Origin of the sequence: Pedobacter sp. Leaf250 (assembly GCF_920984735.1) — a bacterium.
GTDB lineage: Bacteria > Bacteroidota > Bacteroidia > Sphingobacteriales > Sphingobacteriaceae > Pedobacter.
Window position 1 is genome coordinate 115,343 of the sequence record NZ_CAKLBU010000004.1, and the last position, 57,671, is coordinate 173,013.

Sequence of the window (57,671 nt, forward strand, 5' to 3'; positions counted from 1 at the left end):
CGCTTATCGTTTTGAAATGCTATTTTTGAACACAATGTATATCGTTAAAGTAAAAGGCATCGCCAAAATTCCAGATTACGTACAATTAAGAGATGACAAATTTACGCTATTGGCTTATTTTAGAGTGGATAGACCTGACAAATCTTTAGAAAAACTGGGTTTAGGCGATAAACAGGAATACATTATGGAAATGGTTAAAGATTTGCCTTTTGGGCAGATTGCTAAATTAGAAATATAAAATGGCAGGAAACGCAGTAATTCATTTAAGCAACGTTGATGTTTTTCAACAAAAACACTTGGTACTCTCAAACGTAAATTTACACATCGAAAAGGATGAATTTATTTTCTTAATCGGTCAAACAGGTTCGGGTAAAAGTAGCTTATTGAAGATTTTATATGGCGATTTACACATTGGCAATGGTGAAGGCAATATTGCTGGTTTCGATTTAAAAAACCTGAAAGAAAGCCAGGTACCATTTTTACGCCGAAAGTTGGGTGTAGTTTTCCAAGATTTCCAGCTTTTAACTGATAGAACAATTGAAAAAAACCTGGAATTTGTTTTGAAAGCAACCGGTTGGAACGATCAAAAATTGATTAACGAACGCATCAAAGACGTTTTGGATAAGGTGGGTTTGCGGTCAAAAATAAAGAAAATGCCGCATGAGATTTCAGGTGGCGAGCAGCAACGCATTGTAATTGCAAGAGCTTTGCTTAACGATCCTGAAATTATTCTGGCTGATGAGCCGACTGGAAATTTAGATCCGGAAACTTCAGAAGAAATTGTAACGCTTTTAAAGCAAATTAGTCAGGCCGGCACAGCTGTTTTAATGGCTACACACGATTACCATATCATCCGTACTTTTCCATCACGTATTATTAAATGCGAAAATGGAGTAGTGCTCGAAGGCGCACAAATAGCCTAATGGTTTCAGGATTTTAGATTTACGATTTTAGAGTTTTATCTTGCTGAAATCGTAAATTTACAACTATCCATTCCATATCCCATACTGCCAAATCGTAAATCAAAAATCTACAATAGTATTTCTCCTGTCAATCTGTTCAGATTATTTCAAAGAAATCTGACAGCTTGGCTGATTTACAGTTATGGCAAAATAGTTGCGATTAACACAAAAAATTCAGCCTAGTATTATGTTTAATAAGAAGAAAAATAACGATAAAGAAGAAAATATAATGAATCCTGAAAATACATCAGAAAATGCTGCTGAAAATGTAGAAAATACTGATGCCTCTATAAATGAGACTGAACAAGCCCCAGAATTATCTGCAGAAGAGAAATTACAAGCAGAAGTTCAACAGCTAAACGATAAATATTTACGCTTATATGCAGAGTTTGATAATTACAAACGCCGTACTCAAAAAGAACGTGTTGAGCTTTTGCAAACTGCAGGTAAAGATGTAATTATATCGTTATTACCAGTTTTAGATGATTTTGATCGTGCTTTAAAAGCAATGGAAACTGCTGCCGATGTAGCGCCTGTTAAAGAGGGTATTCTATTGGTAAGTACCAAGCTGAAAAATACTTTGGCTCAAAAAGGATTGAAAGATGTAGAAAGCATCAATCAGCCATTTAATACTGATTTTCATGAAGCAATTACCAATATTTCTGCACCAAATGAAGATTTGAAAGGAAAAGTAATTGATGAGGTTGAAAAAGGTTATACATTAAATGATAATGTAATTCGCTTTGCAAAGGTTGTAGTTGGAGCATAAAAAATTAATTATTGAATGCTAAAATGAGTGAGTGATTGAATGTTTAACATTTTCTGATTCAATCATTTTAAATTCAATCATTTTAAATAGAGATGAGTAAAAGAGATTATTACGACGTATTAGGCGTTAGCAAAAGTTCGGCAGCCGATGAGATAAAGAAAGCCTATCGCAAGATGGCGATTAAATATCACCCAGATAAAAACCCTGGAGATAAAGCTGCTGAAGATAAATTTAAAGAAGCAGCTGAAGCTTACGAAGTTTTAAGTAGCCCTGAAAAAAAGCAAAGATATGATCAGTTTGGTCACGCGGGTGTAGGCGGTGCCAGTGGCGGTGGTTACGGTGGTGGTGGAATGAACATGGATGATATCTTCAGTAATTTTGGAGATGTTTTCGGTGGTCATAATCCTTTTGAGAGCTTTTTTGGCGGCGGCGGCGGAGGCCAGCAACGTGGCGGTCGTAGAGTAGCTAAAGGTTCTAATTTGCGCATTAAGGTTAAGCTAACACTTGAAGAAATTGCTCACGGTGCCGAGAAAAAAATCAAAGTTAATAAGTTAATCGTTTGTAAAACCTGCGATGGATCGGGCGCTAAAGATAAATCATCAGTAAGTACTTGTGGTACTTGCGGTGGTAGTGGACAAGTTCGCAGGGTAACCAATACCATTTTAGGACAGATGCAAACTGCATCTACCTGCCCTACCTGTAATGGTAGCGGCCAACAAATTACTGCTAAATGTAATGTTTGCCATGGCGATGGTGTTGTTCGTGGCGAAGAAACCATTACCATTAACATTCCTGCAGGTGTGAGCGAAGGCATGCAGTTAAGCATGAGTGGAAAAGGTAATGCAGCGCCAAACGGTGGTATTCCTGGAGATTTGATTATTTTAATCGAAGAAATCCCTCACGAAACCTTAAAACGCGAAGGCAATAATATTGTTTATGATTTACATTTAAGCTTCGTTGATGCTGCTTTAGGAATGAGTCTTGAAGTACCAACAATTGACGGCAAAGCAAAAATTAAAATCGAACCTGGAACCCAGAGCGGAAAATTATTACGCTTAAAAGGAAAAGGTTTGCCCGAGGTTAATTCATACCACAGAGGTGATGAGATTATTCACATCAATATCTGGACACCAAAGGCTTTAAGTAGCGATGAGCGTGATGCGCTTGAGAAATTACGAGAATCTCCAAATTTCAAACCTCAACCAGGTAAAAATGATAAAAGTTTCTTCGAAAGAATGAAAGAATATTTTGAGTAATTATTTTTTGATAAAAAAAAAACCGATGGCAAAACCATCGGTTTTTTTGGTTTATACGATCAAGTTAATCCACAAAACTATTATAGGTTGTGCGCATATAATCGTGCTTTCTTATTAAATCATCCGCATTATTTTCGGTTATCTTACCAGATGTTGCAGCATCTCTCATTACTTTTCTGGCTTCTATTAAATACTCATTGAAACTATCGTTAAAGCGTTTAAAAGAGCCGTCCTTTCCAGGATATTCTGCTGTATTCGGCACACTCATTTCAACATGTTTCTTATTCTGAACTTCTAAAGCAGCATAGGCTGCTTTAATTTTAGCTTCATCAGCTTTGTAATTTTTTGATTCTAAAATCAATTTATTAAATTCCCCTACAGCTTTACGATCATCCTTCATCGCAAAAATATATTCTTTCAACGGATGGGTTTTTAAAATGATACGCTCTGCATCATCACCAATCACTTCCAATTTTGCCAGAACATTTTCATCATATTTATAATAGGTTTTACTCATGGCGTAAATAGAATCGATGAGCTTTTTTCCTCTGCTACCTTTATCATCTTTCCAATCCTCCGCTTTAAGGTAATCATCCAATGATTTATAAGCATCCTTAATTTTCGTCATCGATTCATTCAAACCTGCTACATTATCTTTAAAATACTTTTGATCGTCACTGCTTAATACCGAAGGTGGCGTTTCGGGTTTTACCTTTGAGGTGCTAAAATGTGGAGTAGAATAAGCTGGAATAATGCCTATGAAAGCAAACCGATCATTAGGATTTGCTAAACCCTTCGCTATTTTTTTCAAGTTTCCATCTAATCTTTTTAGGTATTCATTATTTTTATCAGTAAAGCCCACCAGCACATTGTTATAGGCTACAATTTCATTTGCATCATCATTGCTGGCTTCGGCATATTCGGTTTTAGCACTTCCATCTTTTTTATCCCCGCCTTTACACGCAGCGAATGAAATCGCCGCCGCGACAACCAATAGTTTAATAGGTAGTTTCATCAATTTAGTTTTTGTTTTATATCTGATTAATTAGTTAAAAGGCATGCTACGATCAAATAAATGCTTAACAATAATAACTTCGGGATGTTTGTGCAAAGAGCGAATGCTTTCTGTTGGAATGATTAATTAAAACTAAATTTTATTCTCCTAAAAACAAAATTTATTTTATATGAATTCTTTTTTTTACTAATTTTTTTAGTAAATTTAATCATGGAAAATTTATATTTAGTTTGCTTAATTCCACCTAAGGATATAGTAGAGGAACTTGATGAGATGAGAAATTTTATTTCTGCTAAATTTAATGTTCATGAGTCGCTCAAACGACCAGCACACATCACGCTTTACGATCCGGTAAAACTAACTTTATCACAAGAGGAAAGGTTTTTCAGTGCTTTAAATGATGCAGCCTATTCGGAATCATTTGAGCAGATTTTATTTAACTTCAAATCTTTTCCCGAGCATACATTTTATGTAGATGCGGAACAGAATAAAGGCATAATGAATTTAAAGCAGGAAATTGATCAAAAATTGAAGCCTATGGAATTGCTCGAAAACAATAGGCTTAAATTTAACCCTCATGTAACGCTGGCTTTTAGAGATGTTAAACCAGAAGTTTGCCGACAAATAATTGCCGCGTTTAAAGATAGAACATTCAAGAGAAAATTTATTGTTTCAGGCTTTTCGGTTTATAAGCATAATGGCAAAAGATGGCAACCCTTTAAAGAGATTCTATTTAAAATACCAGCAGAAAAACCAAAAGCGTTAACCCTTTTTGGATAATTAAAAAGGCATACCGATACCGAAATTATACTGAACAAAACGATAGGTATCTGGAGTATGAGTTAAATTATACTGTTCTTTGAAAGCTTTTGAACCTGAAAACATTTTGCCAATAACCCATTGATCTCCACTTCCAAACTGTGGATCTTTTAATTTAAAACCTACATCGAATCTAAACACGAAATACTGAACATCGTAACGTAAACCAAAACCGGTACCAATAGCAATCTGTTGAGCCAATTTGCCAAGTTTAAAAACAGTTAATTCATCTAATTCAGAAACCTGTTGACTAATTGATTCTCCTAAACGTACATTCCAGATATTTCCAGCATCAACAAATGCTGCGCCTCTTAAGGTTGCGCCAAAAAACTTTTTGGCCAATGTAAAACGATATTCGAAATTGGTTTCGAGACGCATTGTACCTAGCTGATCCAAACCGAACAATGCTTTTCTTAATGTTTCAGATGCAATAACTTCTCTATTGTAATTACCCGGGCCAACAGTTCTGGCTTGCCAAGCCCTTAAACCACTTGATCCACCAGCAAAAAATTGTTTTTCAAAAGGTATACCTGTTAAGATAGAGTTGCCATAAGAATATGCTAAACCGGTATTTAAACGGGCAATAAACTGTCTTTCCCCACCCAAATGTTTATACCATCTTAAATCTACCTCTGGCCTAACATATTGATTAAACGGCAAGCCAAGAATCCTTGCGGGATTATTATTTGCCGGATCGCTATCTGATCCACCAAGTTTAGAAATACCCTGCAAAAGGTTTCCTGCAATATCAATATTAGCCCTTAAGTAAAAGAAAGTTCGCAATTGGCTTAATTTATCAGCATTTAAAGTGTAGCTATATTTCATGCCCAACGTTAAATCCTGACGTCTTAATAATGTGGCGTAGTATAAATTATTAGCAACTTCATTTACATCCAAACTATCACTTAAATTTCCAAACCGGTATTCGAAATTTAGAGGCGTAAATGAATGCAGTTTCGATTTGGTTTCAAACCAATCGTATGTAACTGAATTAATGAAGATGTTTCGAACAGATACATTTTTCTGCAAAGCATAAATATAACTTGATGAAAATGTAGTATGCGGCATACCGTTGCCACCCAATACCGGATTGTAGAATGGTATAATTAACCTCGGAACGGTAATACTTGCGCTAACGGAGAAATCTCGCTGATAAATATCTTTAAATGGAGAAGATCCATTACCGATACGAGACTGCAACCCGCCTTTTACCTGAAATTCGAAGCGCTCGGCTCCCCTAAATAAGTTATTATTGGTATAGGTATTACTGATATTCACACCCACCGTTCCACCATTAAACGGCACCTCGCCTTCTATCCTATTGCTCATCACCTTTTGGGGCGTAACCATTATAATTGGATTAATTTTATTGCCAGTACTATCCCGATTGAAATAATCGATTTTTACATTTTTAAAGATATTCAACTCATATAAACGATCGTAAGTTAAATTTTCATTTCTAATGTCGTAAAGGTCTCCCTGCTTTAAAAAATCGTAACGAAGTATTGGGTTTCTTCTATATCGTTTTGATAAATCGGTAAATGAAACACCTCCAGCGGTATCTCTATTCACATAATTTCTTAACGAATCGGGGAAACCATCAGGACTTGGCGCTATGATCATATAAGTAGTACCAATTCTATATTGCTTGTGCGGTCCGGTAGGTGGATTGGTAATATTTAAGCGTAAATCTACCTTTTGTGGTTGCTCGGTTTCAATCACATCAAAATTTACATACGGACGTAAAAAATAGAAGTAACCGTTTTCCTTCATCACCCTGTAAATTTGCTCACGTTCGTAGGTAAGAGAATCTACATCATAACGCATGCCCCAATGCAAACGGGTAAAACTTGGCTTATTGCTTTCATAAACATCTTTAACCGATTTACTAAATATCGAGTCGCTAAGTTTAGCTACGTAAGATGCTTTACCCTGATCTGCTTCAAAATTGATTTCTGCTTTCTTATTTTCTACTTTAATATCTGCAGTAACCTTGGCATCGAAATAACCTTTGCCGGTTAAAAATTTTTGAATCTGATTTCTGGATATTTCTACCAAAGCACTATCTAAAATGGCTGGTGGAGTACCAAATGGCTTTATATTGTTGGTTTTGTATCGTCCATCTTTGGTATTAAACAAATTATAGAGTGGCACATTTATGCTAAAAGCCGATGCCGGACGAATATCTTTTTGAACATAGTTATAGGCCTGCTCCTCAAACTGTGCATCTACACTATCAATTGTTACCTTTTTCACAATTGATTGATAATCGGGAATATATTTTGTGGATGAACAGCTCTGAATTAAAACAATAATAAATAGTAATATTGCAGTGCTTTTCAGTTTTATATTTATTAAGTATTGGTATGCTTTCAAAGTCTCAAATTAGTTTTATAAAGTCATTGCATCAAAAAAAATATCGTAAAGAACATGGCTTGTTTTTGGTTGAGGGCATAAAATCAATTATAGAATTTATCCATTCAAGCTACCAAATTCACAGCATATTTTACAATATTGAACAGTCCAATTTGTTACCCAAATTGCCTGCAAATATAAACTTATTTGAAGTAAACAACGTTGAATTAGGTAAGATTAGTACTTTGCAAACCCCACAAGGTTTTTTAGCGATTGTTTATATTCCAAAAGACAAAAAAATTGATCAAAAATCATTGCAAAATGAATTCACTTTAGTGTTAGATGGCGTTCAGGATCCAGGTAACATGGGCACAATTATAAGAACTGCAGATTGGTTCGGTTTCAAAAAAATAATATGTTCGGAAGATACTGTAGAAGCTTTTAACCCTAAAACAGTGCAAGCTACGATGGGTTCGTTAGCAAGGGTTGAAATTTATTATGAAAATTTAACATCCTTTTTAGATCAAAACCAGCTTCCCGTTTTCGGCGCCTTGCTCGATGGGGAATCTATTTACCAAACCAATTGGGGTAAAGAAGGATTGGTAATTTTAGGCAACGAAGGAAAAGGAATTTCAGCAGAGATTATTAAAAAAATAAATAAGCCTGTTACCATTCCTAGGTTTGGAGCGGCAGAATCGTTAAATGTTGCAGTTAGTGCAGCTATTTTTTGTTCTGAATTAGTGCGAGTTAAAAATTAGCCAGATAATAATTAAGATATTATTTGCGGGCTAATTAATAATTGCTATTTTTGCAACCTTGAATTTCAAGGTCGAGTGGCCGAGTGGCTAGGCAGAGGTCTGCAAAACCTTCTACAGCGGTTCGAATCCGCTCTCGACCTCCATTTGTACAAATAAAATAATTAAAAGGTTATTACCATGGCAGTTACCAGATTAAAAAGAAAAGACAGAAGAAATAAAAATACAGCTCACCAAGAGGTAGCATTTTTAAAAAGAGCAACTAACATCGAGTTAGGAAGTCGCTCTGCTCAACCTAAAAACGATCAATTAGCTAAAAACAATGCTGTTTTAGCTGGTTTAGCAAAATAGTTTTTAGAGAGGAATCTTCTTTAAAATTTAAAGCATCCTTCTGATCAAAGGATGCTTTTTTTATGCCTCATATTTTGTAAAGATCAATTGGACATATACCGTCCTTTCCAAAAAGTCAAACCATTTGTAAATGCGATCATTGCGCATCTCCCTTTAAAAAATTGGCAAACCACAAATTCAGATTGATCGAAATTCCAACAAAACTCCACGAATTAAAATTCATCTCCAGCGAATTTTAAATGGATCAATTTGTATTTATCATAAAGCGTACTTTTAAATAAGCGACTCATCATAATATAATTGTATTTGGTTTTCCTAGCAAAATCATTTGCCAATGTTGCATTAATAAATAAATATTAAAATCTTAATAATGAAGATAGACAGGCTACTGATAGTATTAAGTTTAGGCATCCTTTTTACAGCATGCAAAGGACAGGGAAGAAAAGCAAACCAAGTAAGTAACAGTTCTACAGAAGACACCGTGAAGCAGTTTATAATTGGTAATTACATGATTGTACCTGAATCAAAAGAAGTTAGGACATATAAAATGATTGGCGGAGCAAACTGGGATGGCTTTACATTCGAGAAAGACCCGAAAATTAATTACAACACAACAACTTTGCTAGCGCTGGGTAACAATGTCTTTTTTAAGGAATACTTTCCCTTCAATTTTGATGTAGATAAACTGAAAATATTTATGAGGGATGAGTTTTATTTTTTGTGTAGAGACGATAAAAATATTTACTACACGTCTGCACAACTTAAACCAGTTAAGATTGACATTAGTAATTTCGATGCTATAAACGATTTCGTATACAAGTCAAAAAAGAACGGTAAACTATTTTTTCTGGATATTAAATCTTATCAGCTTTTGCCAGTGGAGATAGAAATAGATGAAAAATCTATAACTCACATTGCCACAAATTACTTTTATGATAAAAATGGCCTTTACTTTTTTGGTGAACATTCCAAACTCAATTCGAAAGGGTATTATGATGACTATTTTGCAAAATCCGAAAAGTTGATTGATGCGCAAAACATCAAGCCAATAATTTCAAAGAAATACTTTTTTTACAATAAGCAGGTTTTTGCTACTGATGATAACAATATTAAAAAATTGACTATCAACGGTGATAAAATAATCGAGATCAACATAAATAGTACGGAATCCTTCATAACTGATGGAAAAACAATCTACAGCGATTTAAATTATGGATATGACGACAATGAGCATAACGAAAAAGGATATTACGGAATTTGGTATCCTGCATTATATTCCAATATCGATCTTCAAAAAATCTATTCCCCACAACTTTACTTTCAAAAAAGTGGAAATTCGGTTGTATTTAATAAGTATGATCCAAATAATTTTCAAGGATTGATCGCCAGAATTAATAATGGCTATTTTCTATTGGCCGATAAAAAGAAAACGCCTATTGAGAAAATGCTTTTTTATCATCCTGAAACCAAGAGCACTGAAATATTTGAAGAAAAGTATCTTAAAATATATCCCATTGAAAGATTTTTACAATATAAAAACGTCCTTTATTTTGAGGGTATACCAGTAGAAACCTCAAAGCTGAACATGAGTAACCTTCGCGAAATCAAAAACTCTAATTACTTAACTGACGGAAAATCTTTAATTTATCTGGGTAATATTGGCGGGTACGGAAATATTGAAAAAGATGGTATCGAGTATGCGGAATTTAACGATCGGATTATCGAAAATGTATATACAGCTAATATGAAACCGATAAATGCAGATTTACTTTCTGACGGACTGACGTTGATTAGCAGCGCACAAAAAATAAAAATTAAACGCCTGGGCTTAAATGTAAAAATTGTTGAGTAAGGATCAGGCAGCTTTATTGCTAACAGATTTATAATTTGCAAATCTTTCCATTATTTATTTTTTTTTGCTAAACTTTAAATGATGAAAGAGAATGAATTACATAATGATAAAATTGCTAGATTAACTTTTGCTGGTGTGTATCCTCACTATGTGGCAAAAATAGAACGTAAAGGAGGAACCATAAAAGAATTACAGGAAGTTGTAGAATGGCTAACGGGATTCGATGAAAAAAAGCAACAGGATCTTATCGAGCAGAAAGTTAATTTTCAAACATTTTTTGATCAGGCAGAGCTTAATGTAAATGCCTCAAAAATTACAGGTGTAATTTGTGGTTACCGCATTGAGGAAATTGAAAATCAACTTACTCAGAAAATCAGATATTTAGATAAGCTTGTTGATGAGCTTGCGAAAGGCAAAAAAATGGAGAAAATTTTGCGATCATAACAAAAAGCGTATTCAACTCCTTGATGTTTTATTTAACGAGGCTTTTGCAGATAGATTTAATCAAACCCGGACCTTCGTATATAAAACCGGTGTACAATTGAACCAAACTTGCACCAGCATCCAATTTATCTTGTGCATCTTGAGCAGAATGAATACCACCTACCCCAATAATTGGAAATGCATTATTCGATTTTTCTGAAAGATATTTAATTACTTCGGTCGATCGCTCCTTTACTGGTTTACCACTTAAACCACCCGTTTCATCGGCTAATGTTTTTTCGGTTGCTAAATTTTCCCGGCTGATAGTGGTGTTTGTGGCAATAATCCCTGCAATATTAGTTTCAGCAACAATCTCAATAATATCATCTAATTGCGCATTTGTTAAATCGGGTGCAATTTTCAACAAAATTGGTCGCGAAATATCATTTTTTCGATTGCGTTGTTGAAGTGTATTTAGTATTCTTTTTAAAGGCTCCTTTTCTTGCAATTCACGTAAACCTGGCGTATTTGGAGAACTTACATTTACTACAAAGTAATCAACTACATCAAATAATCTATCAAAACATTTGATATAATCGCTTACGGCATCTTCGTTTGGGGTTGCTTTATTTTTACCAATGTTTCCGCCAACTACAATATCAGGATGTTTATCTTTTAGCAAACGCAAACGCTCTGCCATCACATCAACACCTTTGTTATTAAAACCCATTCGGTTAATTAAGGCTTCATCATTCGGTAAACGAAACATCCGGGGTTTATCATTACCAGGTTGTGGCATTGGCGTAACCGTACCCACCTCAATAAAACCGAAACCAAGGTTGCTTAAGGCTTCAACATATTCACCATTTTTATCGAAACCGGCAGCCAAACCAACAGGATTTCTAAATTTAATTCCGAAAACTTCTTTCTCTAAGCCTTTAATATGAAAATCGAAACTGCTACGGATAATGGTTTTACCCAATGGAAACTTATCATTAAACCACTTTAAACGTTTAACAACGAAATAATGAACGTTTTCCGGGTCAAACTTGAAGAATATTGGTTTAATAAGGCGATACATGCCACGAAGATAAATAAAATATGGAAAAGAATGTAGGGATGGAAGATGTAAGATGGATAATGGGATACGACTGGTAACTTACTTTCCATCTTACATTCTATAATCTTACATCGCAACACACATTTCCCATCATCCATCTTACATCTTACATCACTTAGTATGCTGCCGTAAATTGCTCTTGGTGGTGTGCATTGTTTTCCAACTCATCAGCCAGCACAATAGATAAATCTTCTGCAGATAAAATTGAGCGGCCATCTTCATTAAAAACGGGTGAAGTTTTTCCTAAACGATATTTACCTGTACGGCCAGTAGTAATTCCCTGGTGCATTTCAATTGCAGGACTAAAAAATAACCAATCTAATTCCTTCTCTTGCTTTAAAATATTAAAATAATCCCTCACTGCAGATGCTCCAGGATAAATCTCTTTTGGAAACTCCGGTCCATCTACCAACTGATTTCCATCAATCTGCAAGGTACCTGCACCGCCGATAAAAATGTAACGTTTAACACCCGATGCTTTTACCGCTGCTTGAATTGCCTCGGCCCCTGCTATGGTGTCGTTATAAAGATTTGGGTTAGTCCAGCCTGCGTTAAAAGCACTAATCACAGCATCGACACCTTTTAGGGCTTCAGCTAGTTGTTCAGTATCCAAAACATCAACCGATACTTTAGTTACTTTTTCATCGGTGTTTTCAATTTTTGTGGTATCACGGGCAATGGCAATTACTTCGTTTCCGCGACTAACTAATTCGTTTAAAAGGGCTTTACCTACAAAACCTGAGGCGCCTATCAATGCTACTTTCATATTATTTAATTTAAATTAATTAATTGTAATGTATTTTATTACAGTTTTATGTAAAAAATTTTTATTTGAATTTTAATGCAAAATCTGCTAAAGTATGCTTAGATAAATTTTCGATCAGTGCATTTTCTGCATCGCTGTAAAGTGTATTTAAATGCTGGTTAATCTGTTTTCCAATCGGGCATTTTGGGTTAGGTTCATTTTTACTTTGCCCTAAAATATTATTGTCTCTAACCGCACTATAAACTTCTCCCAAGTTAATAGCATCTGCGTTTTTAGCCAGAAAAGAGCCCCCACCTTTCCCCTCTTTGCTATCTACAAAGCCATGTTTACGCAGGTTTATAATTTCCTTTCGCACCAAAACAGGATTAATATTTATGCTCCCAGCCAAATAATCAGAACTTACCACGCTCCCCTTTGCGTCATCAAGCAAAGTTAAAATGTGTAAGGAAATTGGAAAACGGCTAGTGTTCATTCTGTAATTAATTTTATTACAGTACAAATGTATACATATTTCTTTATAATCAAAATTTATTTTTTTTTTGAAGAGCAGTTACAGAAGCTTCTTTTAAGGTTAGTCCCGCTATCACTGCAAGTCCTCATCCTCGTTCCTCGTCTTCCGGGCTTTACGTTCTATCGGGTCTATTTAACCCTGGTAAGGCAAAATATTTTCGGCCAGCATAAATGCCAATAGATTGAAATCTGTTTTCCTTTTATAGTATTTGAAGAATTTATACTTTAAGCAAATAATTAAGCTGAGCATATTGTAAAAGCATAATTGTTTTCCCGTCTTTAATTTCACCTGTTGCAATCATGGCGATTGCATCACTAAAAGTGATTTCCAGAACTTCTATATTTTCTTGCTCTTCATGGTGACCACCACCCTCACTCACTTTCATTTCTTTTGAGTACTCGGCTACAAAGAAATAGAGAATCTCGGTTACCGATCCTGGCGACATATAAGCTTCAAAAACCTTTTTCACATCTTTAATTTTGTAGCCCGTTTCTTCTTCCGTTTCGCGTTTTATTGCCGTTTCTGGGTTATCCAAATCCAATAAACCTGCACAAGTTTCAATGAGCATTCCACTTGCGTTACCATTTAAATAGGTTGGTAATCGAAATTGACGAGTTAGAATTACTGTCTGATTGTTTTTATTGTAAAGTAAAATGGTTGCTCCGTTGCCTCTATCATAAGCCTCGCGATTTTGGGTTTCTACTGTACCATCTTTCTTCTTATACTCGAATGTAATTTTATTTAAGGTGTACCAATTATCTGAAAGGATTTCTGTGCTTAAAATTTTAATGTTTTCGTTGTTCATTCGTTATGCGCTTTGAATCCAAATATATCAATTTAACCGTCGACTAAAGTCAACGGCAATGAAATGCAAAGTGGTAAACAAAGTTGATCAAAATAACACCATTAATTCTTTGCCATCTTACTTCAGCACATGGAATTTTGAACTAGATACCTGCACCACGCAACAGGCAATACGAAGCACCATTTTTTGTTTCTAAACCTGATAGTAGCGAAAATCCTTTTTGGTGCAGGTATTCGACAAGCTCAGACTGACATGAACAAAAAGATTGTAGCGAATAGAAGGAACAAACTTTAACAAAATCATTTGCCTTCGCTTTCCAAATATCAAAATTGTTAAGCATTTGTCTATTTAGATTTCGGAAAGGAATTAGCTTTTAAAATTCGTACTTTTGCAGCCGAAATGATTTCAATAAATAACTTAACATTCCTAATTGGCTCAAGGGCCTTATACGACGAAGCCAACTGGCACATTAAACCGGGCGACAGAGCAGGTTTAATTGGCGCTAACGGAACAGGAAAATCGACACTTTTAAAAATTATTGTAGGCGAATATGCTCCTAGTTCGGGTACGGTTTCGATGTCTAAAGACTTGAAAATCGGCTACTTAAATCAGGATTTACTTTCTTACGAATCGCACCATAGTATTTTACATGTGGCCATGGAGGCTTTTGAGCGCCAAAACCAGCTGCATGATGAGATTGAAGAACTACTAAAAAAAATAGAAACTGATTACAGTGAAGAGGTTTTATATAAATTAAGCGACAAACAGCAGGAATTTGAGGCTTTGGATGGTTATAACATCGAATATAGGGCCAATGAAATTTTAGCGGGTTTAGGTTTTAGCACCGCAGACCAGCATCGTCCACTAAATACTTTTTCTGGAGGTTGGCGAATGCGGGTAATGTTGGCGAAAATTCTTTTGCAAACGCCCGATATTTTACTGCTGGATGAGCCGACCAACCACATGGATTTACCATCAATTAAGTGGTTGGAAAACTATTTGGCTACTTTTGAGGGTGCAATTGTAATTGTATCTCACGATAGGTATTTCTTGGATAAGATTGTGAACCGTACGGTTGAATCTCGCAAAGGAAAGTTAAATGTTTACGCCGGGAATTATAGCTTTTATGTAGAAGAAAAAGCTTTACGTGGCGAAATTCAAAAGGGAGAATTTAAAAATCAGCAGGCAAAAATTAAACAGGAAGAGCGTTTAATTGAACGATTTAAAGCGAAAGCATCGAAAGCAAAAATGGCGCAATCGCGTATGAAAGCTTTAGATAAAATGGAGCGTGTGGATGATGTAGATGATGATAACCCAACGGTAAATTTCAGCTTCAAATTCACTAAACCGTCTGGCCGACATGTAGTTCGTATTGAACATGCCACCAAACATTATCCGAATGTTCACATTTTGCAGGATGCTGAAGCGGTGATAGAAAAAGGTGATAAAATTGCTTTGATTGGTGCCAATGGTAAAGGTAAATCGACTTTACTGAGAATGATTGCCGGAACGGAAAAATTTGAAGGTTTCTGTGAAACCGGACATAATGTTACCACCACTTTCTTTGCACAGCACCAACTGGAATCGCTTCATCTTGATAATGCCATTTTAGAAGAACTGCAAGCTTTTGCCCCAAAACACACCGATACTGAGTTACGCAGTATTTTGGGCTGTTTCTTATTTACGGGTGATGATGTTTTCAAAAAGATCAAAGTTTTATCGGGTGGAGAAAAATCGCGTGTGGCTTTGGCAAAATCGCTTACAACAGATTCGAACTTTTTGATTTTGGATGAGCCTACCAACCACTTGGATATTCAGTCGGTAAATATCTTAATCCAGGCTTTACAGCAATTTGAAGGTACATTTATTGCTGTTTCTCACGATAGGTATTTCTTAGATAATGTGGCTAATAAAATCTGGTTTATCGAAAACGAGCAGATTAAACAATATCCGGGTACTTATGCCGAATACGAAGAGTGGAACAGCAAACGGGAAATTCCGATATCGAAACCCATTCCGGTTAAGATGCCTGAAAAACAGAAGGAAGAGCCAAAACCTGTTGCACCAAACACCGCCAACCAACTAAAAAAATTGAATGATGGGCTGAAAAAAATTGAAGAATCAATTTCGGAATTGGAAGCAGCAGTAAAAAATATTGAAGTAGAATTGGCAGACGAGCAAGTTTACAGCAAAGCCGATAAACTGGCTGAAGCGAACAAACGTTATTTGGCTGCAAAACAAGATTTAGATAACAGCCAAGCTAAGTGGGAAACTTTAGCGGCTGAAATTATGGAACTGGAAGGTTAATCTTTTCCGCCATTGCGAAGCCGATTCTTCATCGGCTGTGGCAATCTTATAACCTTAAAGCCGGAGATTTTTCTGCGGCTTTTTTATTTGCCATGGAAACACGGAAGACACGGAAAGAAGATTGAAGAATATGTATTAATCGTTTCGTGTAGCCACGAACAATGGCCTGAAAAATTCCGTACAAATCCGTGTTTCCTTAGCAATTTTTATTTTTGTACATGCCCACCTTGTAGTAAATCTTTTAAAATTGATTAATACTTTTTACTTTTAACCATGCAAAAACTAATCGTATTACTTTTATTTTTCATCCCTAGCCTAACCTTTTCCCAAACTGATAAAAATTTTGTTTACGAGAATAAAATCTATCTCCCCAACATTAAAACGGTACTTTGTTACAACAGTACCCGCGAACAAAGCCTACCGGTTATTCAATTAAATTCATCAGAAACCATCACTTTTATGTTCGATGATTTGCTGGCCGGAACAAAAAATTATTGGTATTCCATTGAACATTGCACATCAGATTGGCAGCCTTCAAGAATATCAACAATTGATTATCTGGGCGGATTTAATGATGATAGAATCATTTACTACCGATACTCTTCGAACACAACCAGAAAGTACACACATTACGAATTAAATTTTCCGAATACGCAAATCCAACCAAAAATTGGAGGCAATTACTTATTAAAAGTTTATATCGATGGTGATAAAAACCAACCTGTAATTTCGCAACGTTTTTATATTGTTGATAATCAGGTTGCGGTGGCTGCTGAAGTTACCAATTCTATGCAGGTTGCCGATCGCAATACCAAGCAAAAAATTAATTTTACCATCAACCATTCTGTGCCTATTCCCAATCCTTATCAGGATTTAAAAGCAATTGTAATGCAGAATTTTAATTCGAATACTGCACAAATTAACACCAGACCATCATTCATCCGTCCAAACCAATTGGTTTTTAATGATTTAACTACGAATGACTTTTGGGGAGATAATGAATTCAGGAAATTTGACACCAGGAGTTTACGTTACAAAGCAGATAATGTTAAAGATATTTTCCGTGATAATGAATCGGTTAATGTAATGCTTTTTCAGGATGCACCTAGAAATACTGGTGCCTTTGCCAATCAATACGATGAAAATGGCAATTTCTACATTAAAAATACCGATGGCAGAGATGATAAAACCGAAGCAGAATACATGGGTGTACTTTTTACGCTCAATGCCGCCGCACCTACCGCAAATGGAGATGCTTATGTAATTGGTCGCTTCAACAATTATACTTTAAGCAAAGAAAACAAAATGATTTACGATGCCGGACGGAAGCAGTTTTATTCAAATATCATGTTAAAACAAGGTTTGTATGATTATGAATATGCTTGGTTTAATAATGACACTAAAACTTTGGAGAGTCAGTATTTTGAAGGTTCATTTTTTCAAACTGAAAATAGTTACCAAATTTTTGTTTACTACCGCCGCCCCGGAGCACGTTGGGAAACATTGGTAGGCTATGCTAATATTAGCAATAGAGTTACAGATCGGAGATAAGCGGTTTTTAACGCAATAATTGTCATTTATACTTTTATTGTTACACAATTCTTCTTGATTTTGATATTGGATATTTACTTTAGTAATCAGATTATTAAGTAACTATACAGTGCTTTTATAAAGCATTAGCTAACCAACTATGATGTTTAAGAATGTTATTGCAGCCGCTTTAATTTTACTTACTTACGGGCAAATTTTTGCTCAAAATACGCTAAAATCCTACACTCAAACTGTTAATGGCACCAAACTAACTTTTGATATGCAGGCCATTCCTGCAGGAAATTTTCAAATGGGTAGCAAATCAGGCAAAGCAGATGAGCAACCCATCCACGAGGTAAAAATCGATGCCTTTTGGATGGCTAAATACGAGTTAACCTGGGATCTTTTCGAACCATTTCTTTATCGTGATTATGAGAAACAAGCCAGTTTAACTACAATTCCAGCAGAGGTTGATGCTGTTACAAGGCCAACCAAACCTTATCTCGACATGACTTTTGGAATGGGTAAAGAAAATCAGCCTGCCGTAGCCATGACCCAATACAACGCCATTCAATTTTGCAAATGGTTGTATGTACGAACCGGCGTTTTTTATCGCCTACCTACCGAAGCCGAATGGGAATATGCCTGCAAAGCGGGAAGCAATACGATTTATTCTTTTGGAAATGATGCTTCAAATTTGAAAGACCATGCCTGGTTCGCCGGTAATAGTGATAACAAAACACATCCTGTTGGTCAGAAAAAACCCAATGCCTGGGGCTTGTTTGATATGCATGGCAATGTTAGCGAATGGACTTATGATCAATACCTAGCCAACTTTTATGAGAATGGAAAAGGTAAAGTTTCAGAAAATCCGGTAGCGGTACCTGAAAAATTATATCCCAATACGGTACGCGGAGGTTCTTATGATGAAACACCCGAAAATTTAACATCGACAACGCGTTTGGCATCCGATCCATCCTGGAAACAATTGGATCCACAAATACCCAAAAGCAATTGGTGGTTTCCTGAAGCACCTTTTGTTGGAATGCGTTTAGTTAGACCAGCCAAAACGCCTAGCAAGGCAGAGATAGAAGCTTACTACAACAAACAACCTATAAAAGATTTATAACATCCAACTGTAAAACCAACCATTCAGAAATGAAAAATAAACCAAACACAACAGAAAGACGAGATTTTTTAAAAGCATCTGCCTTATTGGCTGGAGGAGCCATGTTAAGTAGTTTTCCACTTTCGGGTGCTTATGCATCAGGAAGTGATACTATTAAGATTGCGCTTATTGGCTGTGGCGACAGAGGAACTGGTGCGGCTTTTCAGGCATTGGGCACAAAGTTCAACATAAAATTAGTAGCGATGGCTGATGCTTTTCAAGACCGCCTGGATAGCAGTTACCAATCATTAAGCTCAAAGTTTGCGGCTAAAATGGATGTTCCAAAAGATCGACAATTTGTGGGTTTCGATGCCTATTTAAAAGCTATTCCTTTGGCAGATGTGGTATTGTTGGTTACGCCTCCAGGGTTTAGGCCAATTCATTTTGAAGAAGCAATTAAACAGGGCAAACACGTTTTTATGGAAAAACCGGTTGCGGTAGATGCGCCTGGAATCAGAAAGGTTTTAGCCGCAGCAGAGATTGCCAAAAAGAAAAAACTGAATATAGTTGTTGGTTTGCAACGCCGTTATCAGGCCAATTACCGCGAAGCAATGAAACGTGTTCAAGAAGGCGCCATTGGCGATATCGTATCAGGTCAGGTTTATTGGAACAGCGGTGGTGTATGGGTAAAACCACGTACTGCCAGCCAAACCGAAATGGAATATCAAATGCGAAATTGGTATTATTTTAATTGGCTATGTGGCGATCATATTGTGGAGCAGCATGTGCACAATATAGATATCGCAAACTGGATAAAAGGAACTCATCCAATATCTGTTCAGGGTACAGGAAGTAGGGCTTGGCGAAGCGGAAAAGATTATGGAGAAATTTATGATAACCATGCAGTTGAATTAACATATGCTGACGGATCAGTAATTTACAGTCAATGTAAACATTTTGAGGGTGTTCCCAATCGTGTTGATGAAACATTCCAAGGCACAAAAGGTAAAATTTATTTATCAGCCGGTAACCAGGCTAAACTCTGGGATTGGAAAGGAAACGTGATTTACAATCATAATACAAAAGGCAATGCCAATCCATACCAAACCGAACATGATGAACTTTTTGATGCCATTTCAAAAGGTGAATATAAATTTGATAATGCAGAATATGGCGCACACAGCACTTTAACCGGCATCATTGGCCGTTACGCAACCTATTCGGGCCAAACCATAAAATGGGATGAAGCTTTGGCAGCAGATAACAGTTTGATGCCTGAACGTTTTGCCTGGGATGCTAATCCTAAATTAATGCCTGATGCAAATGGTTTATATCCTATAGCAATGCCAGGAAAAACAAAGGTTTTATAACTAAACTGATGATTAGATTGCTGTTCTTTTGCTTCCCCTTAATTTGTTCAATTTTTTATTCTACAGAATTGAAGCAGTATAAAATTACCGGGCTGGCACAGGGAACAGATTACAACATCATGTATTATGCAACGGATAGTGTGGCCACTAAAGGCGGAATCGATAGTCTGCTAAACGAGATTGATCTCTCCATGTCTCTATATAAAAGTAGTTCATTGATTAACAAATTCAATTCATCAGCCAAAGGAATACAAGTTGATTCGCTATTAAATGATGTTTTAAAGAGAAGTTTTGAAATAAACCGCGATACGAGGGGCATTTTTGACACCACGGTTGCGCCATTGGTGCAGGCTTGGGGTTTTGGACCGAAAGAAAATAGGAAAGATCCAACAGGTCAGGAAATTAGGTCAATTTTGAAATTTGTGGGTATGAAATACCTAAAACTGAATAGTGGAAAATTGATCAAAACCAAACCCGGCATCAGCATAGATTTGAACGGCATTGCACAGGGCTACAGTGTAGATTTGATTGCCACTTATTTATCAAAAAAAGGAATTAAAAGTTATGTTGCCGAATTAGGTGGAGAGATTAGAATAGCAGGACCAAAACCTGATGGCACAGCAATGAAAATCGGGATTGAAGGGCCTGATAAAAATGGAACACCCATAATTAGACACATTGCTATTTTAAATAGCGGCGCCATCACCACTTCAGGGAACTACAGAAAATTTCATCAGAGCGGTAAAAAGATGATTTCTCATTTAATTGATGCCAGAACAGGTTATCCTTTAAATAATGAAATGATAAGCATAACTGTTTATGCCAAGGATGCAATCACCGCAGATGGATACGACAATGCTTTAATGGCCATGCACTTAACTGATGCCTTAAAGTTTGTAGAGAATAGACAGGATTTGGAAGCTTATTTTGTATACCGTAAAAAAGATGGCGCTGTGGCTGATACTTTATCTCATGGATTTAAGAAATTTATTAAAAACTAAAAGTCTTTACATTTTAAAAACCAACAAATGAAAAGAAGTGAATTTATAAGAAATAGCCTGTTTACTGCAGGAGCAATTACCGCTGGAACTGGTTTTACGAATGCTTTTGCGGCCGAAAAGTTAGAAGCAACTTTGAGCGACAAAACCTTCAATATGGATTACGCTCCACATCAAGGCATGTTTGCCAACCATGCAGGCAAAAACTTTCTCGATCAGATTCAATTTATGTATGATAAAGGTTTTCGTTCTATAGAAGATAATGGCTATTTGAACCGACCGGTAGAAGAACAGGAAAAAATTGGTGCGTTACTGACTAAACTTGGTATGCGGATGGGCGTTTTCGTAATTGATGGTGGAGATAACTGGAAAACATCTTTAACCACCGGCAAAAAAGAGTTTAAAGATAAATTTGTAGAAACCTGCAAGAAATCGGTTGAAGCTGCAAAACGTTGCAATGCAAAATGGCTGACAGTTGTACCTGGCTTTTATGAACGCAATTTGCCTTATGGAAATCAATTTGCCAATGTGATTGATGCCATGCGAGCTGGTGCAGAAATATTGGAACCCCATGGTTTGATTATGGTGCTTGAAACCTTGAGTGATACTCCTGAATTGTTTCTCCAAAAAACCAACGAAACTTACGCAGTTTGCAAAGCAGTTCAAAGTCCATCTTGCAAAATATTGTACGATATTTACCACATGCAAAGAACAGAAGGCGATTTAATTAAAACTATCGACCGTTGTTGGGATGAAATTGCCTACATTCAAATTGGCGATAATCCAGGCAGAAAAGAACCTACAACTGGCGAAATCAATTATAAAAATTTATTTAAATATCTTCATCAAAAAGGATACAAAGGTGTAATGGGTATGGAACACGGTAACTCGAAAAGTGGTAAAGATGGTGAATTGGCCGTAATTGCTGCTTATCGGAAAGAAGATGATTTTTTATAGATATTGATTGTTCATCAGCATTTATATCATACGAACCGTATATAAATGTAAAAGGTCGGAATTTAAAAATCTCGACCTTTTATATTTCAAACAAATATTGAGTGTTATTCTGTTTTTAATACCCAAACTGATACGCTTCCAGCATTACAATGGAATTCTGCCCAGCCGCTTTCATCAATTACAACAGGCTGTTCCCGATATCCTAAGGCATCAATAAAAGTTTTGCCTGCAAAGTTTTGCCCAATTTCCATTTTCTTAAAGCCTTCTTCTCCAGTACTTAATAAAACTGCCACGCCACTATTTTCATGCTCATCATCTCCAGCCCTTGTCCAACCCACACAATTTCCATGGTCAAAATAATCTCTTTGCTCACCGTAGGATAGATTCGCACGTACTTTACTCATAATTTCCAGTTCAGGTAAAATGGCTAGATCGATATGCACATCTTCACCTTCTGGATCTTTATCATCATAAATTCCACCGTACAAATCAGGATAAAACAGACATGGAATCCCTTGTTCTCTCAGTAAAATAATCGCGTATGCTAATGATCGGAACCAAAACTCAACATAACTTTCCAATGCCTGCAAAGGCTGCGAATCATGATTATCAACAAAGGTTACAGCCAACTCTGGGGAAATTGTAATCAGTGTATTATCAAAAATGGTACGCATATCAAATCCATTTCCGTCTTGACTGGCCAGGAAAAAATTATGGTGAAGCAGTGAATCGAAAATTTGGGTTTTGCCCTCCATTAATCGCAGGTACTCTTCTTGCGACTCTGTATTTTCTACATTCCAATCTTCGGCAACAATAAAAAATTTCTTATCGAATTTTTGCTCCAAATGATCAATCCATTCTTTTATGAATTCCGGATTGATGTGTTTAACCGCATCAAGTCTAAACCCATTAATATTTGTGGTTTGAACTAACCATTCGCCCCAATATTTAAGTTCATCAACCACGGCCCTATTGCGATAATCGATATCGTTAAACATTAAATAATCATAGTTGCCTAACTCGGTAGATGGTACTTCTTCAAATCCTTCTCCAACATGATTTTGAATGGAATAAATCGCGGTTTCTTTTAAATCTTCAGCCCAGTCTACTCCGCTAAAACATTGGTGATCCCAGATAAATTTAGAGTATTTCCCTGCCCGGTTTGGAAATGTAAACTTCGTCCAGGCTTCAATATCAAAAACATCGCTAGTAAATTCGTTTCTATCATCTGGATTTACAGTACGCACTGGAATTTTTTCCAGCTCATCTCCACCGGCTTTATGATTAAAAACGATATCAGCAATGGCAGCAATGCCTTCGTTTTGCAATGATTGAATTGCATTGATGTATTCATCTTTTGAGCCGTATTTCGTATTAACGCTTCCTTTCTGATCAAACTCGCCTAAATCGAAGAGATCATAAATATCATATCCAATCGAATAGCCACCATTACTTCCCTTATATGCGGGAGGCAACCATACACCTGTTACGCCAATTTCTTTTAAGTGAGCAGCTTCTTGTGCCACTTTTACCCATAAATTTTGTTCTTCGTTATAGTACCAATGAAAATATTGGATTAAGGTTTCATTCTGCATTAATTTAATTTTAAGTTAAGATAACATGATTTGATATTAATTGTTTTCGTGGAAATGTAAGCTAAAAGTAAATCGATCAAGATTTAACTAACATGGTATTCCAAATCATTAATGCAACAAAAATATCGTATTCTCATTCTTCGGATGAATATATGCACCACCCAAATGTATACTATGAATATTTACTCAATCCTGCTGTCCAAATCACGATCAGCATTGCTATTTTAACTCACAATTTACTTACTTTTGCGCCATATTATGAGCTTAAAAAAGAAATTTGCCAGAGAGAGTTTTACCATTATGAATGAATTGGTATTACCAAATGATACCAATACTCTTAACAATTTAATGGGTGGCCGTTTATTACATTGGATGGATATAGCGGCTGCAATTTCAGCACAAAAGCATTGTAATCGCATTGTAGTAACCGCTTCCGTAGATAATGTTTCTTTTAAACACCCTATAAAATTAGGCGATGTAATTACCATCGAAGCAAAAGTTACCCGGGCATTTAATACCTCGGTAGAGGTGAGATTAGATGTTTGGGCAGAAAATATTCCAAGTGGCTCACGCCAAAAAAGCAATGAAGCTTACTATACCTTTGTAGCTTTGGATCAAAGTGCCAGAACTATCCCGGTACCAGAATTAATTGCAGAAACGCCAGAGGAAATTGAGCTTTACGATGGCGCATTAAGGCGTAGGCAATTGCGCCTCGTTTTAGGTGGTAAAATGCACCCAGATGATGCCAGCGAATTAAAGGCATTGTTTTTTAAAGCATAATTTTTACAAAAAACTTCTTGGCGCTTAACATGTTTGTTTTATTTTAGCAACTTATCATTCGCTCAAAATATGACGACATATACCATACTTATTATTTTAAGCGGATTGGTTATTTTTTCCTATCTGTTTGATTTAGTAGCAAGTAAAACCAAAATACCATCGGTTTTACTATTGCTTTTGCTGGGCATCGGACTCCGTTTTTTAGTAGAACGCTTAAATATTCACACCTTTAATTTCCTCTCTATATTACCAACTCTGGGTACTGTTGGATTAATTTTAATTGTTTTTGAAGGTTCGTTGGAACTCAAATATGATCGAAATAAAAATAAGATTATTAAGAGTGCGTTTTTCTCGGCACTCACGGTTTTACTTGGTACAGCGACCATCATCACCGTCATTATTTATCAAATTTCGCACAAGGATCTATATACCTGTATTGCAAACGCCATACCTTTTAGTGTAATTAGTTCGGCAATTGCTATTCCTTCTGCCGCAGCATTAGGCGCTAAGGATAAGGAATTTGTAGTTTACGAATCTTCATTTTCAGATATATTGGGGATTATCATTTTCAATTTTGCAATCACAAATCATTCGATTACCACATCAGCATTTATTGGGCTAGGCTTAAGTACATTTTTGATTATTCTGTTATCTGCAATTGCCTGCATCGTCTTGCTGTATATTATGGGCAGGTTAGTCCACCATATAAAATTCTTCTTAATTATTTCTATTTTGATATTGGTTTATGCCATCGGACAATCTTATCATTTATCATCTCTAGTATTAATTTTAAGTACGGGATTGTTTTTGAACAATGCCGATACCATTCAAAATATATGGTTTAGAAGTGTGTTTTTATACAAAAATCTTTCAGCAGATTTATCCCAACTTTATCAATTATCAGCAGAAAGTGCATTTATTCTGAGAACTTTTTTCTTCGTTATTTTTGGTTTTACCATGAATGTGAACGAGTTAAATAACCTTCCAATTATTGCCAATGGACTGTTTATTCTAGCCTCAATTTATGTTATCAGAGTAATTTTCCTAAAAATATTTAAAAAGGATTCCATTGCTCCGATTTTATACATCGCTCCACGAGGTTTGATTAGCATATTGCTTTACTTCAATTTGCCTGCATCGCTCAAAATTCCTGAAGTAGGTACTTCTTTCTTATTTTTGGTAGTATTGGGATCGAGTTTGGTAATGACTTTAGGAATAGCCCTAAGTAAAAGGAAGGTAGAAGAGATTCCTACGGTTTAAAATTGGCGGATAATGCCTTTATTTTTTTTAGTTCGGCCAATGTATTTGGATTTTGCTGATAATAAACAGAATAGTAATTTATGGTTTCCATTTGAGTAAAGTCAAATCCTTTACGAAATTTATAATTGGCGATACTAGGATTTATATTGTGTAGCGTTCCGGCCAATACATTTGCAACACCTTCCATGGCTGTACCAAATATAGCTCCACCAATTACACCAGCAAGTTCTTCATTAGGCGTTGGCTCTTCCCTGCCCCATTTGTCTACAGCCTTGCCGCGTTGATTGGAATATTTGTATTCATTAGGATCATTTTTGCCAATGTGTTTGAAAATGTAACTTTGCAACTCATAATTTGCTTTCGTAATCCTTAATTTTATAGATTTAATTTCTGAGGTTTTTACCTCCACATATTTTTCGTTAGCATAAAGCAGTACCGTTTGAGAATCAATTTTGAAAAACAAGCCTTTAAATTTTTCGGTGTTTGTTTTTACTATGGCTATGTAAGGCTTAACCCGTTCCGGATTTTTCGTGATTTGAGCTTTTACAAAAAAAGCATTAATGACCAGGGAAATCAATAAAATAAGCTTAATTCTCATAGTTTTTCGTTTTATAAAAATAAGCTACAATTATCATATTTTCAAAAAATTAACCGCCCATTTCTAAAATTTTATCAAATTCTTCAGCCTTGAGAGGCATTACTGATAAGCGCCCTTGGCGCACTAAAGATATATCGACCAAACTTGGTTCAGCCTTAATTTGCTCAAGTGTAACTGGTTTCTTTAAGGCTTCAACCGGCGATAAATCAACCACTACCCAGTTGGTATCATCAGTTGTTGGGTCTTGATAAAACTCTTTAACCACCTTCGCAATTCCCACCACGTTTTTACCTTCATTACTATGATAAAATAAGACCAGATCACCTTCTTTCATAGCTTTTAGATTATTTCTTGCCTGATAATTGCGAACGCCATCCCAGAATGTACGTCCATCTTCATTAAATTTTTCCCAACTGTATTTAAAAGGCTCTGATTTGACTAACCAATGATTCATTTGTTTTATGCGTTTAAAGTGATTTAAAGCTTGTTTTTCTGATCTATTATGGATTGGCGACAAATGGTAGCGACAAATCGCAACCTTATGAGATTACCAAAGCAGTCACAATTAATTCATGTCTGGGGAGAATTTGAATTCTACCTTAACACTCCAAAAGAATTAATTGGCAGTAACAAGCCTTTTATTTATTTCTACTATTTAAATGCCAAAACTAATAAAACTGAGAGAATTCGACGATACATTCCAAAACTAGATGGCAACTATAAAAAAATTATCTTATCAGCAAAATCAATAGTAAGTGAACTCATTGCCCTCTTAAAAAGTGGATGGAATCCTGTAACAAAAGGAGTAGATCTAAAACAGATTAATTACTCATCAAACTTAATAGAATGTCTTGACTATTGGATTATGAAACGTGAGGAAGCTTACACCAATAAGGCAATAGGCTATAGTGCATTAAAGAACAACAGAATCTTAGTGATGCATTACAAGTCATATATAGAATCGACACAAGGTGTAGTTTTAAAAATCCAAAACGTTAATAAAATTCATGTTAAAGAATTTTTGGATTTTAAGGCTAATGAAAGATCATGGGGAAAAGTAACATATAATACATATCTTATTGACCTAGGAACATTCTTCAATTACTTGACTGATATGCGGATTATAAAGGAGAACCCTTGCTCCAAAGTCCCAAGAAAGAATACTCGTAGAGATTCCAGTAGATTTAAAGTTTTTGAAAAAGATGAACTATTAGAAGTGTCAAGAATACTTCAGCATGATGATCATTTTTTCGGTTTAAAGTTAGCAACCCAATTCCTCTTTAAGTACAATATACGACCAATAGAATTAACACGGCTACAAATAAAAGATGTCAACTTTACCAAAAGTCTATTAATAATACCAAGTACAAAAACGAAAAATGGAAATGAAGCGATTTTTCAAATTGATAATGGCACTACCGCGTTAGTTAAACAAATGATATCGGATTATCCCCAGGAACACTATATTTTTGGTAGTAGAAACAAACCATCTGCAACCCAAGTCTGTAGTGAATTTTTCGGTCAGAACTGGCGTGCCTTTAGAAAGAAGTATAATTTATCAAGCCATTTAAAGCTTTATGCACTAAAACACACTTCAAACTACTATGATATTGAGAATGGAGCAAGTTATGAGGAGATTAGACAGAGGAATAGACATTCCAATCTTCAAGTGACAACACTTTATATCAGAGAGAGATTGTTTAAGAATATCATAAAAGCTTCAAATAATGATTTATTCTAATTCTTCTGAGAATATCCAAAACGTAAATAGCTCCCTTAATATAAGAGAATCAAACCAGATTCTGGATATTCTCAAAAGTTGGTCCCATAAATGGTGAAATTGATATTTCTTAAATATATTTAAAGCATCAAAACACATTGAAATGGACACTCTATACCCTGACTATAATAGATTACAAGACTATTACCCTTTGACGCAAGACCAAATAGCAAATTTTGGAGATAGAGGTGTAGAAATCACGTCAGAACATTATAACATTGAATATTATCAAGGGCTTGCAGATCGATTTGTAAAAATTGCGGAGGATAATGGAATTGGAGAACACTTTAATGAACTTATGTTTATCATGATAGTTTTTAATGATCGACTAGTTGAATTTATAGATGGAATGTGGGAAAATTATAATGATGAATTGAAATCTAAGGAATTAGCTGCATTCCTGTTGGCATACAAGACGGCTTTACCAAATCATGATTTCCAATTAACAGCCAAGCCTGTAACTGGGTCAGTAACGATTAAAAGTCAGTCAATGGCACATTGGATGTGTAGTCTTATTTATGATGCCATTGAACAGCGCAAAGCCCCTTTTGATGTTTTTGGGTACAAACTGAATTATGATATTTTTGGTGAGGATTTCAAAACAGATAAGCCCATTGATGTTGAAAGACTAAAAAAAGCAGCTAATTTAAAGCCAAAGAACCCTAAAACACTTTTAAAAGGTTTTTATTGCCAGTTTTACTACCATCTTAAGCCCTACCTTATTAAATACACCAACCTAACTTCAAGTACCGACGTTTTTATTACGGATGCACAAGCAAATTTCTTTTTCAATGTGTTGGAATTATTCAATTATGTTGATAGAGATAGTATTACCTCAGAGCCTAAGGACTACATTAACACAATGCTAAGGAACAACCTTAAGTAACTGAGGATAAAGGAAATAAAAATATTTTATTTCGACATTATATTAATGCCTGACTCCCTCAAATTTCCCAGCACCTTTGCTATGCATTCAAAAACAAAATGCATAAAGAAAGATGGTTATAAACACGATTTTAGCCCAGTACGAGGCAGCAAAAGTACCGGGAAGAACAGACCTAGATCCAAGAAAAGGATTTTACAGAATACTCTCAGTTTATGAGGGCACTTGCCACAGCAAACCTGCACAAATGGCAACAGCCAACTGGAAGGCCTTCGTTGATGATAATTATACAGAAACGATATTCCACGTCCAACTTGAAACATTTAGAATTGGCTGTAATACATTTGATTCTAACATAATCACTTTACGAGAAATTGAAGTTAAATATGCAGCTTGGTATCCAGACTTTGGTCATTTCTCCATAGGGTGGAAACTCATTCCCCTCATAAACCCTTCAATAGATTTCATCAACAAAATGGTCAAAAAAAATAAATTTAAGATCGAATTCAATGAGGAGGAATACGAATTAAATGTTTTAGCTGAAGCTCAAGAGGAGCAAAGGTTTTCAAATGATAGTCATGGTTCAAACGAATACTAATATACGAAGATGATGAATTTAGAAATTATAGAAAAAAATTTTGCTTCATTATACGAATCTAATAGAATAGCTGGACTTCCTTATAACTTTCCTAGAAAAGGATATTATATGATATATGCATTTGAAGATTATGTAGAGATATTGAATCGAGATATGGAAGTTAAATCATTGCCCAAAACGGGATTCGCTTTATGGAAACCGGAAAAAAACATGAGTTATTTTACTGATGAAGTAGAAATTGCGTTATGCCCATTAATTGAAAGTGGAAGCGCTATTACTGATTTTGTTTTTGAATCAAATGATATTCATTTGCTCGAGATCGAGATTAAAAGTATCAGGATTAGCAAAAGCACATCATTTTATGGATCAAACACTCAAGAAATAAAGTGGAGCTTCACAAAATGTGAGAGTAAATACCATCATGGAATCAATAAAATAAATTAATAGAGAATTAATAGAACAAATACTGACGAGGTTGATTAAATGTCTCGTCAGTTCATAAAAGATAAGAATATGTTACCAATAGATATACTAAAAATATACCAAGGCCAGTATCTAAGTGATACTGGAAATATTGAAAATACTACGATTTCATTCCGCAATGGAACGCCTAGTAATTATATCATATTTAAAAAATTATGTGGCCTTGGGGCTACCCACGGAGAATGCAAACTATATAATTGGCGTAATTCAATCATTATTGAGCCAAATACTCCTGTCTTGACAGGAAAGAAAAATGCTGTAGAAGAAGATGGCATAACAAAAAAGTACCCGAACATATTCGTAGTACACAAAGGTGTTAAGAAGGCGCACGTACTAGCATACTTGCGTAATAGTACCTTTCCAAAAAAAATTCTATGTACTCCTGAAGCATATGCTGATAAAGTTAAGCCTGCTATAATGGATTCAGCTTTTGATCTCTACAATGATTTTTTTATGCTTTATGATGAATGTGATCGAATTATTAAGGATGTAGACTACCGAGGTAAAATTTTGCTTCCAATGAACGACTTCTTTTTGTTTAAAGAAAAAGCAATAATTTCTGCAACACCAATAATTCCATCCGATCCGCGATTTGAAGAACATGGCTTCAGAATTCTTGACGTGCAACCCCAATTTGATTACAAAAAGAGCATTACCATTATCAACACTAATAGACTTGTTGACACTCTCCAAAAATTGATTGATGAAAATGGAGATGAGAAGGTATTCATTTTTTTAAACTCTCCAGAGTTAATCCACGATTTGATTATTTCAACTGGAATTGAGCGACATAGTAAAGTGTTCTGCGCTCCGAAAAGCGCAAGGATGATTAGAGATAGAGGGTTGGAAAATGTTAGCCATGATCTTGGTAATTTCTCAAAAATTAACTTCCTAACATCAAGATTTTTCAATGCTGTAGACATTGATTTAGATTATAAGCCTAATATTATAATGATATCAGACGTTTACAAAGCCAAATTTTCAAAGCTTGACCCTTATACAGATAGCACACAAATTGCCGGAAGATTCAGAAACGGAACCAATAAAATCATACATATTTCAAATTTCAACCCTCTTCTAACTTATAGGGAACCTGAAAATGCACTACAGTTTATTGCCGAACAATTTGAAGCATATCAACAGTTTGATTCGGTTGCCCACAGCCAAACAACAGAGGGTGGAACTGTTGCAGGTAACCAAGCTATGGAAGGCATGGATATAACAAAATTTGTTGGCGAAAATTCTCACCTAAATTTAACGATGGTCGATAATTACCTTCTAGATCAGAAAGTGAAAAGCTACTACCGAAGCGCAGAGCTTTTAAATGTTGGATATCTGGAGACGAGAAGCTTCGAAGTAGAAGTTGAGAATGATTTATACAATATCGGAGATGGAGAGCTAGACCATTTACGGTCAATAAATAATGCCATAACGTTAACGGGTGCGGTCGCAAAGCTATTCGAAGACCATAACCCCTTAAGATATGGAATTTTACACTCTTATATATTTGGGGATTGTAGAGATATACTACGACAAGAGTACCCTCAAGTAGCTGAATTTTACGATGCTTTAGGATTTCGTAAAATGCGAAGACTAAGTTTCGAAACTTCCAAATTAAAGAAAGCGTTAAAAGAATATCACCGAAAAAATGAACTTAACAATCCGATCCTTTTTAAAGAAGTTCATGATGCATTTTCTGTGCATCATATATTTGAAGAAAGCAATGTTAAAACTAAGCTTAAAGATATTTACACAGCTAATAACATCGGTAGAAAGGCATGTGCGTCACATCTTCGAGTCTTTTTCAGTGCCAAACGAAGTGGAGGTAGTGAAAATCAAAAAACGTGGAAAATACATTACAGGAAATTTCTCCAATAAATCCAAAAATATTGAAAATTCCTTATTTAAAGGGGCACTACAAAATTTTGGATGTTGCAAGTTGAGTTCTATTTCAACTTGCAACAAAACTGTGCCCTAATAAAAGTGAAGGAGAAAATTCTAAATAAAATTTTCCAAAAAATTTTTAAAAGTGTGTTTTTCACAAGCCCCCACTATAGAAAACAACCCCTCCCTTCTGATGGAAGTAAAACGAATTTGTGATTTACTTTTTACAAGGGAAAACTTCCAAATGAAATTCAGTGAGAATTAAACGAAAAGGTCAAGCTATACCGCTAGTGAAATCGTTAAATCGAAAAGCTACAAAAATTTAAGTCTCATATCTACTCTAATAACGGTATAGCCTGACTAATACCAAATATCTTTAGTTACTTCCTAATTCAATACACCACGACAATAAATCGTGGTTTTTTTATGCTCTTTTTTCTGGAATCCAAATCAATTCCTAGCATCACAATGCAATTCACTCATTATTTAAACATAAGATCAAGAAAATGAAAACAAAAACACGCACAGAAACTAAAACTAAATTGGTTTTAGTAAATGCTGATCTTCAGCAGAACAATGATTTAGTCGAACAAGCTTATACAGCAATTACCAATGTTGCATCTGATTTATTAAAGAAATTTGAGCTGGCTAAATACAGAACTCATGTTTCTGTTGAACATTGCAAAGATCCTCAAAACACAAACTTAGTTAGGGAATACATTTGCTTCTTTTGGAACATTACCTTGTCAAATAGCAAGGAAGGTAAGTCTTACATTTTTATTTCCATTGATGAAAGTGGAATAGAAAAATTTGGTAGCGGATTAACAAACTTATTATTGAGGAGTGCTTTTAAGATCACTGAATCTTTAGAAGGGCAACATAGTATTGAATATTCAATGAGAGTTAACTACATGCCAATGGACATTCACAATTTCTTTTACAGGAGAATAGTTGAAGGAGAAACTGATTTCGTTAGCTTATTTACTGTTGACCATTTAGCTACTTAAAAAAATTAAGGCACAGCAATGTGCTTTAATTTAATCTTGCTTATTATCTTTGATAAAAAAGAAACATATAGAAAAAGCAGAGTAAAAAATATTTAAGAATAAGCGTTAGCTAAAAGTTCTTGTCAGAAGAAACCTGAGAAATTTCAAAGTACAAACAAGAGCAGTTAGAACTAATGTCTTGCGCAATAAGCGTAGGGCATAGTCTATCTGTTTGTACGGGCTTCTCAGGGCCTCTTCGACAGATTCAAGGCTATTGTCCTGCGCTTTTTGCGTTTACGTCAGATTGATAAGGACTTGATTACGTTACGGTTAACCGTAAAATTTCATTGAAAAATAATAAGACCTTTGAGACAAGTCCTACCTCATTGTAAATTAATCACGATTTGGGGCAATCGGAAAATATCTAACAGATGAAAAAAATTCTATTAAGCATCCTAATAATGCTAACAAGTTATGCTTCTTACAGTCAAAAAGCTCTATTGGCATATTACCCATTATATCCGATTCATGAAATCTCTGAAGGATACGATAGTGATATGAATCTTGTCTATAATTTAAAGCTAGTAAATAGGGCAAAAAGTTCAATTACGGGAATTATCTTCCAACTTACTCCTACTTGGTTAAACGGAGACACTCAATTGATGACAAGTTTGAGAGCCGAAAAAACCGTTAGGTTAAAAAAGGCAATCAATATTAAATCAGGCCATTCAATGAATTATAGTATCCAACCACCATCCGCTAAATATTCTGTTGGAGTAGAATTGGTTACTTATTCTGATGGCACTTTTAAGCGATACTAAAATGGATATAATATTAAACGTAATTGGATTTTTTGCAATTGTTATAACATTTGGATATATCGCCAGAATAATTAATAAACGAAATTAATAGAGGAAAAATGTCAGACCAATCACTTACAATGGTTATTGTTATAATAATTATCATCGCTATTCCAGTGATCAATTATATAATCAAACGCAAATAACTTTCGATAAGCTATCCAAAATAAATGTTTGGATAGCATTATTTAACCTAACCAAACTTAAAATTGCTCGGTGCTAACGTAATAAAAACTCATTGTAACTAACTGGCAATTTCAACAATAACCCTACAATAAAATGAACAGCTCAATGAATTACACTTTTTTCGTAGGAGTAGCATTAATTATTATTCTAATCATTTATCAAAAATACAGGCCGAAAGATTTTAAACCTTCAAAGAAGACCTTCTTACATGATGACTTGATTGCATTGAACAAAATGTCACAAGAAGTAATTAACTATAACTGGAACGTTATAATCAAATCTATTAAGGGTTACAAATCAGTTTATGAGGAGAATGATCTTGGTAACGTTGGCTATCATATTTACCAAAACTACAGGGCAGAACTTATAGAAGGAAATATATCAGTTTACATTAAAGACAGGCTGGCAAACAGATATCTTAAAATAATAACTGATGGAAGTTCAGAATCTATGATAGGTGTTGATCACCCACATCATGGCCATATTGGCTATTTAAGTTTTGAAGTAATTGAATGGGTTGACGCATCCCAAATTACTTCCCACTTTCATTTAGTGGATTGAAAGATAAAGAGGTTTACGTTTTTCTAATCTTATCTAAGAGTATACATATACAATTCAATTAAATACAATCTTATTGCTAAGTCATTCTGATTTAAATGCACATTTTTTCCCTCAATAGTTCTTTCTTAATTATATTGCATAAAAATACACGCTCTCTATGAATTATTATTATTTAGTTGGATTAGAAAGAAGAGGCCCCCTCAGCTTAGAAGAAATCAAAAGAGAGAGTCTTTCCATAGATACATTAGTCTGGACTGAAGGTATGAGTCAATGGAAGGCAGTTGAAGATGTACCCGATTTACAAGCTTCACTTCCTCCCCCGATTCCAAATGAGTTGATACATGATTTGAATAGTAAGTTATCACAAATAAAAGCTCTTAAGATCTTTTGTTTATACTTTTTACCGTTTATTGTAGCATCTTTAGGTTTCTATTATAAATTAAGCATAGATAAACAATATTATAAGGATAATCTTAATGAACGGATAGCCAACCTAATGGATGGAAAAATGAAAGTTGCCTCTGCCACTTTTACAGAACCTAAAGTTGTCTCAACAAAAATTCTAATACCAAAGAAGAAATTAAGAATTAAACGAAATAAAGCAGGTCAATCATCATTAGACTTATTACAGCAATTTAGCTATAAAGAACTTAATCCAAAAGATGAGTATCGACTATCAAGTGGTGGCTTCTCAATTAAGGAATTAAGTAGGCAAGATGATGGCTATGAATTGAAAACTACATCTTCTGGGAATTTAGTTTTCAAACCAATAACTTCTCCATTTTTAAGCAAGCCAACAGCCGCTGGAGCATATCAACATGCATATGAATATCTGCTGGCAGAAACCAAGGATTCTTTCGACAGCTATAAATATGCTTATCTTCAAAATTTTGAACATTTAAGAAATTCTCTTTATTCACTTGTAAATCTGCCCAACTCATTGACCCTACGTTCTGGATCTTTTAGTAATAGCATGATTTATAATGCAACCTATGAAGTAAGCATAGACATAGAAAAAAAATTTTACAAAGTCCAAATAATTGAGGAAAAGTACAATGACTTAATTATTAAATATATAATAATTGCTTTGATCACCAGTCTATCAATTTCAACCACTATTCTTGTTATTAATCCTTCCAATATGTTTAGGTAGAACATTCCTTAACCAAACCTTTCCTCAAAGGGTGGCTTAAGCGAGGAAAGGCTCGGTCTAGTCATTGATTCTGTGGTTTGACTTCTGTACTGCATTTTTATAAGGGGCAGTGCTTTACTTTTTTGTTAGTGGTTCTTAGCAAAAGTCTGTGGAATAAGGTAGGAAGATCGGTATTCGGCAAGACTAAGCTCACGAAAAACGAACACGCCATCATTTCATTCTGTCATGGTTTTTCTTTTAAGCAAGCGGTTGCCTCATGAATGCTTTCTCTATCTTTATCTAGGATTTTGCTTCGCTTCATCCTGGATAAATCTAATCGCATTCCACTTTTCAGCTCACCTGCGTAATCGAAAATGCTTCACAACTGTCATGATATTTAATTAAATATCTCGCCAGTCGCTTGTGTTAAAACATAGATCGAACCTCATTGCTCCGCAATTACCAGTTCTCACACATTTTCTCAATTCGCAGGCGGTGAGCAAAACCATATTACATCGCCAATTCTTAATTAAACCTCTATCTTTAGCTTATAACTGCCTCATATGTTAAAGTACATTATAGCTACAATTATTCTATCCCTACCATTCATATCAAAAACAATTTGTCATGCTCAAGAGCTTTTGCCGTTTCGCCAAGATTCTCTATGGGGATTTCGTGATCAGGCTGGAGAAACTAAAATAGTTCCTCAATATAAATATATAACAAAGTTCAGTGGCAAATATGCTATCGTTAGCAATGGTCGACTGCTTGGAGCAATTGATAAAGACAATACGTTAATTATTCCAATTCAACATGATTATTTAGCCAACTTGGGGACGGATGATTTCCTGTTTGGTGATAAATCAAAGTACTTCGGTGAGTATATAATGGGTGTAATTCATAAAGATAATACAGTAATTATTCCTAAAGCGTACAGCTACATCAGTAAAACAAATGGTTTGTATACAGTAACAAAGAATTTGGATAGCGTAATTAGTAAAAACTCCATGGACGATCTACGTTCAGTAAAGAAGCTATACGGTCTAATTGCTAATGATGGAAAGACTATAATACCTTGTAAATACGGTTATCTTCAATGGGTTAATGACAAACTTTTAATTTTAACGAAAGATGATAAATGGCAGCACCAAGCATTATTTAATAGAAAAGGCAAGCAACTTACAGGCTTCGAATATAAAGTCATTGGAGACTTCAAAGAACGTGTTGCTAAAGTTCGTATAGAAGATAAATATGGTTTCATTTACCCTAATGGAAATTTAGCAATTCCAGTTAAGTTCCAGTATTGCGAAGACTTTATTGGTGGATATGCAATAATACGTGAAGGTAATAATTGGGGCGCTATAGATAAGCGTGGCAATATCGTTATCAAACCAAATACAGACTACAAATCTGTGGTTCAGCACTTAAAAAATAAATATGGAAGAATGCAGGTGATTGAAGAACCTAAAGTTGACATATGATTAGATTTTAATAGTGTTCCCATTGCCTCGTGCTTATTAAATAAAACATAACATTGCATCGTCCCGCGGAATTTACTGCACCGACCGTCGCTTCATACGCATTTTCGGTACGCTTTTCAGCACTATCTAAATTACCATCTCTAAATAATCTCTAGTGAGTTTACACACTAAAAAATACTTAAAACTAAGTATTGTAAAATAAAGCAACAGTTAATATCTTGGAGATAAGTTTGCAGTAATTAGTTATAAAATATAGCTAGTATCTAAAGCGAATATTTAAGTTCACGTAACTCTAAAACCTATGTATCATCATGCTAAATTAACAACCATATATCTTATTTTTCTGGTTCTAATTTCATCTTGTTCCCCTAAAATTATAACTGGTGTGAATATGAAAGAATTTAGTCCACCTCTTGAGTCAAAAGACCAATTAGCCTATCAACGATTTGACAGCTACATCAAATCAGTCGACAGTGTAATACTATTTAGTAAGAACGTTGGGAATCAATACATTGGGATGAAGCCTGTAAATCTTCAAACTGAAATGTCAATTCTATTCAATCCAGATAAATTTGACTGTAATTGCGATGATAAGCTTAAATCAAAATTAAAAAAGCTTTCCCAAATCAATTCTAAAGAGTTGGGATTTATACCTCGGGAAGTTTCGAAAAACGTTTTAGCTCAAAATGTCTATTTGCTCGACCATAGTGCAGGAAGCGCTGTTTTAGCCAACGGCTTTACATTTACAGAGCCGACTAAACAGGAATCTATTCGTCTGATAGCTAGCGAGTCACCAACATTAAAAAACTTTGATGAAATAAATTACATTGAAAGAAATAAGGGAGTTTATCCCCATTTTCTGTATTCATTAGATTGTTCTGGTTATCTGTCAGCAGCACTAGCAGTTTCAGGAGGGGTTGGAGAAAACTCTATCAAGACATCTGCAACAGGCGCATCAACTGCAAATAATGCAATCGTGATTCTAAGTGGAGTTATGTATTCGCCACTATATCAGGCATTCAAAGGACAAGGAAAATATAGTATACAGGATGCTAAAAACCAAAAGGAGCGGCTACTAGTATTGGAATCAATAATCAACGAAATACCGAACTTATCAAGAAACGATGCTACGAAAATTAATTTAAATGTAAATTATGAAGTTGTTTTAGCCTCCAATTCTGGTAAATCTAGTTTAAACGGCCAAGCTACGTTTGGAGGGAATGGTGGAAGTGGATTTGGATTTGGAAGTTTTAGTACAAAGGGAGATGGAGGCGGCGGGTTTAATAAGAATATAGAGTTTTCGAGCTATTCTACATACGCATTAGGCATGAATGTCGGAGCAATACCTGAAAATATAACAATCTTAACCCTTAATGCCACCATTCAATCGATAAAAGATAAATTACCTAACTTAAACTAACTTGTGATAATTAATACACCCTCTAACTTAATTTATTGAGACAAAACTGCGGATTGTTGTAAATTGCCTCATAGATATAACAGTTTAATTTAAGGTAACATTTTTATACTTCACCGATCATTTGTTTTAAATATAGATCGAACCTCATTGCTGCGCAATTACCAGTTCTCACACATTTTCTCAGTTCGAAGGCGGTGAGCAAATCGAAATTATAATGCTAAATCACTTCTATTTAATGATAGAGTTTTAACTATATGTTACCAATAATTGATAACCCTATGATCAATGTGAATATAGCCATTACTTAATCTAACTGTATCAGCAATGCTATTATTTTTATGATCGAGAGATCGAACAATGGAGCTATAACTAATTCTCGCTTTGGGATATGAGTCTTCCTCGGATATTATTCTTCCAAATTTATCGAATTTACTAAGATACCTTCTTGTGGTATCTCCATTGCCAGCTTGCACTAAAGTTAAAATCAAATTACGAGACAGTCTTGTTTTAGTTATAACGCTTGTTTTAGTATTATTTGGATCAAATGATGTTATCACTTCCTTGTTTCTATTAGGATAGTGATGAAAAGACTTATAAAATAATTTACCCTGTTTAAATGAAATTTCTTGCTTTAGCTTACCATTATTATAATAGCTAAACTCCTTGACGTCATTTGCTTTACTCTCACGCCACCATCTTGATTCATTAACAATGTTTCCCTCGGAATTATATCTCTTATTGGTTATTCCTATCAAAGAATCTTTATTAACGAAGAAACTTATTTTAACCATCCTATCTTGTTCGTTATATTGATACTCTCGAATTGAGATACTTTTGCCTACTGAAGTTGATTTAATTAAATTTCCTCTAATATCAAATTCCTCAACAGATTTACTTGGCGATTCTTCGATCTTTTCAGTCCCATAATAACTTGTAATAATAATCTTTTTAGGTTTGCCTAGATAAACCTCTTTTCCAGGAATGAGTTCAACAGGCTTGCAAGAGATTAATAAAAGTATCAAGGAAAATAAGGATAAGAAGTACTTCATAGAGGTTAATTTTCTCTAAATATACGTAATGATCATTAAACTTGTCATTTGGATATGTACAAGTTAATAAAGCAGTTGCAAGTTTTAAGTGCTTATTGTTAGTTATTCGTCTTACAGTTGCAATTGCCCTCATAAAGATAGACTTAGAGTTCCTATTGTTTTAAAAGGGTACAAGATTTAGAACAATACAGATAATCGAATATCCAAAATTAAAACCTATCCCTTAAATAAAAGAATTAATCAAATTTTTGGATATTTATTTAATTGAATCTCGTTGTTTTGCAACTTCTGATTCTTACACATTTTCTCAGTTCGCAGGCGGTTCGCAACTGCAATGGATATATATTAAGTTGCCCCAGTAAAAGGTTAGGAATTAAGTTTCGACTAATAAAAACTTCCTCTTATATTAGAGATTCGGAAGGTGATTAAGAAATAATAAACCTCCGATAGGATGTCGAATGATTTGAAAATGAAAAAATATCTTAGCATTATTATGATTGCTTTTTTGACAATCAGTCTAACAAGTTGTGCAACATATACAACGATGAATACCAATAAATGGTTAGCATACGAATTACCTCCTTCTAGAATAGTCAAAAACGGCGAAATTTTTTTTGAAGGAAAACTATCTGATGGCTCTATTTTCTCGGTGTTTTTCGATAAAAAAATTGATGAAGATGCAAGATATTATCATGTGATGTTATGGCAAGATTTTGGGTGGAAATTAAAAGACGATAAAACATGGACGTCTCCTCAAGGTGCTCGCGAAAGAAAACTTGGTTATATATACATTAACCCTAATAGACAAGTCGCAGTTTATTATTATCCAGACAGAGAATATAATGTTTTTAAGGTTGATTTCAAGAAATAAGAAAGTGCCTAAGGTATATCCATTTTGCTTAATAAATACTCATCGGATAGGAAATATCCAAAACTAGAATACTACCCTTAAATAAATGAAATGGTAAAGTTTTTGGATATTATAATAAGCAGATCCAAGTTAATGAATCTGCTTATGTGATCACTTATCATTATGCGCTTAAAGTGATTGAGGTAATGTTAAAATATAAAAGTAGTTGACATGTGGTAACCTAAATCATACATCAGTTAGTTCCAGATGTACATTATAAATTACGAATTTTTCAGATTTATGGTTTTCAATTATTGAGCATCCGTTCACATTCCATGAAAATCAATTGAATGCTTTAGTTCACCATCACCCCTAATAAAGGATTAACTGAATATTCAGAAAATTCGTTTCTGGTCAACATGGTTAATAATTTACATAATTTTCTTACTATCAATATGTTCTTTGGTTAGAGTGATCTTGAACAAAATGAATATGTCTTGGACAGGAGGTATTAGGTAGATTTATATCTGTTGATTATCGAAATCCTCTGATAATATGAAATTAATTCTAACTACCCTTTTATTCATATTTGTGATGATAATGGGCAAAGAGAGCTATAGCCAATCTCTAGGTTGCCAGCGTGGTACCGTAGTATATCATCAAGAGGGTGCATTAGGAGTATGGTATGGGACGCCATATTCCACATCTTGTGGGCCAGGATCTACAACCACAACCCGTTATGCGGGCAATGTTACACCTCTACCAGGACCTCAAGGATGTAACATTAATTTGCTGGGGGCTGGCATATTAGTAAACTATAATCTTCTTAATTGTAGTCTTGATAAATTTATTCTATTACTGTTAATACCATGTTGCTTTATAGGCATTTCGAAATTACGAAATCAAAACATATAGGTTATTAATTTACAATATTTAATCGCTTAAATATTGGTGATTGCGTTCCTATCGCTTTATAAGGGCAAAAGGTTTAAAACATTCATATTTGAAATATCCAAAATTAAAACCTATCCCTTAAATAATTGAAGAGATAAAATTTCTGGATATTTATTTACTCGAATCCCACTACTTTGCAATTGCTATTTCTCATACATTTTCTCAGTACGAAGGCGATGAGCAATTTCTTAGTTTTAGACTATGGTGCTAACATCGATACGTAAATTTCCAGTTTCTATTGAGTTGATCTTCTTCTCAATTTCAGTTAAGTCCTCGTGATGATCTAGATAACCCATAAATAATGGTCCAGTGGGAACGTTCTTTACTTTTACCTTACTGATCGGACACGTTAACAGTGGCTGTCCATCTTTGGTATTGATTTGCAAAAACCATCTTATGATTCTTTCCACCTCATATACGACTACTCTCAATTCATATGCTTTAGTATTGGATTGAGTGAAGTAAGCTATTCGATAATCATGCACTAGAGTTAACATATTACTACTTAAGCCGCACCAGCCTCTTCTTAACTTCAAGATAGGATTCTTCTTAAATTGTTTCCTTCTATCAGAAATATAGAATGTGTGCACAATACCTGTACCTTTGTAAGTCAACAGCCTATACTCAACGGGGTGTTCTTGACATTTAGAAGAGGTTCCGACATATAGGTCGAACAAATCACCACTAGATTCGTTCAAGACATGATTTGAAGCTGAGAATATATCTGCAGCTATGATAAGATAATCCTTTGGAGCTATCCCTAAAGTAAATTTTGTTGGATTTCCTAGTTTGCCAGACATTGTCCAGTATGGAATTCTTGAGGTAGGACTATGTCTATCAAATATATGATTGTAGCCGGTATCATTATTGCCTGCAATTAAAATCAAACCACCATACACGTGGCAGATTGTGCATTTGGATCTAGATAGACATAACATTGTTGAATAATCGGCAGATACTGATTCCTTTAAAATCATTTCAATCTCTGTGACACTTAATAAGTTAGTTTCGTGTTGCATGGCATCTCATTAAATCAAAAATACAACAACAGTTGTAGTTTTAAAGGATTAAATTATCTTTGAAACTACCAAAAACTATATTGATGGCTCTAAGTTGGAATGAAATCAAAGATCGCGCAGTCGTCTTCTCTAAAGAGTGGGAAGATACATATAATGAGGAGGCAGAGGCTAAGCCATTCCTTGAAGCGTTCTTTAATATCTTTGGTATCACAAGAAAGCGAGTTGGCACCTTCGAACATAGAGTAAAAAAACTGAGTGAAACAGATGGTTATATAGACTTGCTCTGGAAAGGCACCATCTTGATTGAAATGAAGACCAAGGGGAAAAATCTTGATAAAGCTTTTACACAAGCTAAAGAATACATTCATGGCATAAAAGAACATGAATTACCAAAGTACATATTAGTTTCAGACTTTGAGAACTTCCGTCTATTTGATACAGAAGAGCAAAAGACTATTGAATTTAAATTAAAAGATTTAGTCAGTCACGTTCAGCACTTTGGGTTTATAGCAGGCTATCAAAAAAGAATCTACAAAGAACAAGATCCTGTTAACATTAAAGCTGCCGAATTAATGGGTAAGCTCCATGATAGATTAAAGGAAATTGGTTATGATGGTCATCCCTTAGAGGTTTATTTAGTTAGATTACTATTTTGCTTATTTGCTGAAGATACAACGATCTTCGAACCACAACAGTTCCAAAATTATATCGAAGAGCGGACGAACGAAGATGGAAGTGACTTAGCATCTAAAATACAGGAGCTATTTCAAACACTTAATACACCAAATGACAAGCGATTTAAAAACCTTGATGAGCAGCTAAATTCATTTCCTTATATAAACGGTAAGTTGTTTGAAGAGGTATTGCCTTCTGCAAGTTTCGATGCGTTAATGCGTAAATCATTATTAGAGTGTTGCTACATAGATTGGAGTAAGATCTCACCAGCCATATTTGGTTCGATGTTTCAAAGTGTAATGAACCCAAAAGAAAGAAGAAATTTAGGTGCTCACTATACAAGCGAAAAAAATATATTGAAGCTTATAAAGCCATTATTTCTTGACCAACTTTGGCAAGAGTTTGAAAGTTTAAGAAATACAAAAGGCAGGCAATTATCAGAGTTTCACAAACGTATAAGTCAATTAAAATTTCTTGATCCAGCATGTGGCTGTGGTAATTTTCTAGTTATTACATACAGAGAATTACGTTTATTAGAAATAGAAATTCTAAGAACTCTCAACAAGTCTGGTCAAGGATTTTTAGATGTGAGAGAAATCATACGGCTTGATGTAGACATGATGTTCGGAATTGAGTTTGAAGAGTTTCCCGCACGAATTGCCGAAGTAGCCATGTGGCTTATGGATCATCAAATGAACATGATAATTAGCAATGAGTTCGGTCAATACTTTATTAGATTACCATTAAAAAAAGCCGCTAAAATACACAATGCAAATGCCTTAACAATCAATTGGGAAACCGTAATTGCAAAATCCGATTTATCTTTTATTTTAGGAAATCCTCCTTTTATAGGCAAGCAGGTACAAAATGCTGAACAAAAACAAGACATGGAGCAGGTTTTTAGTGGGGTAACTGGAGTGGGAATATTGGACTATGTTACAGCATGGTACTTCAAAGCATCAAAATTTATACAAGGTACTACAATCTCGGTTGCATTTGTTTCCACGAATTCTATCGTACAAGGCGAGCAGGTTGGTGCATTATGGGGGCTTTTACAGTCAAGATATGGAATAAAAATACATTTTGCACATAGAACATTTAATTGGAGTAATGAGGCAAGAGGCAATGCCGCAGTACATGTAGTGATTATAGGTTTCGCTAATTATGATATTAACAGTAAGAGCATTTTTGAATATACTGATATTAAAGCAGAGCCTCACGAAATTATTGTTAAAAACATAAATGCATATTTGATTGATGCTAAGGACATATTTGTTTTATCTAGAATGAAACCTATATGTAATGTACCTGAAATTATAAAAGGTAGTGAAACAACAGACAATGGTCATTTTATGCTTAGTTCAGATGAAGTAGCATATTTAAAGATCAAATATATCAATTCAGATGAGTTTATAAGGCCATTTCTTGGCGGAGGTGATTTTATAAACGGGAATATCCGTTATTGTTTATGGTTAAAGGATATAGCACCGAGGACAATAAGAGATATACCTTTTCTCACCGACAGGGTCGATAAAGTCAGAAAGTTTAGGAGCGAAAGTCCAAAAGTAAGAACTAGACACTGGGCTAAGTTTCCAACGCTGTTTTCTGAAGATAGACAACCTACTGAGCGATACTTAATGCTTCCGAAAGTATCTTCCGAGAAGAGAGCATATATTCCCTTTGCGTTTGTAGAACCCGAATTTATAGTTAATAATACAGCTTCCTACATACCAAATGCTTCATTATATATTTTCGGCGTTTTAGAAAGCAAGATGCACATGACATGGGTAAGCCACATATGCGGAAGAATGAAAAGTGACTATGTTTATTCAAATAAGATCGTTTATAATAACTTTCCATGGCCTGAACAAATTAAGGATAAACATAAACTTGCAATAGAGGTTGCGGCACAGAATGTAATTTCAATAAGAATGACTTTTCTTGACAGCACTTTAGCAGAACTCTATAATTTAGCCACTATGCCTCCAAGCCTAACCAAGGCTCACATTGACTTGGACAAAGCAGTGGACATGGCTTATAGGACCCAACCATTTCCTAGTGATACTAAAAGAATGGAATATCTATTTGAACTCTATGAGAGCTATACTAAAGACCTATTTACTAAAGTAAAAACTAAGATTAAGTCCTAGCAAAAATTCTAAATTATACTAAAACAGGGCATTATAAAGCTTAGAGGAAAATAAATACTGCCAAATATAATAACTCATAAGTACCCGTCCAAAAGAAGGTACTTAAACTTAAGAGCATCTGTATAGTTGAAGGTTTTACAAGGTACAAAGCGAATCATGCAGACGACTCACGATAGCTTTCTAAATGATCAATAATTTCCAATTTTGGTTTGTAAGAAAAATTGCTTGACAACTATTTTTATCAATACAACTTCATTAATTTTTTAAATTTAATGTGAGTTTTTATTGAAAATTGTCATGCCAAAGATAAATTAAGATTTTCTATCGCTTTATAAGGGCACAAGGTTTAAAACATTCCTATTTATAAATATCCAAAATTAAAACCTACCTCTTAAATAATAGAATTAATCAAATTTTTGGATATCAATAAATATATCCAATTACTGACTGTCACATTTTTCTTCTAAAATTCTAGATCAGTACTTTCAAATTTTCAAATTCATTCAATATAATTGTTTATTATATTTGGCGAATCTAAATTATATAAAAATGAATCTAATAGAGCATTCTGATTTGCTTTTCGAAATCCAACCTATTCTAAAACCAAAAACAGCCTATACGACCGACTATAAAGAAAAGATATTTTCGGACGTAAATAAATATCGGAGAAATATTGAAAAATTGGAAGAATTAAAACCTCTTGTTTCAACTATTGAAAGACTAAAAAACACGTCACTTTTTAAAATAACTGGAGACCAAATTAGCGTTCCAACATCGAATGCCTCTGAGATTGAGGCAATAATTAGTGATTTAGAATCCAAAATAGATTTAATGATACAAATGATTAGGTCGTCTAAGCTGTTTGGCCAAGAGGATTTGCTATTCATAAAGTTACCAGAATTTAAGTCATTTGATGAGCTTGCGAAATATTCCAAGGATTTGCAAAAAGCTATTGAAATTCCAATCACTGATGAAGCAATTAATGGAGAAGTAAATATTATCGGTGCAGATCAAGGATCCGTGATACTTTATGTAGCATTGGGAACGATAGCCGCAGTAAAACTAATTGCTGGAATATGTTGGTCTGCGGCCGTTATAAAAAAGAAAAATGCAGAGGCGAATATGTTTGTTGAACATGCAAAAACATTAGAACTGAAAAATGAGGCATTAGATGCGATAATAGATGCTCAAAAAAAGCAATTGAAAAATATAGCTGAAGCTGAAGCTTCTGCGTTAGCTAATGGCTTGCTAAATCACAATGATCCAGAAACAATAAATAGATTGAAGCTTTCCATGGATATAATAGCTAATTTGATAGACAAAGGAGCCAAAATTCTTCCTATGACTAAAAATGAAGATATTCAAAAATCCTTCCCTAATTACAATGCGCTTGACTTAATCGAATCTTCAATCAGACAAATTCAATCTGGTGATAGAAATAACTAGGAATATAAAAATTCGGTAAATTGATGTACGTTTATATTCCAAATGTCAGAAAATTAAAAATATTTAATTATTTAACAAAAATAACCTTTCAGCTCAACACATTTCAAGAAATTCCGGCATAAACACACCACCCACCATATAACCCATTTATTCCGTTGCTTCTTGACTTAGTTGAGTTGAAAGCTTGCTCAAGTACCATAATTAATTAAATATTTTATGGTACACAAAACATTCAAAGTAGCTGAAGTACAAGTAAGCTACAAGCCAGATTACAAAGCATCTGAAAGACCTAAAATCTCTTCATCTAAGCAAGCCTATGATTTGCTAATGCAACAATGGGATTTAGGCAAAATAGAGCTCTTAGAACAGAGTAAAATGATTCTACTAAACAGGCAGAATAGGGTTCTTGGATTAGTTGACATATCAACAGGAGGTGTGAGTGGGACTATTCTTGATCCTAAAATCATATTTTCCATAGCATTAAAAGCCAATACATCAGCTATAATTTTATGTCATAACCATCCTAGCGGAAATACTCAACCAAGCCAATCTGATATTAAATTAACTAATCAGTTGAAAGAGGGTGGTAAATTATTAGAGATTCTAGTTTGGGATCATTTGATTATTACAAATGAAAATTATTACAGTTTTGCTGATGATGGCATGATGTAAAAAATATTAGCTTGGGTTAATCACCCAGGCTAATTTAAATTTTTATTAGAGAATGCCCCTCGTAAAAAGTAAAGTCATATTCCCTATAGCTTCATTAAGCGTATCCTGTAATGAAAGTATTTTTAGATAACTCAGGTTTCAGAAACGAACTTTCTTTCTTCTGAAGCCCGAAATTCTTTAACAATTTGGTAACACAAGATAATCTATCTTATATTTAGAGTTTTAAATTAATACTCTAACATGATCGTTTCAATCTTTTTAAGACATTTTAAAGTCTACAAAGGAATTAATTACCTGCCAATTTCTGAGGGGTATCGTTTTTCAAGCATCATCGGTGAAAATGGTTGTGGGAAAAGTTCAATACTTGAGGCCTTAGATTTTTGTTTCAATAAAAAAGGAGCCACGGATTGGCCAGTCAATAATGATGCGAAATCAGATGGAATAAGCGGTGATAATTTCCCATATATTGTTCCTGTTTACCTAATTCATAAATCAAAATTACGAAATGAGGCTAAAGCTGATTCAGAGCAATTTGCAAAAGCTAAACTTCTATCTGATTTTCTATGGGCTACAACATTGAAGGCCAAAGGAAAATTTTATGATGACTTCTACAAGCATCGTGAGGAGTTAGCAAGTTCCTATGATAAAGAAGACTATTTCCTACTTTTGGCTGGAAAAAAATATAACGATCCAGGTACATATTTTGGCTCTTTCCATAACCAATTAGTTTTTATTAATGACAAACCGAATGAGTCATATGACGACCTAGAATTGCAAAAATATTTTAAAGGTTTTTACGAGTACTTAAATTCTCACTATTCATATATTTATATTCCAGTAGAAACTGACGTTCAAACTTATACCAAGCTTGAAACACAGGACATGCAAAAACTTATGGATAAAAATATCCAGAAAGAAATTGAAAAGGCGATTACCGTTAAAACAATTAATCAAATAAATAAAGATCTCGATAAATTTGTCAAAGAAATAGAAGATGTTTTAGAAATCTATCATTATAAGGGACATTACAAAAATAATTTGACGATGCCAGATTTGGTATCAAAAATTATTGAAGCATTTTTTTCGATTAAAGTATTAAATCGTAAAACTGAAAATTCAAAATCAATCCCTGTTACAGAATTGAGTTCAGGAGAAAAGAGGAAAGCATTAATAGACGTAGCATATTCATTTCTAATAAAGAATAATGATCGGGAAAGTAACATAATTCTTGCTATTGATGAACCTGAGGCTTCTCTACATATATCAAATTGCTATGAACAGTTCGACAAACTATTCAGAATAAGTACAAATCATCAAATTTTGGTTTCCACACATTGGTATGGCTTTTTACCGATAATCAGTAATGGTAGTGCGACTGCTATAACAAAGAATTTAAAAAATGAAGTGAGTTTCAAATTCCTTAATCTATACAACTACAGAGAAAACATTCTACATTCTAGAAAACTTCATAAAGGACCATTACCTATTGATTATAATATAAAAAGCTACAACGACTTAGTTCAATCAATTATAATTTCAATAATGCAACCAAAACCTTACCACTGGATTGTTTGCGAGGGTCAATCAGAAAAAATCTATTTTGATCACTATTTTTCTAAAGAAATTCAAGACGATAATTTAAGGATACTTCCAGTTGGTGGATATAAAGAAGTAAAAAAAATTTACAGCTATTTAATAACGCCAATAAAAGATCCTGATTATACAATTACAGGTAAGGTTTATTGCTTAATTGATACTGATACTGAGCGGATAGAGGTGCCTGAGTTTGTTAAAGAAAAAAATTTATTCTTTGAGAGGTTAATATTAAAACATGAGGGATCGATCCTTGTTGATGTTAATAATAATCTTACTAGCCCACCAACTGAAATTGAGGATTGCTTAAACCCTATAATATTTTATCACACTTTACAAGAATTTATTCAGGAATACGAAGACATTAAGCAATTGTTTGACACGAAGATACTTGATTATGAAGAAAGATATTCAGCAGATTTCCTCGACCTTACGAAGAAAGAAAAAGCAACAATCAAAGCCTTTTTTGATGACAATAGTGGATATAATAAAATTCTTTTTGCAAGAAAATATGTTCAACTTGCAAACACTCCCTTTTTCAAATCATCGGACAAACTTGAATGGATCGAAGATATTAAGAAAAAACTATACCCAAGTAAATAGTCGTTAAGCCATGAAAAGATAAAATAATCTGAAAGTTATTTGAAATTAATTCTTGTAAATTGACAACCCATTTAGAGTTAAGGCGATAAGTAAAACGAAAGTATTAGTAATCGGCAGATAGAATGTGCAGAACATACAACACGATTGGTTCACTCTCGACTTTAAAATCACATTTAGAGGAGAACAATATTCATGACTTCAAATCCTTAAAAGAAGTAATTAATTTTCAAAATTCATATCCAACTATCAGAAAACAATTAATTTTAACTCATGAGAAACTTATTGAGGAAGAGAAAAATTTGCTTAAAATAGATTTACAGCAATTAGAAACCAATATAGAAAAAGAAAAACAACAAGCAGAAATAAGATTGACTGTTGAGATTATGGCTCTTAAACAGGAAATAAACGTTTCAATAAGTGATGAACCAAAAAACTTAATTCCTAGACTTAAAAAAAATATTCTAGATTGGAATAACAAAAGGAAACTTCAAAATAAGGAACAAGATTTTGATAGAGAGGTATTTAAATCAATTAAAAACCTCGTTGAGATTCAACAAGTCAAGCAGAACCGTTTTGATTTTATAGCCACACAATTTAACCAAGCTGTTGAAGAAAGCGCCCAAGTTGCCTGGACCGAGATTGACAGGAAGAAACTAGTAATTGACGAATCAAGCAATTACATCTATGGTGCATTGGGAGAACAAAAAGTTGTAAAAACATTGGAAGCCCTCTCAGATGAATACTATCTGATTAACGATTTTGACATTACCTTTTTCAATGCGATCTATAACAAAAGAGATAATGAATATATTAAGTCAGTGCAAATTGATCATATACTTATAGGGCCATCAGGAATATTTATTATTGAAACAAAAAATTGGAGCGAAAAATCAATTGAAAATTTAAACTTGCGTTCACCAGTTGATCAGATTAGACGAGCAAGTTTAATTTTATTTAAGTTTCTGAATAATGACATCGGAAATTTCCACCTAAACTTAGGTAAACATCACTGGGGTGATAAAAAAATTTCAATTAAAAATGTAATCGTTCTGATTAATACCAGACCGCAAGGGGAATTCCAATATGTTAAAGTTGTAACATTGAATGAATTACTCAGCTATGTAAACTATTTTAAACCAGTGTTTTCGAAAGATGAAACACAACGAATTGCAGAATTTCTTTTAAAAATAAATGATCAGAAAACTATTTAGATATTGCAGCTCAATTAGAAGTTAATCAAAAGTTGCCCTCCTAAAAGTAGAGTTAAATGTTCCTATCATTTTTATAAGGGCTATCTTCTTAATGAGTTTTGCAATAAATGAAATATCCAAAATCAGAAACCTTCCCTTAAATATATAGATTGGTAAAGTTTTTGGATATTCTATTTTCCACGAAAATTAATATCTTGCCGAACTAAATTAACAAATATGCCCTATCTCCCATCGGTTCAGATTTTTACTACCATCTAAACACACAAAAAGATTATTTAAAATACGTAATAATTAAATTATGCAAAACTGTACCGATTACTTGCTATGTGAGGCTTCAAGTTAAGGTTGTTGCGTATATTTTGGTGTCATATGGCATTTTAAAAACGACAAACACGAATGAAAAAATTGATAAAAATTGACTGGACAAAGAATAAACCAACACTATCCAAAAAACTGAATGTTTTTGGCAGCCTTTTGCTTTTCTTGTCATTCACTATACAAATGTTTCTATATAATACATGGGATGAAAAAATAAAACAATTTGACCAAGCAAATAGAGACTTTACAGAAATGACAAGAACCTCATTGGAATACCAAAATTTATATCTTGGATTACAAAGCCAGGACAGCCTAACAAAGCAGCTATATCAAGCTAATTTTATTAAAGCGGCTGCCGAAAAATACAGAATGGGTAAGATTATCTCAACTAATGCTGAATTAGTAGGAAGTAAAGAAGATGCAAAAAAGTTTGTTGACAATACAAATGTGTTGTTAGCATCTATTCAACAAGTAACCGACTTAAACACACTATATGCTTTTGTGCAAATTGCGGATGCAAAAATTCCAGAAAATCGAAAATTAAAAGCTGAATGGATGGATAAAATGAACTTTAAGAAGAAAACAGCATCATTCTTTTTCTTAGCCTTTCAGATTTTAGGCTCAATTATGCTGGTTCTAGGTTTTAGATATCAAAATTAAATTTAGGATAAGAGTTTGGAAGAAAAATAGATTTGATAGAAAATTGGCAAATAACCATCAAAATATACATGAAACAGTAAGATATTTTCAAAATCAATGGATTTTATTATGAGTAATCGAGATATTTTAACATTAGATGAAATATATAGCTTCATTGAATATTTGAAAACATTTATATATGATCTAGAAATCTGCTCTGACAATATAGAACAAGTCATCAATGCTCAAAGCGAAGGAGTAAACTTAATTCCAATACAGCATTTTATAGGTCATTATATCTTTTTAAGTTATTCTCATATTGCTATAACCGCATATAAAATATTTCATAGTGGTGAAAAAAGAAGCTTCTTTAAATTATTTAATAAAATAGACAACTTTTCCTACGAAGATTCGCTAAAAAGACATTTGGAACAAAATGGAAATAAAGATGAGAACTTAATTAAAAACAGATCTGAGTTTAAAGAAATCACAGCCATTTTGATACAAAAGATCAATACAAAAGATGCATTAATCAACAAAATAAAACTAAGAAGATCAACTTTTTATGCTCATTCTGATCCGAAAAATAGTGTCAAACCAGAAACGCTAGAGGAGATTAAAGAATTAAAGGAGTTCTCAAAAAATATTTTCAATTTACTGTATGGGAAATTTAAAGACACACATTTTTCATTTAACTTTAATATTGCTTCTATAAGAAATGTAATCGAAGACAGAAAACTGGTAGACGGCTACTACGGCGATTTGGAAAAAGAAATGTAAGTTAGAATATGCTCATCCTATTGTTTAAGTAGAATTCTAGATAGCAATCAACAAATATCCAAAATTCAAATATACCTTGTTAAATAAAGAAATGAGGTTAAGTTTTGGATATTCTGATTTTACTGAAATTTAATATCTTGCCGAACTAAATTAATAAATATGCTCATTATCAACCCTTCCAATTTAAATGCTTGTAAACTTTTAGAAACGGATAAAGACTACCCCAAATACGCAATTGTTAAACTGAGTAAAAATTGTTTGACGAACTGTAATCGAACATTTTGTTAGGAATTAACGCGTATATTTTGTAGTTAGTGGCAATTTTACCGAACCGACAGCAAACAACATATGGACAAAGAACAAGGGAAAGAAATAATCGAAATTAAAAACCAAATCGCAAGACAATTTACCAAATCAGATTGGTTAGACTTGGGTTACTCGCTTGGTTGTTACGACATCATTGAAAATCACGGCAGACTTTTGAGAAGTTTAAGTTTTGGTGACGAAGATTACGAAGGGAACATACTTGAAGTATTGACTTCTATCATTAAACAAGACACTAAAAACTTTCAAGAACTAAAACACTTTATTTCGGACAAGTATTCTGCACCAATAGTTTCTGAATTTATCTCGACAGCACAAGCCGAAACACCTAAAAAAATGATAACTTTTTCGCCACAGGTTTTTGAAATTCCGACAAAACCACAAAACGAAAAATTGGTTACAGTAATATTGCCTTTTAAACTTCAAGCATCATTCACAGCGGTAAAAAATGCTTGCGACAAATTGGGTTTAGAATGTAAAAAGGCAGATGATATTTGGGAAAACGCTACTTTTATTCAAGACATCTTTGAACTAATTTTTACTTCAAAAGTAGTTGTTGCGGATTTTACTGGAAAAAACCCAAATGTGTTTTATGAAGTTGGCATCGCACATACGTTAGGCAAGACAGTTATTCCAATAACACAATCGTTTGATGATGTTCCGTCTGACCTTGGACACCATAGAGCATTAAAATATTTGCCAAACGAGCAAGGTTACACCGACCTGACAGCGGAACTAATGAAAAGACTTGACACACTTATGCCTAAACCGACAACAGAATGGTAATAAAAAAACAATTAGCAGAATATTTTTTAACTGACTCTCGGGACTATCTTTTGAGATATAAAAAGCTTGAAGAAAGCGCATCACATATTGGATTAAGAACAAAATTAGTTGTTGAGTTAATGTTTTCGTTAGAATGTGCCCTAAAATCGCTTTTCATTATTGAAACTGATTTACAAGAGAAACAAGCATATGAAAAAATAAAGAAATTAAGCCACAACATTGGAAAAATTGTTGAGAACCTAAATGAAAATAGTCAGTCTGTTTTCAAAACGAAAGTGACAATCGACTTTGACAATTATAAAGTGTTTCATAGATACATTTTTGAAAGCGAAATGGCATTTAGAGAAGAAATTGGAATTCTTGGCTCAAAGTATTATGATACAATAAACAACTATTCTTGGCGACAATCTTTTTACAACCAAATTGAGTCTTTTATTCAATACGTTGACAGTAAGAACCCGTTTGAAATTAAAACTGTTTCAATATCAGACATAAACATTGACGAGGAGATTTCTAACTTTAAAAAATTAAAAGAGATACTATCATTAAAAAACTGCCACTAACAAGGGTTTTGCAATATTGGGGCGAAACTGCAAAGTTCAACGGTATTTCTTCGGTTCAACTTTTGTGCAAAATTGAAGATTTTTGCTTCAATTGCTCCACAATCGCAAAGCCCCAAAACGTTATGTGGCATTTTAAAATACGACCGTGACAAATAAAATCAGACAATTCATACGTACACTTTTACTCGGGCAGGAACATTCTCAGCCGACAAATAAACTACGACCAGCACTTAAAAATCAATGTTTAAATGTTAAACGCATATGGACAAATGAACATTATAATGATTTTGGGTTAGAACGTATTATTCGATTGACACTTGCATTATCACTTTTTGCTTTTCCAGGACTCTACATCAGGGCTTTTTTTGGGAAGTTTGGACTACTTGGAAGAAAGTTGGGAGTTGAGCTTTATGTCCTTATAAAATTATTCCTGCCAATCATTTTTTTCAAGTTAAACTGGACCGACAATTTAGCTGTTGCTATATTTTCAGGTATAATGGCTTTTGAGACTGTTTTGTATTTAGCGACATTGATTTTTTTATCGAATGAATTTGCAAGACCAATTTCATACAGACGCTCGTTGACAACTCTATTTATTAACTATATTGAAGTATGCCTAAACTATGGTGTAATATATTCCTATTGCAATTCAGCAATTCCAAATTTCTTTAAGGAAAAACTGACAACAGCCCTGCAAGCGGTTTATTTCAGCTTTGCAACATCAGCAACAGTTGGTTATGGAGACATAGTGACAATAAACGCTTTCGGACAATATTTAGTAATCTCCCAAATTATATTGTTTCTTGTTTTTGTTGCTTTGTTCATTAACTTCTTTGCATCAAAAGTTCAAGACCCGACTTACTACAATGCTAAACCGACATATAGTGACAAGTGGCAGAAACCTCAACACAAATCAAATGCTGAAAAGAAAACACCAAATAACTAAGCTTGAATGATTGAAAAAGTAGCAAATAACAAGTTCAATACTGAGAAGCTTAATTTAAATCCTCCTGACAAAGTCAAGGAGAAACTTGAATATTACAGAACACTTTTCAATACTACACACGACTTATCTGCTGACGAACTTGAAAACCTAACTCAGAACATAAAGACATTTTTTAATCTTAAAGCAGTTGGCTTTACTGACAATCCACCTTCAAGATTAGTTCGGATTTCAGTAAATAATCGCATACTTGCTTCTCAAGGTAAAGAATTAAGTTATCTCACGAACATTTCTGAATTACTTGCACCACCAATAAAATGTACCAACTATGGACGGTGTAACATTCCAGGACAACAAGTTTTATACTGTGCAACAACTGAAGCGGGTGCATATTGGGAAACAAAACCTAAAAACGGTGATGTTATTACTCTTTCTCATTTTGAATTACGACCGAACACAAAGGTTAATTGTAATATAGTCCGCAGAGAAAAGAGTGAACCGAAAAATGCAAATCATCCACTTGTTGAGATAGGACATTTACTTGAAGAGTTTTTAATAGATTCCTTTAGTCTAGAAGTTTTACGAGACCGGCCTGCCGACTATTTGTTTAGTTCTTTACTTTCATCAGAACAGTTATTTTATCCTGTTGTTTCTGACAAAAATATAGAAGCAATAATTTATCCAAGCGTTCAGAAAAAGAAGTTTGGAGAGAACTTCGCAATTCGTAATGATTTAATTTTTGAACGATATAATTTAATTGGTGTAGAGACACGATTTATTCTTGACGAATACGACAATTTAGACCCAACATCTGATGAAGTAACCACCGACCAACTTATAGGTTCTTTTGGGACAACTGCATTTGACTTTGAAAAGGGTAAAATTCTTTACAATGAAAAAGCTGACGAAATATTTAAGTTGTTTCGACAACTTCAAACTGGTGACGGAAAACAAGTTCGATATGAACATCCCAATACTCCAAAAAATATCACATTCAACTTTACTCCGGCAGATCACTCTATCATTAAGGAAACAACAAATAATAAAGCAACTAAATTAGGGCGTAATGACAAGATTAATGTTGTCTATCAAGACGGCAAACGACTTGATAATATCAAATTTAAAAAAGTATCAGCAGACATAGAAAGTGGGAAATGCAAAATTACGAAATATTAAAAAAAAGCCACATAACGCGGGTTTGGCAAAAGTAGCGGTTCAGTGCTCAGCAGACACATTTGTGGCTAATCAAACATTTGTTCTGCGCATCAACATCTGTGGTAAAAATCGCCTCCATCGTCAAGCCCGAAAACGTTAGGTGCAAGTGCAAAAAACAGTAATAACACATGACAGACGAAGAGAACGTATATAAAACCATTCAAGAAAGAAGTAAGTTCATTATTGACAGAGGTGATGAGTGGACTAAGGAAATTTCTTCAGCTAAAAATTATATCGCAACGCCAGATCTGAAAAATTGGACTTTTGGGAAAAGTGCTGGACTTGACAATACATACCATTCGAATGGTGGAACAGCAAAAAAATGGCTGTATTCAATCGGTTTTATTGACATTTTAAAATTACCCGATTCAAAATTCAAGAAAACCGTGCTCAAGAGTTTCGAAACTTGGACTACGAGAGTAAAGACTTTTGACATTCTTGACAAATTCAATAAAGACCAAATTAATAATCAGCGTTTTGAAATCCTTGTACACAATAGTTTATTACCTAAAACCTTATTAAACAAGACAAATACAAAAGAGTCAAATCAATTTTTTTTTGATGAGGGCTTTAAAAAGGTAATTGTTAGAGAAATAACTGTAAGAAGCAGAAAGGTTGTGTCTGATGCAAAAATAAAACACGGTGTTATATGCGCAGTTTGTGAATTTGACTTCGCGAAAACATACGGAGCTCATGGCTTCGGATTTATTGAAATGCACCACTTAAACCCTGTAAAAGATGGTCAACGAAAGACCAATGTAAGTGACCTACAACCAGTATGCCCTAATTGTCACAGAATGTTGCACAAAGGGGACAGACTGTTATCTATTGACGAGCTTAAAAAGATAATAAAAAACCAGAAACGAAACTCAAGCACCTAACGCGGGTATTGCGTTATGGGCTGAGGCTAATGTTCGCTAATTTCCTCTACACCAAACGCGAAGTGTAAATATAGAAATCCAAGAAAAATTATATCCAAAACTCAAACCTACCCTGTTAAATAAGCAAAAAAGATTGAATTTTGGATATTCTCAATCTAAATTTCATTCGGTTTTACTGAAACGTAATTTCTATCATATAATCGATCGGCACGCACACATGCAAAAACTCGGCATATAATTTTGAACTTAATCGCATTCATAACTGACATTTTATTCTTTTTGTCTACCTCAACCCTTCTTATATAATATGCCTTTATTTCAGGGTCGTTCGGTATACAAGCCCTAACCCCATTATGAAGAAGAGATTTGATCCGCTTGTTAGCAAATGGCGATACTCGTGCATTTTTATTAAGACTAGTGCCTGAATTATGTTCGAATGGTGCGACACCACAATAGGACGCAAAGGTTCTAGCAGTTGTAATCG

General features: G+C 34.2%; 54 protein-coding genes and 1 tRNA gene (1 of these 55 cut by a window edge). 42 read left to right on the plus strand and 13 right to left on the minus strand.

The window, feature by feature from the left end:
• Window positions 1-34: 34 nt before the first annotated feature.
• The 4 genes from LUA91_RS04940 (at window position 35) to dnaJ (ending at window position 2,987) form a co-directional block, all read left to right on the plus strand.
• On the plus strand, window positions 35-238 hold the full coding sequence (locus LUA91_RS04940) for a hypothetical protein (RefSeq protein ID WP_057932355.1): 204 nt from the start codon (window positions 35-37) through the stop codon (window positions 236-238).
• A gap of 1 nt (window position 239) precedes the next feature.
• Window positions 240-923 (plus strand): cell division ATP-binding protein FtsE, encoded by a 684-nt coding sequence (locus LUA91_RS04945; protein WP_231424920.1) that lies wholly within the window; start codon window positions 240-242, stop codon window positions 921-923.
• A 226-nt stretch (window positions 924-1,149) separates the two neighbouring features.
• Complete coding sequence (locus LUA91_RS04950) at window positions 1,150-1,731, plus strand: nucleotide exchange factor GrpE (protein ID WP_231424921.1); 582 nt, start codon at window positions 1,150-1,152, stop codon at window positions 1,729-1,731.
• Window positions 1,732-1,823: 92 nt separating this feature from the next.
• Window positions 1,824-2,987, plus strand: a complete 1,164-nt coding sequence (dnaJ, locus tag LUA91_RS04955; protein ID WP_231424922.1) for a molecular chaperone DnaJ — start codon at window positions 1,824-1,826, stop codon at window positions 2,985-2,987.
• Between the two features lie 64 nt (window positions 2,988-3,051).
• On the opposite strand, the gene LUA91_RS04960 is transcribed toward dnaJ, so the two are convergent.
• Window positions 3,052-4,002: a DUF3829 domain-containing protein gene (locus tag LUA91_RS04960; protein ID WP_231424923.1), complete on the minus strand. Its 951-nt coding sequence runs from the start codon at window positions 4,000-4,002 to the stop codon at window positions 3,052-3,054.
• 210 nt (window positions 4,003-4,212) lie between these two features.
• On the opposite strand from LUA91_RS04960, the gene LUA91_RS04965 reads away from it, so the two are divergent.
• Window positions 4,213-4,782 (plus strand): 2'-5' RNA ligase family protein, encoded by a 570-nt coding sequence (locus LUA91_RS04965; protein WP_231424924.1) that lies wholly within the window; start codon window positions 4,213-4,215, stop codon window positions 4,780-4,782.
• Here the strand turns inward: LUA91_RS04965 and LUA91_RS04970 are convergent, their stop codons facing one another.
• Window positions 4,783-7,077: a BamA/TamA family outer membrane protein gene (locus LUA91_RS04970; protein ID WP_231424925.1), complete on the minus strand. Its 2,295-nt coding sequence runs from the start codon at window positions 7,075-7,077 to the stop codon at window positions 4,783-4,785.
• Between the two features lie 110 nt (window positions 7,078-7,187).
• Between LUA91_RS04970 and LUA91_RS04975 the strand changes: the two genes are divergently transcribed.
• The 5 genes from LUA91_RS04975 (at window position 7,188) to LUA91_RS04995 (ending at window position 10,578) form a co-directional block, all read left to right on the plus strand.
• Complete coding sequence (locus LUA91_RS04975; protein WP_231425046.1) at window positions 7,188-7,934, plus strand: RNA methyltransferase; 747 nt, start codon at window positions 7,188-7,190, stop codon at window positions 7,932-7,934.
• A 69-nt stretch (window positions 7,935-8,003) separates the two neighbouring features.
• Window positions 8,004-8,077, plus strand: a tRNA-Cys gene (locus LUA91_RS04980).
• 34 nt (window positions 8,078-8,111) lie between these two features.
• Window positions 8,112-8,282: a hypothetical protein gene (locus LUA91_RS04985; protein WP_010602219.1), complete on the plus strand. Its 171-nt coding sequence runs from the start codon at window positions 8,112-8,114 to the stop codon at window positions 8,280-8,282.
• 370 nt (window positions 8,283-8,652) lie between these two features.
• Complete coding sequence (locus LUA91_RS04990; RefSeq protein ID WP_231424926.1) at window positions 8,653-10,134, plus strand: hypothetical protein; 1,482 nt, start codon at window positions 8,653-8,655, stop codon at window positions 10,132-10,134.
• A 78-nt stretch (window positions 10,135-10,212) separates the two neighbouring features.
• Window positions 10,213-10,578 (plus strand): DUF2200 domain-containing protein, encoded by a 366-nt coding sequence (locus LUA91_RS04995; protein WP_231424927.1) that lies wholly within the window; start codon window positions 10,213-10,215, stop codon window positions 10,576-10,578.
• 28 nt (window positions 10,579-10,606) lie between these two features.
• Here the strand turns inward: LUA91_RS04995 and LUA91_RS05000 are convergent, their stop codons facing one another.
• The 5 genes from LUA91_RS05000 to LUA91_RS05020 all read right to left on the minus strand — a co-directional run bounded on the left by LUA91_RS05000 (window position 10,607) and on the right by LUA91_RS05020 (window position 14,099).
• Window positions 10,607-11,638 carry a quinone-dependent dihydroorotate dehydrogenase gene (locus LUA91_RS05000; RefSeq protein ID WP_231424928.1) on the minus strand — a complete coding sequence of 344 codons (1,032 nt, stop codon included), beginning with the start codon at window positions 11,636-11,638 and terminating at the stop codon, window positions 10,607-10,609.
• A gap of 154 nt (window positions 11,639-11,792) precedes the next feature.
• Entirely contained in the window at window positions 11,793-12,443 is a 651-nt protein-coding gene (locus tag LUA91_RS05005; protein WP_231424929.1) for an NAD(P)-dependent oxidoreductase, read from the minus strand.
• 61 nt (window positions 12,444-12,504) lie between these two features.
• On the minus strand, window positions 12,505-12,915 hold the full coding sequence (locus LUA91_RS05010; protein WP_231424930.1) for an Rrf2 family transcriptional regulator: 411 nt from the start codon (window positions 12,913-12,915) through the stop codon (window positions 12,505-12,507).
• Between the two features lie 256 nt (window positions 12,916-13,171).
• Window positions 13,172-13,759, minus strand: coding sequence for a GDP-mannose pyrophosphatase NudK (nudK, locus tag LUA91_RS05015; RefSeq protein WP_231424931.1), 588 nt, complete (start codon window positions 13,757-13,759; stop codon window positions 13,172-13,174).
• A gap of 142 nt (window positions 13,760-13,901) precedes the next feature.
• Window positions 13,902-14,099 (minus strand): hypothetical protein, encoded by a 198-nt coding sequence (locus tag LUA91_RS05020; protein WP_231424932.1) that lies wholly within the window; start codon window positions 14,097-14,099, stop codon window positions 13,902-13,904.
• 59 nt (window positions 14,100-14,158) lie between these two features.
• On the opposite strand from LUA91_RS05020, the gene LUA91_RS05025 reads away from it, so the two are divergent.
• The 6 genes from LUA91_RS05025 (at window position 14,159) to LUA91_RS05050 (ending at window position 22,029) form a co-directional block, all read left to right on the plus strand.
• Window positions 14,159-16,066, plus strand: a complete 1,908-nt coding sequence (locus tag LUA91_RS05025; protein ID WP_231424933.1) for an ABC-F family ATP-binding cassette domain-containing protein — start codon at window positions 14,159-14,161, stop codon at window positions 16,064-16,066.
• A 273-nt stretch (window positions 16,067-16,339) separates the two neighbouring features.
• Window positions 16,340-17,617 carry a DUF5103 domain-containing protein gene (locus tag LUA91_RS05030; protein ID WP_231424934.1) on the plus strand — a complete coding sequence of 426 codons (1,278 nt, stop codon included), beginning with the start codon at window positions 16,340-16,342 and terminating at the stop codon, window positions 17,615-17,617.
• Window positions 17,618-17,756: 139 nt separating this feature from the next.
• Window positions 17,757-18,725 carry a formylglycine-generating enzyme family protein gene (locus LUA91_RS05035; RefSeq protein ID WP_231424935.1) on the plus strand — a complete coding sequence of 323 codons (969 nt, stop codon included), beginning with the start codon at window positions 17,757-17,759 and terminating at the stop codon, window positions 18,723-18,725.
• A 29-nt stretch (window positions 18,726-18,754) separates the two neighbouring features.
• Window positions 18,755-20,074 carry a Gfo/Idh/MocA family oxidoreductase gene (locus tag LUA91_RS05040; RefSeq protein WP_231424936.1) on the plus strand — a complete coding sequence of 440 codons (1,320 nt, stop codon included), beginning with the start codon at window positions 18,755-18,757 and terminating at the stop codon, window positions 20,072-20,074.
• A 68-nt stretch (window positions 20,075-20,142) separates the two neighbouring features.
• Window positions 20,143-21,075 (plus strand): FAD:protein FMN transferase, encoded by a 933-nt coding sequence (locus LUA91_RS05045; protein ID WP_231424937.1) that lies wholly within the window; start codon window positions 20,143-20,145, stop codon window positions 21,073-21,075.
• Between the two features lie 27 nt (window positions 21,076-21,102).
• Window positions 21,103-22,029, plus strand: a complete 927-nt coding sequence (locus LUA91_RS05050) for a hydroxypyruvate isomerase family protein (RefSeq protein ID WP_231424938.1) — start codon at window positions 21,103-21,105, stop codon at window positions 22,027-22,029.
• Between the two features lie 104 nt (window positions 22,030-22,133).
• Here the strand turns inward: LUA91_RS05050 and LUA91_RS05055 are convergent, their stop codons facing one another.
• Window positions 22,134-23,624 carry an alpha-amylase gene (locus LUA91_RS05055; RefSeq protein WP_231424939.1) on the minus strand — a complete coding sequence of 497 codons (1,491 nt, stop codon included), beginning with the start codon at window positions 23,622-23,624 and terminating at the stop codon, window positions 22,134-22,136.
• Window positions 23,625-23,882: 258 nt separating this feature from the next.
• Here LUA91_RS05055 and LUA91_RS05060 point away from each other — a divergent pair, with 258 nt between their 5' ends.
• A complete protein-coding gene (locus tag LUA91_RS05060; RefSeq protein WP_231424940.1) occupies window positions 23,883-24,404 on the plus strand; it encodes an acyl-CoA thioesterase in 522 nt (173 codons plus the stop codon).
• A 69-nt stretch (window positions 24,405-24,473) separates the two neighbouring features.
• The gene (locus LUA91_RS05065) at window positions 24,474-25,664 is read left to right on the plus strand and encodes a cation:proton antiporter (protein WP_231424941.1); all 1,191 of its coding nucleotides are present in this window, start codon (window positions 24,474-24,476) and stop codon (window positions 25,662-25,664) included.
• Here the strand turns inward: LUA91_RS05065 and LUA91_RS05070 are convergent.
• Window positions 25,654-26,262, minus strand: coding sequence for a hypothetical protein (locus LUA91_RS05070; protein WP_231424942.1), 609 nt, complete (start codon window positions 26,260-26,262; stop codon window positions 25,654-25,656). The two genes, LUA91_RS05065 and LUA91_RS05070, sit on opposite strands and share 11 nt — an antisense overlap.
• 49 nt (window positions 26,263-26,311) lie before the next feature.
• Window positions 26,312-26,716, minus strand: a complete 405-nt coding sequence (locus LUA91_RS05075; RefSeq protein WP_231424943.1) for an EVE domain-containing protein — start codon at window positions 26,714-26,716, stop codon at window positions 26,312-26,314.
• 87 nt (window positions 26,717-26,803) lie between these two features.
• Here LUA91_RS05075 and LUA91_RS05080 point away from each other — a divergent pair, with 87 nt between their 5' ends.
• The 11 genes from LUA91_RS05080 (at window position 26,804) to LUA91_RS05130 (ending at window position 38,516) form a co-directional block, all read left to right on the plus strand.
• Window positions 26,804-28,003 carry a site-specific integrase gene (locus LUA91_RS05080; RefSeq protein WP_231424944.1) on the plus strand — a complete coding sequence of 400 codons (1,200 nt, stop codon included), beginning with the start codon at window positions 26,804-26,806 and terminating at the stop codon, window positions 28,001-28,003.
• 142 nt (window positions 28,004-28,145) lie between these two features.
• Window positions 28,146-28,928, plus strand: a complete 783-nt coding sequence (locus LUA91_RS05085) for a hypothetical protein (protein ID WP_231424945.1) — start codon at window positions 28,146-28,148, stop codon at window positions 28,926-28,928.
• Between the two features lie 112 nt (window positions 28,929-29,040).
• Entirely contained in the window at window positions 29,041-29,523 is a 483-nt protein-coding gene (locus tag LUA91_RS05090; RefSeq protein ID WP_231424946.1) for a hypothetical protein, read from the plus strand.
• A gap of 9 nt (window positions 29,524-29,532) precedes the next feature.
• The gene (locus tag LUA91_RS05095) at window positions 29,533-29,967 is read left to right on the plus strand and encodes a hypothetical protein (protein ID WP_231424947.1); all 435 of its coding nucleotides are present in this window, start codon (window positions 29,533-29,535) and stop codon (window positions 29,965-29,967) included.
• A 69-nt stretch (window positions 29,968-30,036) separates the two neighbouring features.
• Window positions 30,037-31,884 (plus strand): hypothetical protein, encoded by a 1,848-nt coding sequence (locus LUA91_RS05100; RefSeq protein WP_231424948.1) that lies wholly within the window; start codon window positions 30,037-30,039, stop codon window positions 31,882-31,884.
• A gap of 512 nt (window positions 31,885-32,396) precedes the next feature.
• Complete coding sequence (locus tag LUA91_RS05105) at window positions 32,397-32,897, plus strand: hypothetical protein (RefSeq protein WP_231424949.1); 501 nt, start codon at window positions 32,397-32,399, stop codon at window positions 32,895-32,897.
• A 440-nt stretch (window positions 32,898-33,337) separates the two neighbouring features.
• Complete coding sequence (locus LUA91_RS05110; protein ID WP_231424950.1) at window positions 33,338-33,697, plus strand: hypothetical protein; 360 nt, start codon at window positions 33,338-33,340, stop codon at window positions 33,695-33,697.
• A 330-nt stretch (window positions 33,698-34,027) separates the two neighbouring features.
• On the plus strand, window positions 34,028-34,483 hold the full coding sequence (locus LUA91_RS05115; protein ID WP_231424951.1) for a hypothetical protein: 456 nt from the start codon (window positions 34,028-34,030) through the stop codon (window positions 34,481-34,483).
• Between the two features lie 157 nt (window positions 34,484-34,640).
• Window positions 34,641-35,636: a DUF4339 domain-containing protein gene (locus tag LUA91_RS05120; RefSeq protein ID WP_231424952.1), complete on the plus strand. Its 996-nt coding sequence runs from the start codon at window positions 34,641-34,643 to the stop codon at window positions 35,634-35,636.
• Window positions 35,637-36,178: 542 nt separating this feature from the next.
• A complete protein-coding gene (locus tag LUA91_RS05125; RefSeq protein ID WP_231424953.1) occupies window positions 36,179-37,096 on the plus strand; it encodes a WG repeat-containing protein in 918 nt (305 codons plus the stop codon).
• Between the two features lie 391 nt (window positions 37,097-37,487).
• Window positions 37,488-38,516: a hypothetical protein gene (locus tag LUA91_RS05130; protein WP_231424954.1), complete on the plus strand. Its 1,029-nt coding sequence runs from the start codon at window positions 37,488-37,490 to the stop codon at window positions 38,514-38,516.
• A 257-nt stretch (window positions 38,517-38,773) separates the two neighbouring features.
• Here the strand turns inward: LUA91_RS05130 and LUA91_RS05135 are convergent, their stop codons facing one another.
• Window positions 38,774-39,565 carry a hypothetical protein gene (locus tag LUA91_RS05135; protein WP_231424955.1) on the minus strand — a complete coding sequence of 264 codons (792 nt, stop codon included), beginning with the start codon at window positions 39,563-39,565 and terminating at the stop codon, window positions 38,774-38,776.
• Window positions 39,566-40,034: 469 nt separating this feature from the next.
• Here LUA91_RS05135 and LUA91_RS05140 point away from each other — a divergent pair, with 469 nt between their 5' ends.
• On the plus strand, window positions 40,035-40,436 hold the full coding sequence (locus LUA91_RS05140; protein WP_231424956.1) for a hypothetical protein: 402 nt from the start codon (window positions 40,035-40,037) through the stop codon (window positions 40,434-40,436).
• A gap of 1,127 nt (window positions 40,437-41,563) precedes the next feature.
• Here LUA91_RS05140 and LUA91_RS05145 read toward each other — a convergent pair.
• Entirely contained in the window at window positions 41,564-42,388 is an 825-nt protein-coding gene (locus tag LUA91_RS05145) for a hypothetical protein (RefSeq protein WP_231424957.1), read from the minus strand.
• Window positions 42,389-42,471: 83 nt separating this feature from the next.
• Between LUA91_RS05145 and LUA91_RS05150 the strand changes: the two genes are divergently transcribed.
• The 12 genes from LUA91_RS05150 to LUA91_RS05205 all read left to right on the plus strand — a co-directional run bounded on the left by LUA91_RS05150 (window position 42,472) and on the right by LUA91_RS05205 (window position 57,187).
• Window positions 42,472-45,213, plus strand: a complete 2,742-nt coding sequence (locus tag LUA91_RS05150) for a DNA methyltransferase (protein WP_231424958.1) — start codon at window positions 42,472-42,474, stop codon at window positions 45,211-45,213.
• A gap of 549 nt (window positions 45,214-45,762) precedes the next feature.
• The gene (locus tag LUA91_RS05155; RefSeq protein ID WP_231424959.1) at window positions 45,763-46,659 is read left to right on the plus strand and encodes a hypothetical protein; all 897 of its coding nucleotides are present in this window, start codon (window positions 45,763-45,765) and stop codon (window positions 46,657-46,659) included.
• Between the two features lie 216 nt (window positions 46,660-46,875).
• Window positions 46,876-47,331 carry a RadC family protein gene (locus LUA91_RS05160; RefSeq protein WP_231424960.1) on the plus strand — a complete coding sequence of 152 codons (456 nt, stop codon included), beginning with the start codon at window positions 46,876-46,878 and terminating at the stop codon, window positions 47,329-47,331.
• 240 nt (window positions 47,332-47,571) lie between these two features.
• Window positions 47,572-49,527 carry an AAA family ATPase gene (locus tag LUA91_RS05165; protein ID WP_231424961.1) on the plus strand — a complete coding sequence of 652 codons (1,956 nt, stop codon included), beginning with the start codon at window positions 47,572-47,574 and terminating at the stop codon, window positions 49,525-49,527.
• Window positions 49,528-49,826: 299 nt separating this feature from the next.
• Window positions 49,827-50,738: a nuclease-related domain-containing protein gene (locus LUA91_RS05170; RefSeq protein ID WP_231424962.1), complete on the plus strand. Its 912-nt coding sequence runs from the start codon at window positions 49,827-49,829 to the stop codon at window positions 50,736-50,738.
• A gap of 396 nt (window positions 50,739-51,134) precedes the next feature.
• On the plus strand, window positions 51,135-51,716 hold the full coding sequence (locus LUA91_RS05175) for a hypothetical protein (protein ID WP_231424963.1): 582 nt from the start codon (window positions 51,135-51,137) through the stop codon (window positions 51,714-51,716).
• A gap of 96 nt (window positions 51,717-51,812) precedes the next feature.
• Entirely contained in the window at window positions 51,813-52,475 is a 663-nt protein-coding gene (locus tag LUA91_RS05180) for a hypothetical protein (RefSeq protein ID WP_231424964.1), read from the plus strand.
• A gap of 348 nt (window positions 52,476-52,823) precedes the next feature.
• Window positions 52,824-53,585: a hypothetical protein gene (locus LUA91_RS05185; protein ID WP_231424965.1), complete on the plus strand. Its 762-nt coding sequence runs from the start codon at window positions 52,824-52,826 to the stop codon at window positions 53,583-53,585.
• Window positions 53,579-54,148: a hypothetical protein gene (locus tag LUA91_RS05190; RefSeq protein WP_231424966.1), complete on the plus strand. Its 570-nt coding sequence runs from the start codon at window positions 53,579-53,581 to the stop codon at window positions 54,146-54,148. Before LUA91_RS05185 ends, LUA91_RS05190 begins: the two co-directional genes overlap by 7 nt.
• A 145-nt stretch (window positions 54,149-54,293) precedes the next feature.
• Window positions 54,294-55,094 (plus strand): potassium channel family protein, encoded by an 801-nt coding sequence (locus LUA91_RS05195; RefSeq protein WP_231424967.1) that lies wholly within the window; start codon window positions 54,294-54,296, stop codon window positions 55,092-55,094.
• A 6-nt stretch (window positions 55,095-55,100) separates the two neighbouring features.
• A complete protein-coding gene (locus LUA91_RS05200; RefSeq protein WP_231424968.1) occupies window positions 55,101-56,267 on the plus strand; it encodes an RES domain-containing protein in 1,167 nt (388 codons plus the stop codon).
• Between the two features lie 167 nt (window positions 56,268-56,434).
• A complete protein-coding gene (locus LUA91_RS05205; RefSeq protein ID WP_231424969.1) occupies window positions 56,435-57,187 on the plus strand; it encodes an HNH endonuclease in 753 nt (250 codons plus the stop codon).
• A 155-nt stretch (window positions 57,188-57,342) separates the two neighbouring features.
• On the opposite strand, the gene LUA91_RS05210 is transcribed toward LUA91_RS05205, so the two are convergent.
• Window positions 57,343-57,671: the end of a transposase gene (locus tag LUA91_RS05210; RefSeq protein WP_231424970.1), read on the minus strand. Its footprint extends 709 nt past the window's final position; only the last 329 of its 1,038 coding nucleotides appear in the window; its start codon lies beyond the right edge, outside the window; its stop codon occupies window positions 57,343-57,345.

What these genes read in the sequence shown, in the direction of transcription:
- LUA91_RS04940 (WP_057932355.1), top strand. Translation starts at nt 35, where the DNA reads ATGTATATCGTTAAAGTAAAAGGCATCGCCAAAATTCCAGATTACGTA.
- LUA91_RS04945 (WP_231424920.1), top strand. Translation starts at nt 240, where the DNA reads ATGGCAGGAAACGCAGTAATTCATTTAAGCAACGTTGATGTTTTTCAA.
- LUA91_RS04950 (WP_231424921.1), top strand. Translation starts at nt 1,150, where the DNA reads ATGTTTAATAAGAAGAAAAATAACGATAAAGAAGAAAATATAATGAAT.
- dnaJ (WP_231424922.1), top strand. Translation starts at nt 1,824, where the DNA reads ATGAGTAAAAGAGATTATTACGACGTATTAGGCGTTAGCAAAAGTTCG.
- LUA91_RS04960 (WP_231424923.1), bottom strand. Translation starts at nt 4,002, where the DNA reads ATGAAACTACCTATTAAACTATTGGTTGTCGCGGCGGCGATTTCATTC.
- LUA91_RS04965 (WP_231424924.1), top strand. Translation starts at nt 4,213, where the DNA reads ATGGAAAATTTATATTTAGTTTGCTTAATTCCACCTAAGGATATAGTA.
- LUA91_RS04975 (WP_231425046.1), top strand. Translation starts at nt 7,188, where the DNA reads ATGCTTTCAAAGTCTCAAATTAGTTTTATAAAGTCATTGCATCAAAAA.
- LUA91_RS04985 (WP_010602219.1), top strand. Translation starts at nt 8,112, where the DNA reads ATGGCAGTTACCAGATTAAAAAGAAAAGACAGAAGAAATAAAAATACA.
- LUA91_RS04990 (WP_231424926.1), top strand. Translation starts at nt 8,653, where the DNA reads ATGAAGATAGACAGGCTACTGATAGTATTAAGTTTAGGCATCCTTTTT.
- LUA91_RS04995 (WP_231424927.1), top strand. Translation starts at nt 10,213, where the DNA reads ATGATGAAAGAGAATGAATTACATAATGATAAAATTGCTAGATTAACT.
- LUA91_RS05000 (WP_231424928.1), bottom strand. Translation starts at nt 11,638, where the DNA reads ATGTATCGCCTTATTAAACCAATATTCTTCAAGTTTGACCCGGAAAAC.
- LUA91_RS05005 (WP_231424929.1), bottom strand. Translation starts at nt 12,443, where the DNA reads ATGAAAGTAGCATTGATAGGCGCCTCAGGTTTTGTAGGTAAAGCCCTT.
- LUA91_RS05010 (WP_231424930.1), bottom strand. Translation starts at nt 12,915, where the DNA reads ATGAACACTAGCCGTTTTCCAATTTCCTTACACATTTTAACTTTGCTT.
- nudK (WP_231424931.1), bottom strand. Translation starts at nt 13,759, where the DNA reads ATGAACAACGAAAACATTAAAATTTTAAGCACAGAAATCCTTTCAGAT.
- LUA91_RS05020 (WP_231424932.1), bottom strand. Translation starts at nt 14,099, where the DNA reads ATGCTTAACAATTTTGATATTTGGAAAGCGAAGGCAAATGATTTTGTT.
- LUA91_RS05025 (WP_231424933.1), top strand. Translation starts at nt 14,159, where the DNA reads ATGATTTCAATAAATAACTTAACATTCCTAATTGGCTCAAGGGCCTTA.
- LUA91_RS05030 (WP_231424934.1), top strand. Translation starts at nt 16,340, where the DNA reads ATGCAAAAACTAATCGTATTACTTTTATTTTTCATCCCTAGCCTAACC.
- LUA91_RS05035 (WP_231424935.1), top strand. Translation starts at nt 17,757, where the DNA reads ATGATGTTTAAGAATGTTATTGCAGCCGCTTTAATTTTACTTACTTAC.
- LUA91_RS05040 (WP_231424936.1), top strand. Translation starts at nt 18,755, where the DNA reads ATGAAAAATAAACCAAACACAACAGAAAGACGAGATTTTTTAAAAGCA.
- LUA91_RS05050 (WP_231424938.1), top strand. Translation starts at nt 21,103, where the DNA reads ATGAAAAGAAGTGAATTTATAAGAAATAGCCTGTTTACTGCAGGAGCA.
- LUA91_RS05055 (WP_231424939.1), bottom strand. Translation starts at nt 23,624, where the DNA reads ATGCAGAATGAAACCTTAATCCAATATTTTCATTGGTACTATAACGAA.
- LUA91_RS05060 (WP_231424940.1), top strand. Translation starts at nt 23,883, where the DNA reads ATGAGCTTAAAAAAGAAATTTGCCAGAGAGAGTTTTACCATTATGAAT.
- LUA91_RS05065 (WP_231424941.1), top strand. Translation starts at nt 24,474, where the DNA reads ATGACGACATATACCATACTTATTATTTTAAGCGGATTGGTTATTTTT.
- LUA91_RS05070 (WP_231424942.1), bottom strand. Translation starts at nt 26,262, where the DNA reads ATGAGAATTAAGCTTATTTTATTGATTTCCCTGGTCATTAATGCTTTT.
- LUA91_RS05075 (WP_231424943.1), bottom strand. Translation starts at nt 26,716, where the DNA reads ATGAATCATTGGTTAGTCAAATCAGAGCCTTTTAAATACAGTTGGGAA.
- LUA91_RS05080 (WP_231424944.1), top strand. Translation starts at nt 26,804, where the DNA reads ATGAGATTACCAAAGCAGTCACAATTAATTCATGTCTGGGGAGAATTT.
- LUA91_RS05085 (WP_231424945.1), top strand. Translation starts at nt 28,146, where the DNA reads ATGGACACTCTATACCCTGACTATAATAGATTACAAGACTATTACCCT.
- LUA91_RS05090 (WP_231424946.1), top strand. Translation starts at nt 29,041, where the DNA reads ATGGTTATAAACACGATTTTAGCCCAGTACGAGGCAGCAAAAGTACCG.
- LUA91_RS05095 (WP_231424947.1), top strand. Translation starts at nt 29,533, where the DNA reads ATGATGAATTTAGAAATTATAGAAAAAAATTTTGCTTCATTATACGAA.
- LUA91_RS05100 (WP_231424948.1), top strand. Translation starts at nt 30,037, where the DNA reads ATGTTACCAATAGATATACTAAAAATATACCAAGGCCAGTATCTAAGT.
- LUA91_RS05105 (WP_231424949.1), top strand. Translation starts at nt 32,397, where the DNA reads ATGAAAACAAAAACACGCACAGAAACTAAAACTAAATTGGTTTTAGTA.
- LUA91_RS05110 (WP_231424950.1), top strand. Translation starts at nt 33,338, where the DNA reads ATGCTAACAAGTTATGCTTCTTACAGTCAAAAAGCTCTATTGGCATAT.
- LUA91_RS05115 (WP_231424951.1), top strand. Translation starts at nt 34,028, where the DNA reads ATGAATTACACTTTTTTCGTAGGAGTAGCATTAATTATTATTCTAATC.
- LUA91_RS05120 (WP_231424952.1), top strand. Translation starts at nt 34,641, where the DNA reads ATGAATTATTATTATTTAGTTGGATTAGAAAGAAGAGGCCCCCTCAGC.
- LUA91_RS05125 (WP_231424953.1), top strand. Translation starts at nt 36,179, where the DNA reads ATGTTAAAGTACATTATAGCTACAATTATTCTATCCCTACCATTCATA.
- LUA91_RS05130 (WP_231424954.1), top strand. Translation starts at nt 37,488, where the DNA reads ATGAAAGAATTTAGTCCACCTCTTGAGTCAAAAGACCAATTAGCCTAT.
- LUA91_RS05135 (WP_231424955.1), bottom strand. Translation starts at nt 39,565, where the DNA reads ATGAAGTACTTCTTATCCTTATTTTCCTTGATACTTTTATTAATCTCT.
- LUA91_RS05140 (WP_231424956.1), top strand. Translation starts at nt 40,035, where the DNA reads ATGAAAAAATATCTTAGCATTATTATGATTGCTTTTTTGACAATCAGT.
- LUA91_RS05145 (WP_231424957.1), bottom strand. Translation starts at nt 42,388, where the DNA reads ATGCAACACGAAACTAACTTATTAAGTGTCACAGAGATTGAAATGATT.
- LUA91_RS05150 (WP_231424958.1), top strand. Translation starts at nt 42,472, where the DNA reads ATGGCTCTAAGTTGGAATGAAATCAAAGATCGCGCAGTCGTCTTCTCT.
- LUA91_RS05155 (WP_231424959.1), top strand. Translation starts at nt 45,763, where the DNA reads ATGAATCTAATAGAGCATTCTGATTTGCTTTTCGAAATCCAACCTATT.
- LUA91_RS05160 (WP_231424960.1), top strand. Translation starts at nt 46,876, where the DNA reads ATGGTACACAAAACATTCAAAGTAGCTGAAGTACAAGTAAGCTACAAG.
- LUA91_RS05165 (WP_231424961.1), top strand. Translation starts at nt 47,572, where the DNA reads ATGATCGTTTCAATCTTTTTAAGACATTTTAAAGTCTACAAAGGAATT.
- LUA91_RS05175 (WP_231424963.1), top strand. Translation starts at nt 51,135, where the DNA reads ATGAAAAAATTGATAAAAATTGACTGGACAAAGAATAAACCAACACTA.
- LUA91_RS05180 (WP_231424964.1), top strand. Translation starts at nt 51,813, where the DNA reads ATGGATTTTATTATGAGTAATCGAGATATTTTAACATTAGATGAAATA.
- LUA91_RS05185 (WP_231424965.1), top strand. Translation starts at nt 52,824, where the DNA reads ATGGACAAAGAACAAGGGAAAGAAATAATCGAAATTAAAAACCAAATC.
- LUA91_RS05190 (WP_231424966.1), top strand. Translation starts at nt 53,579, where the DNA reads ATGGTAATAAAAAAACAATTAGCAGAATATTTTTTAACTGACTCTCGG.
- LUA91_RS05200 (WP_231424968.1), top strand. Translation starts at nt 55,101, where the DNA reads ATGATTGAAAAAGTAGCAAATAACAAGTTCAATACTGAGAAGCTTAAT.
- LUA91_RS05205 (WP_231424969.1), top strand. Translation starts at nt 56,435, where the DNA reads ATGACAGACGAAGAGAACGTATATAAAACCATTCAAGAAAGAAGTAAG.